Annotated in this window: 51 protein-coding genes, 3 pseudogenes and 1 riboswitch (2 of these 55 running past the window's edge); of the genes and pseudogenes, 28 read left to right on the top strand and 26 right to left on the bottom strand. The window is 73.2% G+C overall.

All coding sequences use genetic code 11. The features are described from left to right. Together sucB and lpdA are read right to left on the bottom strand one after the other, a co-directional pair. Positions 1-480 carry the start of a 2-oxoglutarate dehydrogenase, E2 component, dihydrolipoamide succinyltransferase gene (gene sucB, locus SPOPO_RS0124190; RefSeq protein ID WP_019877744.1) on the bottom strand. The gene continues 1332 nt to the left of window position 1, outside the view, so 480 of the gene's 1812 nt are visible here — the first part of the coding sequence; the start codon lies at positions 478-480; its stop codon lies off the left edge, out of view. 79 nt (positions 481-559) lie between these two features. Then, on the bottom strand, positions 560-1948 hold the full coding sequence (gene lpdA / locus SPOPO_RS0124185) for a dihydrolipoyl dehydrogenase (RefSeq protein ID WP_019877743.1): 1389 nt from the start codon (positions 1946-1948) through the stop codon (positions 560-562). A gap of 158 nt (positions 1949-2106) precedes the next feature. Here lpdA and SPOPO_RS0124180 point away from each other — a divergent pair, with 158 nt between their 5' ends. Together SPOPO_RS0124180 and SPOPO_RS33260 are read left to right on the top strand one after the other, a co-directional pair. Further along, a complete protein-coding gene (locus SPOPO_RS0124180; protein ID WP_019877742.1) occupies positions 2107-2430 on the top strand; it encodes a hypothetical protein in 324 nt (107 codons plus the stop codon). A 1-nt stretch (position 2431) separates the two neighbouring features. Then, positions 2432-3127 carry a hypothetical protein gene (locus tag SPOPO_RS33260; protein WP_156870197.1) on the top strand — a complete coding sequence of 232 codons (696 nt, stop codon included), beginning with the start codon at positions 2432-2434 and terminating at the stop codon, positions 3125-3127. Between the two features lie 18 nt (positions 3128-3145). On the opposite strand, the gene SPOPO_RS0124170 is transcribed toward SPOPO_RS33260, so the two are convergent. Then, positions 3146-4645 carry a leucyl aminopeptidase gene (locus SPOPO_RS0124170; protein WP_019877741.1) on the bottom strand — a complete coding sequence of 500 codons (1500 nt, stop codon included), beginning with the start codon at positions 4643-4645 and terminating at the stop codon, positions 3146-3148. 108 nt (positions 4646-4753) lie between these two features. On the opposite strand from SPOPO_RS0124170, the gene gcvT reads away from it, so the two are divergent. Next, a complete protein-coding gene (gcvT, locus tag SPOPO_RS0124165; RefSeq protein WP_019877740.1) occupies positions 4754-5878 on the top strand; it encodes a glycine cleavage system aminomethyltransferase GcvT in 1125 nt (374 codons plus the stop codon). 33 nt (positions 5879-5911) lie between these two features. Here gcvT and SPOPO_RS0124160 read toward each other — a convergent pair whose 3' ends face one another. The 3 genes from SPOPO_RS0124160 to SPOPO_RS31435 are packed head-to-tail and all read right to left on the bottom strand — an operon-like array spanning position 5912 to position 8370. Further along, complete coding sequence (locus SPOPO_RS0124160) at positions 5912-6697, bottom strand: adenosylcobinamide-GDP ribazoletransferase (protein ID WP_019877738.1); 786 nt, start codon at positions 6695-6697, stop codon at positions 5912-5914. A gap of 16 nt (positions 6698-6713) precedes the next feature. After that, positions 6714-7679: a nicotinate-nucleotide--dimethylbenzimidazole phosphoribosyltransferase gene (locus SPOPO_RS0124155; protein WP_019877736.1), complete on the bottom strand. Its 966-nt coding sequence runs from the start codon at positions 7677-7679 to the stop codon at positions 6714-6716. Between the two features lie 37 nt (positions 7680-7716). Next, entirely contained in the window at positions 7717-8370 is a 654-nt protein-coding gene (locus SPOPO_RS31435) for a bifunctional adenosylcobinamide kinase/adenosylcobinamide-phosphate guanylyltransferase (RefSeq protein ID WP_019877735.1), read from the bottom strand. 49 nt (positions 8371-8419) lie between these two features. On the opposite strand from SPOPO_RS31435, the gene SPOPO_RS0124145 reads away from it, so the two are divergent. Beyond that, positions 8420-8629: a hypothetical protein gene (locus tag SPOPO_RS0124145; RefSeq protein WP_019877732.1), complete on the top strand. Its 210-nt coding sequence runs from the start codon at positions 8420-8422 to the stop codon at positions 8627-8629. A 45-nt stretch (positions 8630-8674) separates the two neighbouring features. Here SPOPO_RS0124145 and SPOPO_RS0124140 read toward each other — a convergent pair whose 3' ends face one another. Then, a complete protein-coding gene (locus tag SPOPO_RS0124140; RefSeq protein WP_019877731.1) occupies positions 8675-9244 on the bottom strand; it encodes a DUF3043 domain-containing protein in 570 nt (189 codons plus the stop codon). Positions 9245-9317: 73 nt separating this feature from the next. Here SPOPO_RS0124140 and SPOPO_RS0124135 point away from each other — a divergent pair, with 73 nt between their 5' ends. Both SPOPO_RS0124135 and SPOPO_RS0124130 read left to right on the top strand, forming a co-directional pair. Then, a complete protein-coding gene (locus tag SPOPO_RS0124135) occupies positions 9318-10070 on the top strand; it encodes a PspA/IM30 family protein (protein WP_019877730.1) in 753 nt (250 codons plus the stop codon). A gap of 104 nt (positions 10071-10174) precedes the next feature. Further along, the gene (locus SPOPO_RS0124130; RefSeq protein ID WP_019877729.1) at positions 10175-11230 is read left to right on the top strand and encodes an SIS domain-containing protein; all 1056 of its coding nucleotides are present in this window, start codon (positions 10175-10177) and stop codon (positions 11228-11230) included. A 44-nt stretch (positions 11231-11274) separates the two neighbouring features. On the opposite strand, the gene nadA is transcribed toward SPOPO_RS0124130, so the two are convergent. Beyond that, positions 11275-12435: a quinolinate synthase NadA gene (gene nadA / locus SPOPO_RS0124125; RefSeq protein WP_019877728.1), complete on the bottom strand. Its 1161-nt coding sequence runs from the start codon at positions 12433-12435 to the stop codon at positions 11275-11277. Positions 12436-12560: 125 nt separating this feature from the next. On the opposite strand from nadA, the gene SPOPO_RS0124120 reads away from it, so the two are divergent. Together SPOPO_RS0124120 and erpA are read left to right on the top strand one after the other, a co-directional pair. Then, positions 12561-13691 carry a glycerate kinase family protein gene (locus SPOPO_RS0124120; protein ID WP_019877727.1) on the top strand — a complete coding sequence of 377 codons (1131 nt, stop codon included), beginning with the start codon at positions 12561-12563 and terminating at the stop codon, positions 13689-13691. A 184-nt stretch (positions 13692-13875) separates the two neighbouring features. Next, positions 13876-14226: an iron-sulfur cluster insertion protein ErpA gene (erpA, locus tag SPOPO_RS0124115; RefSeq protein WP_019877726.1), complete on the top strand. Its 351-nt coding sequence runs from the start codon at positions 13876-13878 to the stop codon at positions 14224-14226. 35 nt (positions 14227-14261) lie between these two features. Here the strand turns inward: erpA and SPOPO_RS0124110 are convergent, their stop codons facing one another. Continuing rightward, complete coding sequence (locus tag SPOPO_RS0124110) at positions 14262-14465, bottom strand: hypothetical protein (RefSeq protein WP_019877724.1); 204 nt, start codon at positions 14463-14465, stop codon at positions 14262-14264. 159 nt (positions 14466-14624) lie between these two features. On the opposite strand from SPOPO_RS0124110, the gene SPOPO_RS0124105 reads away from it, so the two are divergent. From SPOPO_RS0124105 to SPOPO_RS31430, 3 genes are read left to right on the top strand one after another with little or no spacing between them, the layout of a single operon-like run. After that, positions 14625-15611, top strand: a complete 987-nt coding sequence (locus tag SPOPO_RS0124105; protein WP_019877723.1) for a carbohydrate kinase family protein — start codon at positions 14625-14627, stop codon at positions 15609-15611. 17 nt (positions 15612-15628) lie between these two features. Continuing rightward, positions 15629-16351: a leucyl/phenylalanyl-tRNA--protein transferase gene (gene aat / locus SPOPO_RS0124100; protein ID WP_019877722.1), complete on the top strand. Its 723-nt coding sequence runs from the start codon at positions 15629-15631 to the stop codon at positions 16349-16351. Between the two features lie 20 nt (positions 16352-16371). Beyond that, positions 16372-17901 carry a DUF2079 domain-containing protein gene (locus SPOPO_RS31430; protein WP_019877721.1) on the top strand — a complete coding sequence of 510 codons (1530 nt, stop codon included), beginning with the start codon at positions 16372-16374 and terminating at the stop codon, positions 17899-17901. Here SPOPO_RS31430 and SPOPO_RS0124085 read toward each other — a convergent pair. Next, a pseudogene (locus SPOPO_RS0124085) lies at positions 17850-19318 on the bottom strand (aminotransferase class V-fold PLP-dependent enzyme). The gene SPOPO_RS31430 and the pseudogene SPOPO_RS0124085 sit on opposite strands and share 52 nt — an antisense overlap. A 168-nt stretch (positions 19319-19486) precedes the next feature. Here SPOPO_RS0124085 and ctaC point away from each other — a divergent pair. From ctaC to SPOPO_RS0124065, 4 genes and pseudogenes are all read left to right on the top strand, one after another. Next, a pseudogene (ctaC, locus tag SPOPO_RS31425) lies at positions 19487-20317 on the top strand (aa3-type cytochrome oxidase subunit II); the annotation flags it as partial. Positions 20318-20619: 302 nt separating this feature from the next. After that, on the top strand, positions 20620-22368 hold the full coding sequence (ctaD, locus tag SPOPO_RS0124075) for an aa3-type cytochrome oxidase subunit I (RefSeq protein ID WP_425424163.1): 1749 nt from the start codon (positions 20620-20622) through the stop codon (positions 22366-22368). Positions 22369-22374: 6 nt separating this feature from the next. Further along, complete coding sequence (locus SPOPO_RS0124070) at positions 22375-22770, top strand: cytochrome c oxidase subunit 4 (RefSeq protein WP_019877718.1); 396 nt, start codon at positions 22375-22377, stop codon at positions 22768-22770. 314 nt (positions 22771-23084) lie between these two features. Continuing rightward, the gene (locus tag SPOPO_RS0124065) at positions 23085-23513 is read left to right on the top strand and encodes a hypothetical protein (RefSeq protein WP_028985073.1); all 429 of its coding nucleotides are present in this window, start codon (positions 23085-23087) and stop codon (positions 23511-23513) included. Positions 23514-23747: 234 nt separating this feature from the next. Here SPOPO_RS0124065 and qcrB read toward each other — a convergent pair whose 3' ends face one another. From qcrB to ctaE, 4 genes are read right to left on the bottom strand one after another with little or no spacing between them, the layout of a single operon-like run. Next, a complete protein-coding gene (qcrB, locus tag SPOPO_RS0124060) occupies positions 23748-25406 on the bottom strand; it encodes a cytochrome bc1 complex cytochrome b subunit (protein WP_019877717.1) in 1659 nt (552 codons plus the stop codon). Then, positions 25406-26434, bottom strand: a complete 1029-nt coding sequence (gene qcrA, locus SPOPO_RS0124055; RefSeq protein WP_051098701.1) for a cytochrome bc1 complex Rieske iron-sulfur subunit — start codon at positions 26432-26434, stop codon at positions 25406-25408. Before qcrA ends, qcrB begins: the two co-directional genes overlap by 1 nt. Further along, on the bottom strand, positions 26431-27225 hold the full coding sequence (gene qcrC / locus SPOPO_RS0124050; RefSeq protein ID WP_028985071.1) for a cytochrome bc1 complex diheme cytochrome c subunit: 795 nt from the start codon (positions 27223-27225) through the stop codon (positions 26431-26433). The genes qcrA and qcrC overlap by 4 nt, the downstream gene beginning before the upstream one ends. A 9-nt stretch (positions 27226-27234) precedes the next feature. After that, entirely contained in the window at positions 27235-27852 is a 618-nt protein-coding gene (ctaE, locus tag SPOPO_RS0124045; protein ID WP_028985070.1) for an aa3-type cytochrome oxidase subunit III, read from the bottom strand. Positions 27853-28093: 241 nt separating this feature from the next. Here ctaE and SPOPO_RS0124040 point away from each other — a divergent pair, with 241 nt between their 5' ends. Both SPOPO_RS0124040 and trpD read left to right on the top strand, forming a co-directional pair. After that, entirely contained in the window at positions 28094-28483 is a 390-nt protein-coding gene (locus SPOPO_RS0124040) for a response regulator transcription factor (RefSeq protein ID WP_033387294.1), read from the top strand. Between the two features lie 5 nt (positions 28484-28488). Continuing rightward, positions 28489-29529 carry an anthranilate phosphoribosyltransferase gene (trpD, locus tag SPOPO_RS0124035; RefSeq protein WP_019877710.1) on the top strand — a complete coding sequence of 347 codons (1041 nt, stop codon included), beginning with the start codon at positions 28489-28491 and terminating at the stop codon, positions 29527-29529. Between the two features lie 25 nt (positions 29530-29554). On the opposite strand, the gene SPOPO_RS0124030 is transcribed toward trpD, so the two are convergent. The 6 genes from SPOPO_RS0124030 to SPOPO_RS0124000 all read right to left on the bottom strand — a co-directional run bounded on the left by SPOPO_RS0124030 (position 29555) and on the right by SPOPO_RS0124000 (position 34535). Next, entirely contained in the window at positions 29555-30304 is a 750-nt protein-coding gene (locus tag SPOPO_RS0124030; protein ID WP_156870193.1) for a hypothetical protein, read from the bottom strand. Continuing rightward, positions 30301-31233, bottom strand: coding sequence for a M15 family metallopeptidase (locus SPOPO_RS0124025; RefSeq protein ID WP_019877708.1), 933 nt, complete (start codon positions 31231-31233; stop codon positions 30301-30303). The genes SPOPO_RS0124030 and SPOPO_RS0124025 overlap by 4 nt, the downstream gene beginning before the upstream one ends. A gap of 118 nt (positions 31234-31351) precedes the next feature. Beyond that, complete coding sequence (locus tag SPOPO_RS0124015) at positions 31352-31630, bottom strand: Lrp/AsnC family transcriptional regulator (protein ID WP_019877707.1); 279 nt, start codon at positions 31628-31630, stop codon at positions 31352-31354. Between the two features lie 33 nt (positions 31631-31663). Next, positions 31664-32449 (bottom strand): rhomboid family intramembrane serine protease, encoded by a 786-nt coding sequence (locus SPOPO_RS0124010; RefSeq protein ID WP_019877706.1) that lies wholly within the window; start codon positions 32447-32449, stop codon positions 31664-31666. Positions 32450-32475: 26 nt separating this feature from the next. Then, entirely contained in the window at positions 32476-32646 is a 171-nt protein-coding gene (locus tag SPOPO_RS0124005; protein ID WP_156870191.1) for a hypothetical protein, read from the bottom strand. A gap of 53 nt (positions 32647-32699) precedes the next feature. After that, a complete protein-coding gene (locus SPOPO_RS0124000; protein ID WP_019877704.1) occupies positions 32700-34535 on the bottom strand; it encodes a DEDD exonuclease domain-containing protein in 1836 nt (611 codons plus the stop codon). A gap of 157 nt (positions 34536-34692) precedes the next feature. Here SPOPO_RS0124000 and SPOPO_RS0123995 point away from each other — a divergent pair, with 157 nt between their 5' ends. The 9 genes and pseudogenes from SPOPO_RS0123995 (at position 34693) to secD (ending at position 46007) form a co-directional block, all read left to right on the top strand. Continuing rightward, entirely contained in the window at positions 34693-34881 is a 189-nt protein-coding gene (locus SPOPO_RS0123995; protein ID WP_019877701.1) for a hypothetical protein, read from the top strand. Positions 34882-35209: 328 nt separating this feature from the next. Further along, positions 35210-35355, top strand: a riboswitch (cyclic di-AMP (ydaO/yuaA leader). A 7-nt stretch (positions 35356-35362) separates the two neighbouring features. Further along, complete coding sequence (locus tag SPOPO_RS31420; protein ID WP_019877700.1) at positions 35363-36367, top strand: C40 family peptidase; 1005 nt, start codon at positions 35363-35365, stop codon at positions 36365-36367. Positions 36368-36433: 66 nt separating this feature from the next. After that, entirely contained in the window at positions 36434-37816 is a 1383-nt protein-coding gene (locus tag SPOPO_RS31415) for a peptidase MA family metallohydrolase (protein ID WP_156870189.1), read from the top strand. 2 nt (positions 37817-37818) lie between these two features. Further along, the gene (locus SPOPO_RS0123980; RefSeq protein ID WP_019877698.1) at positions 37819-39138 is read left to right on the top strand and encodes a M48 family metallopeptidase; all 1320 of its coding nucleotides are present in this window, start codon (positions 37819-37821) and stop codon (positions 39136-39138) included. A gap of 23 nt (positions 39139-39161) precedes the next feature. After that, positions 39162-40289 (top strand): glycosyltransferase family 4 protein, encoded by a 1128-nt coding sequence (locus SPOPO_RS0123975; RefSeq protein ID WP_019877697.1) that lies wholly within the window; start codon positions 39162-39164, stop codon positions 40287-40289. A gap of 116 nt (positions 40290-40405) precedes the next feature. Then, positions 40406-40921 carry an SPFH domain-containing protein gene (locus SPOPO_RS0123970; protein ID WP_156870187.1) on the top strand — a complete coding sequence of 172 codons (516 nt, stop codon included), beginning with the start codon at positions 40406-40408 and terminating at the stop codon, positions 40919-40921. 5 nt (positions 40922-40926) lie between these two features. Beyond that, on the top strand, positions 40927-42414 hold the full coding sequence (locus tag SPOPO_RS0123965; RefSeq protein WP_019877695.1) for a potassium/proton antiporter: 1488 nt from the start codon (positions 40927-40929) through the stop codon (positions 42412-42414). Then, positions 42411-43699 (top strand): annotated as a pseudogene (locus SPOPO_RS32065) (ArsB/NhaD family transporter). The gene SPOPO_RS0123965 and the pseudogene SPOPO_RS32065 overlap by 4 nt, the downstream one beginning before the upstream one ends. A 16-nt stretch (positions 43700-43715) precedes the next feature. After that, positions 43716-46007 (top strand): protein translocase subunit SecD, encoded by a 2292-nt coding sequence (gene secD / locus SPOPO_RS0123955; protein ID WP_019877694.1) that lies wholly within the window; start codon positions 43716-43718, stop codon positions 46005-46007. 30 nt (positions 46008-46037) lie between these two features. On the opposite strand, the gene SPOPO_RS0123950 is transcribed toward secD, so the two are convergent. The 6 genes from SPOPO_RS0123950 to SPOPO_RS0123915 all read right to left on the bottom strand — a co-directional run bounded on the left by SPOPO_RS0123950 (position 46038) and on the right by SPOPO_RS0123915 (position 55004). Then, on the bottom strand, positions 46038-46235 hold the full coding sequence (locus SPOPO_RS0123950; protein ID WP_019877693.1) for a hypothetical protein: 198 nt from the start codon (positions 46233-46235) through the stop codon (positions 46038-46040). A 166-nt stretch (positions 46236-46401) separates the two neighbouring features. Beyond that, positions 46402-47037: a response regulator transcription factor gene (locus SPOPO_RS0123945; protein WP_019877691.1), complete on the bottom strand. Its 636-nt coding sequence runs from the start codon at positions 47035-47037 to the stop codon at positions 46402-46404. After that, positions 47034-48725: a sensor histidine kinase gene (locus tag SPOPO_RS31405; protein WP_019877690.1), complete on the bottom strand. Its 1692-nt coding sequence runs from the start codon at positions 48723-48725 to the stop codon at positions 47034-47036. Before SPOPO_RS31405 ends, SPOPO_RS0123945 begins: the two co-directional genes overlap by 4 nt. 145 nt (positions 48726-48870) lie before the next feature. Beyond that, entirely contained in the window at positions 48871-52491 is a 3621-nt protein-coding gene (locus SPOPO_RS33255) for an ATP synthase subunit B family protein (RefSeq protein ID WP_051098442.1), read from the bottom strand. Positions 52492-52702: 211 nt separating this feature from the next. Then, positions 52703-54163, bottom strand: coding sequence for a hypothetical protein (locus SPOPO_RS0123920; protein ID WP_019877689.1), 1461 nt, complete (start codon positions 54161-54163; stop codon positions 52703-52705). Positions 54164-54218: 55 nt separating this feature from the next. Beyond that, a complete protein-coding gene (locus SPOPO_RS0123915; protein ID WP_211210955.1) occupies positions 54219-55004 on the bottom strand; it encodes an ABC transporter ATP-binding protein in 786 nt (261 codons plus the stop codon). Positions 55005-55101: 97 nt separating this feature from the next. Between SPOPO_RS0123915 and SPOPO_RS0123910 the strand changes: the two genes are divergently transcribed. Beyond that, on the top strand, positions 55102-55893 hold the full coding sequence (locus SPOPO_RS0123910; protein WP_084671499.1) for a metallophosphoesterase family protein: 792 nt from the start codon (positions 55102-55104) through the stop codon (positions 55891-55893). Between the two features lie 55 nt (positions 55894-55948). Then, on the top strand, positions 55949-56355 hold the 5' portion of the coding sequence (locus SPOPO_RS0123905) for an SRPBCC family protein (RefSeq protein ID WP_019877686.1). It continues 31 nt past the right edge of the window; the window shows 407 of its 438 coding nt (coding positions 1-407); it begins with the start codon at positions 55949-55951; the stop codon falls past the right edge of the window.

Genomic DNA, 56355 nt, shown 5'->3' with positions numbered 1-56355 from the left:
GGCGACGGTGTCGCCCTCCGCCTTCAGCCAGCGCGTGACGGTGCCCTCGGTGACGCTCTCACCCAGTGCGGGCAGGGTCACCGACACTCCATCGGCCGCCGGGCCGGCAGCCGGGGCCGCGGCGGGAGCGGCCGGAGCAGGGGGAGCGGGCTGGGCCGGCGGCGCAGGCGCCTCCGCGACCGGAGCCGGGGCCGCGGGAGCGGGCTCGGCGGCCGGGGCGGGAGCGGCCGGGGCGGCCTCACCCGCGTCACCGATGACACCGAGCTCGGCGCCGACGGCGACGGTCTCGTCCTCACCGACGGTGATCTTGACCAGGACACCGGCAGCCGGGGCGGGGATCTCGGTGTCGACCTTGTCGGTCGAGATCTCCAGCAGCGGCTCGTCCGCGGCGACGGTGTCGCCCTCCTGCTTCAGCCACCGGGTGACGGTGCCCTCGGTGACACTCTCGCCGAGCGCCGGAAGGGTGACCGAGACTGGCATGTGACGTTCTCCTCGCGAGGGACGGAACCGGGTGGCGGAAAGATTTCTGACGGACCCTCAGGGCGAACCCTGCGGACTGTCAGCCGTGCGCGTGCAGCGGCTTGCCAGCCAGGGCGAGGTGGGCCTCGCCGAGGGCCTCGCCCTGCGTCGGGTGAGCGTGGATCAGCTGCGCGACCTCGCTGGGTAGCGCCTCCCAGTTGTAGATCAACTGGGCCTCGGAGACGAGCTCGCCGGCGCGGGAGCCGACGATGTGTACGCCGAGCACGGGGCCGTCCTTCTGCCGGACCAGCTTGATCGCGCCGGCCGTTTTCAGGATCTGGCTCTTGCCGTTGCCGGCGAGGTCGTAGGTGATGGTCTCGACGTTGTCGGCGCCGAGGCGCTCCTTCGCGACCGCCTCGGTGATGCCGACCGAGGCGACCTCGGGCTCGGAGTACGTGACGCGCGGAACGCCGTCGTAGTCGATCGGGACGACGTCGAGCCCGGCGAGGCGTTCGGCGACGAGGATGCCCTCGGCGAAACCGACGTGCGCGAGCTGCAGGGTCGGGATCAGGTCGCCGACCGCGGAGATCGTCGGGACGTTCGTCTGGCACAGGCCGTCGACCTTGACGAAGCCGCGCTCCATCTCGACGCCGACCTCCTCGTACCCGAGGTTCGCCGACACCGGGCCGCGGCCGATCGCGACGAGCAGCACCTCGGCCTCGACGGTCTTGCCGTTCTCGGTCGTGATCTGCACGCCGTTGGCGGTGTGCGAGACGCCGGTGAACCGGGCGCCGAGCTCGAACGCGATCTTGCGCTTGCGGAAGGCGCGCTCCAGCAGCTTGGAGTTGGCCTCGTCCTCGATCGGGACCAGGTGGGGCAGCGCCTCGACGATCGTGACGTCGGCGCCGAAGGACTTCCACACGCTCGCGAACTCGACGCCGATGACGCCGCCGCCGAGGATGATCGCCGAACTCGGGACGCGGTCGAGCAGCAGCGCGTGGTCCGAGGTGAGAACGCGGGTGCCGTCGATCTCCAGGCCGGGGAGCGAGCGCGGCACGGAGCCGGTCGCGAGCACGATGTGCTTGCCGGTGTAGCGGACGCCGCCGGCGTCGACGCTCGTGGCGGAGCTCAGGCGGCCCTCGGCCTCGATCAGCGTGATCTTGCGGCTCTTCACCAGGCCCTGCAGGCCCTTGTAGAGCTTGCTGATGACGCCGTCCTTGTAGGCGTTCACGCCGGCCATGTCGATGCCGTGCAGCGAGGTCTTGATGCCGAACTGCTCGCCCTCACGGGCCAGGTCGGCGACCTCCGCCGCGTGCAGGAGCGCCTTGGTCGGGATGCAGCCGTTGTGCAGGCAGGTGCCCCCGAGCTTGCCCTTCTCGATCAGTGCCACCGACAGACCCAGCTGGGCGGCGCGCAGGGCACAGGCGTACCCGCCGCTGCCGCCTCCCAGGATCACGAGGTCGAATTCGGTGCCTGCCTGCTCCGCCACGGGAACTCCCTCACTGGTGTCTGCGGTTGAGCAACCGTCATCCTTTCACCTGTGATTCCTACCCCGATCAGGCGGGCGAGCGGCCTTGGTCACGTCGGTGGGGGTGAACCGCCCGACCAGCGGCGATACTGCTGGCAGACCACGGAGGGGTCCGGCAGATGAGGTTGTTCCGCAAGAAGGCGGCCACGGGTGATTCCCGGCGCGCCGACCTGGCCGACCGCGACCACCTGAAGGAGTGGTCGGAGACCCGGGTCGGGGTCGAGGCCTACCTGGAGCCCCAGACGGCGGTCACCGAGCCGACGGTCATGCTCATCGCCCACGACGGCGAGTGGACCCGGCGGCGGGTCCCGAGCCACGAGCACGCGCGCTCGCTGATGGGCAAGCTCGGGATACCCGTCTACGACGTGGCGCTGACCGGGTACCCCCAGCGCAAACGGGACTACGACGCGCGCCGCGCCGCCGAACGCAAGCAAGGCCGCTGACGTGCACGGGCGGCGGGTCGGGTTGCGCAGGAGTGCCCGGGCGGCCGCCGTGCTCGCCGGTCTGACCCTGCTCGCCGCCGCCGCCGGCTGCGGCGGCGACTCCGGCGACTCCGGTGACGGTCCGGCCGAGGGCGCCCTCGCGGGGGCCTCCGCCGGGGCGACCCCGGGCGCGAGCGGCGGCGGGACGCCCGGCCCCCAGGGGGCGACCGCCGACGCGGGCGGGCCGGTCGTGGCGGGCGCGAGCCGGTTCGTGGTCCTGCGCTCGGGCGACTGGTTCCTCAGCCAGGGCCTCAAGCCGATCGGCGCCAGCCGCACGCTCTACCTCGCCGACGACCGGTCCTTCGACTGGTACGCCGAGTACGCCGACCCGGTCGCCGACACGAGCGTGCGGATCACCGGCCACCTGCGCGGGCTGAAGGCGCAGACCGCGGTGCTGCGCAAGCTCGGCGGGAAGACCACCGAGACCCGGATCGGCGGCCGCGCGGCCGTCTGGTCGGCCCCGCCCGGAGCGGCGCCCGTGACCGTGCTGATCGCGTGGGCGCCGAACTACACGATCGAGTTCGCGGCGTCCGGGCTCGTGCCGGCGGAGACGCTCCGCCTCGCCGCGGCCCTGCGGCCCGCGACCGAGGCGGCGTGGCGCAAGGCCGGCGGGCTGGTGCTCGACTGCCCGCCGGGCGGCGACCTCTGCCCGAACTGACGCCCGAACTGACCGGCGTCAGCCGGCGGCGACGTCCTCGGCGAGGGCGACCAGCGTCCGGACCGCGACGCCCGTCCCGCCCTTGGGCACGTAGCCGTAGGGCTCGCCCTCGTTGAAGGCCGGGCCGGCGATGTCGAGGTGGGCCCACTTCACGCCGTCGGAGACGAATTCGCGGAGGAACAGCGCCGCGGACAGCGCGCCGCCCCAGCGCTCGCCGATGTTCGCCATGTCGGCGACCGAGGACTTGAGCGAGTTGCGCAGCTCCTCCGGCATCGGCATCGGCCACATGCGCTCGCCGGTGCGCTCGCCGAGCTCGTGGACGCGCGTGCGCAGGTCGTCGTCGTTGCTCATCACGGCCGAGGTGCGGTGGCCGAGCGCGACCATGGCCGCGCCGGTCAGCGTCGCGGCGTCCACGAGGACGTCCGGGGACTCCTCGCACGCGCGCGCGATCGCGTCGGCCAGGATCAGCCGGCCCTCGGCGTCGGTGTTGAGCACCTCGACCGTCTTGCCCGAGTACATCGTCAGGACGTCGGACGGCCGCTGCGCCGTGCCGGAGGGCATGTTCTCCGCGGTCGGCGCCCACGCGGTGACGTTGACCGGCAGCTTCAGGCGGGCGATCGCGCTGATCGCCCCGATGACGGCGGCGGCGCCGCCCATGTCGCACTTCATCGTGATCATCGCGTCGGCCGGCTTCAACGACAGACCGCCGGAGTCGAACGTGATGCCCTTGCCGACGAACGCGATCGTCTTCTTGGCCTTGGGGTGCGTCCACGACATCCGGACCAGGCGCGGCTTGTTCTCCGAGCCCTGCCCGACGGCGAGGATGCCGCCGTAGCCGCCCTTCTTCAGCGCGCGCTCGTCGAGGATCTCGACGGCGAGGCCGGCCTTGCGGCCGTAGGAGTCCGCGGCGGCGGCCAGGTCAGCGGGGTGCAGGTCCGACGGCGGGGTGTTCACGAGGTCGCGGGCGAAGCAGACCGCGTCCGCCACGACCTCGGCGCGGGTGAGGGCGGCCTTGGCCGCGCGGTCGCCGGTCAGCGACGAGACCAGGGTGATCGCACCCACCGGTGCCGGGGGAGTGGAGCCGTTCGTGCGGTAGCGCAGGTACGAGTACGCGCCGAGCAGCGCGCCCTCGGCGACGGCCCCGACCTCCTCGACGGTCTCGGCGGGCAGCGCGAGCGCGACGGACTTGTTGCCGGCGAGCGACCGGGTCGCGGCCCCGGCCGCGCGCCGGAGCGCCTCGGCCGGGTACCCCGCACGGCCCTGCGGCTCGCCGAGACCGACGACCACGACGACCGCGGCCCGGACCGACCCGGACGCCGGGATCTTCGTGACCTCCTCGGCCTTGCCGGTCGCGCCCATCGCCTTGAGGACGGTGGCCAGCTTCGCGACCCCGGCGGCCTCGATCGCCTTCGCGCCGGCGGTGAGCACCGGACCCTTCGGACCGGACCCGACACCGACGACGACGGCGTCGGCACGCACCTCGGCGGCGGCGGAAGCGGACAGGGAGATCGTGGCCACGTCGAGGTCCTCTTCAAGATCGCGGGCAGGACAAACGTCGAGCAGTGAGTTCGAAGCCTAACCGCGCCGCCCCGCTCCGCCGGGTTTCCGGGTCACTAGCGTGTGCCCATGACCGAACTACGGCATTCGCCCCTGCACGAACGGCACCGCGAACTGGGCGCGAAGCTCGCCGACTTCGGCGGCTGGGAGATGCCGATCGACTACGGCGGCGCGCCCGCCAAGCTTGGCGTCGTCGCCGAGCACACCGCGGTGCGCACGGCCGTCGGCGTCTTCGACGTCACGCACCTCGGCAAGCTCTCGGTCACCGGTCCGGGCGCCGCGGCGTTCGTCGACTCCTGCTTCACCAACGCCCTCGACCGCATCGCGCCCGGGTCCGCGCAGTACAGCCTCTGCTGCGCCGAGGACGGCGGTGTCGTCGACGACCTGATCGTCTACCTGCGCGCGGACGACGACGTCCTCGTCGTGCCGAACGCGGCCAACTGCGCGACGGTCGCGGGCCTGCTGGCCGAGGCCGCTCCGGCGGGTGTGACGGTCACCGACCGGCACACCGACTTCGGCGTCCTCGCCGTGCAGGGCCCGCGGGCCGACGACCTCGTCGCGGCCCTCGGCCTGCCGACCGGGCACGAGTACATGTCCTTCGTCGACGCGACCTGGGACGGGCGGCCCGTCGTCGTGTGCCGGAGCGGCTACACCGGCGAGCGAGGGTACGAACTGCTGCCGCGCTGGGACGACACCGGCGACCTGTGGGACGCGCTGCTGAAGACCGGCGAGCAGTTCGGCGCCATGCCGTGCGGGCTCGGTGCCCGCGACACCCTGCGCACCGAGATGGGCTACCCCCTGCACGGTCAGGACATCTCACGCGCCGTCACTCCGGTGCAGGCCGGTCTCGGCTGGGCGGTCGGCTGGGACAAGCCCGCGTTCTGGGGCCGCGACGCCCTGCTCGCCGAGAAGGCCGCGGGGCGGTCGCGCCGACTCGTCGGCCTGGTCGGCCTGGAGCGCGCGATCCCGCGCTGCCACATGACGGTCCTCCGGGCCGGGGGCGGCCCCGCGATCGGCGAGGTCACCAGCGGCACGTTCTCCCCGACACGCAAGGTCGGCATCGGCCTCGCGCTCCTCGAGGCCGGTACCCCCGACGCGGTCGCCGACGGCGACGAGGTCGTCGTCGACGTCCGGGGCCGGCCGGGCCGGTTCCAGGTGACCAGGCCCCCGTTCGTGGAGTCGCACGTGCGCTGACGCGTCCGTCGCCCAGTCGGGTCTGACGCAACGTCAGGTCGTCGACAGCACCACGAGTCCGACGGTCATGGCGGTCTCGACGAGCGCGCCGAGGACGTCCCCGGTCATCCCGCCGAACCGGCGCCGGCAGTGCTCGAGCAGGGCGCCGGCGGCGAGCAGCGCCAGCCCGACGGCGATCACGGCCCGAGCCGCACCGACGTCGGTCCAGAGCCCGATCAGCGCCGCCACCCACAGCGCCGTCCCGGCCCAGACCGCCGCCGCGGCGCCGGAGACGGTCCCGCCGACCAGGGCACCGAGCCCGTCGGGGCGGGCGGCGGGCAGGCCGGCGCGGCACGCCCACACCACGGGGATGCGGGCGGTGGCGGCCGCGAGCGCGAACAACGCCACCGCGTGGTGGTCCGGCCCGCGCGCCAGCAGCGTGGCCGCGGCGCCGCACTGGAGCAGCGCGGCGAACAGGATCGACAGGACGCCGAACGGCCCGATGTCGGAGGCCTTCATCACCGCGAGCGCGCCCTCGGGGTCCTTACGGCTGCCGAGGCCGTCCGCGGTGTCGGCCAGGCCGTCGAGGTGCAGGCCGCGCGTCAGCGCGGCGAACAGCGCGACGGCGACGATCCCGGTGATCAGGGTCGAGGTGCCGAGCTCGCCGAGCCCCCAGGCCGCGAGTCCGACGCCGGCGCCGAGCCCCGCGCCGACCAGCGGTGCGCAGCGGATCGCGGTGCCGGCCTGGTCACGCTCGGCCCGGACCGCGCCGACCGGGACCACCGTCAGCAGCCCGACGGAGAGCCGGGCCCCGGCGGTCAGCCGGGCGGGGAACCGCACGCCGGCCGGTCCCGCGTCAGGATCCGGGGGCGGACGCGTCGCCCTCGGGCTCCGCCGGGATCTCCGAGAGCGGGGAGAGCGGGTCGGAGAACCAGGTCTCGCTCTCGCCGACGATCCGGCCGGTGTCCGAGAGGGACGCGGCGGCGACGTCGAGCATCTCGGCCGCGAGCAGGACGGCGATGCCGTCGCCGGGGAACAGCCCGACGTCCAGCAGCGCCGAGCGGCCCAGGTACCGCAGGCCGGACGTGCTGGCCGGGTCCGGGTCGTTGTGCGCCGGCATGAACCAGGCGCCGGCGGCCTCGTTGATCCGGTGGGCCATCAGGGCGGCCGCCGTCGGGGCCAGGCCCTCGAAGATGACCGGGAGCTTGCGTGCGGCCGCGCCGAGGATGACGCCGGTGAGGTGGGCGATCTCGGTCCCGCCGATCGCCTCCAGCAGCGAGAGCGGGTCCTCGGGGGCCTTCTTCACCCGGCGCAGGCTGTCGCGGACGGCCGAGACCATCCGCATCCACTCCTGGTCGCCGCGCAGGGTGCTCGCGACGGTCTGCGCGTCGGCCTCGTTCAGGAACGCGATGAGGGTGGCGGCCGGGACCCGCGCCGCCTCGCTCGGCGCGGCGAGCAGCAGCAGGTCGGTGCCGATGTCGGCCTCGGTGTCGGCGAGCAGGGCGCCGCGGGCCAGCGCGTCCCAGACCTCGGTCGCCTCGCCGTCGGCGCGACTGCGGAGCACCGCGCGCAGGCTGTGGGAGGCGACCCGGTCGACGACGTCCGGCACGCCGGCGTCGTCGGTGAAGATCATCAGCTTCGCCCGCGCGGGCGGGGGCGGCGGGCAGACGCCGTAGACCGCGGAGAGCCAGGCCGCCACGTCACCGAGGCGACCGAGCGGGTCCTCCCGGCGCTCGCGGAGCCGCGCGACCGCACTGGAGCGTGCGTCGTCGTCCGGCCACTCGATGAGACCGGAGAGCTTGTCCAGGCGCGCGTTGTTCATCGCGCCCGGAGCCTAGGACACGTCGGTACCGACAGCACTACGCCCACCCCGGATCTGCCCCCGGATCGGCCCCCGGCGCGGTCAGAGGGAGCAGCCGCCCGGCGACCACCAGGTAGGCCTCGTCGGCCGCCGCCGCAAGGCGCACGTTGAGCCGGCCGAGCTCGTCGCGGAACCGGCGTCCGGCCGCCGTCGCCGGCACCACGCCCATTCCGACCTCGTTGCTCACCGCGATCACCGTCCCGGAGGCCTCTGCCCAGGCCGTGACCAGGGCATTCACCCGTTCACCCAGACGAGTGGGGGCGTCGGCCGCCCACGCGGCGTCGTCCCAGGCGTCGACGGCGTCCATGGCGCGGGTCAGCCAGAGCGCGACGCAGTCCAGCAGGACCACCCCGCGGTCGGGCTCGCGCAGGACCGGGACCGGGTCGGCGGTCTCGACGGTCCGCCAAGTGGCGGGCCGCCGCTGCTGGTGCGCGGCGATCCGCGCCGCCCACTCGGCGTCGTCCGGGCGCCGGTCCGCCGTCGCGACGTAGACGACCTCACCACCGGCCACCCCACCGGCCACCCCACCGGCCACCCCACCGGCCACCCCGCCGGCCGCCGCCCGGGCGGCCATCGCCTCCGCGGCCACCGACTTCCCGGACCGCGCCCCGCCGAGCAGCAGAACGCGGCGGGCGGGGCGGGTGTCGGTCACGGCGGCTAGCCTGCCGTACCTGACGGCACGAGCGAGCGGAGCGGGTGGCATGGCCTGGAGCTGGCGGTACGAGAAGCGCGACGGCAGCGAGGTGCTCCCCGTGGCCGGGTCGGTGCCGCAGTTCCCGACCCAGGCCGACGCCGAGAGCTGGGTCGGGGAGGTGTGGCGCGAGCTGCTCGACCAGGGCATCGACGCCGTGACCCTGCTGGAGAACGGCGCGAAGGTCTACGGGCCGATGTCGCTGCACCCGGTCGAGTAACCGGGTCGGGCCGGTCCGGGCTTCGGTCCGCGATCCGGTCTTGGCTCAGGTGGGCCGGAAACCGCGGGGGACCTGCGGCTTCGGGGTGCGCATGGAGCGCCAGGTCAGGGCGCGCATCAGCGAGTAGGCGACGGCGCCGCGGCGGGACTCGTTCGGGAACTTGCGCCGCAGGGCCTTCTTGAGCTGGACCGTGAGGATCCCGGAGTCCACGAGGACGACGAGGATCATCACCGAGGACAGCGACCCGCCGATGCCGTTGGCGCCCGCGACCATGAGCACGAGGCTGGCCAGTGCGATCGGCATGAAGAACTCGGCGGCGGTGAGGCGGCCGTCGATCCAGTCCCGGCAGAACTTGCGGACCGGGCCCTTGTCCCGGTTCGGCAGGTAGCGCTCGTCGCCGTTGTTCAGGGCGTCCCGCATCAAGCGGGTGGTCTCGGCGCGCTTCTTGCGCTGCATCTTCGCGCGCTCGCGGCTGTCCCGCGGCGGGCGGATGCGCTCGCGGCGCTCCTTCTCGGCCTCGCTGCGCTTGGGGGTCGGCCGGCCCTTGCCCGACTCGACCACGGGGGCCGACGTGGCCTCGGTGGTGGCGGACTCGCGGTCGCGTCGCGTGAACACGTGCCCAGGATAGTCGGCGTAGGGTGATGCTCCCCGCGGGAGATCGTCTTGACGGAAGGGCGGCACGGAGCCGATGGGCATGTGGCAGCGGCTGAAGCTGATCTTCAAGGCCAAGGCGAACAAGGCCCTGGATCGGGCCGAGGACCCGCGCGAGACGCTCGACTACAGCTACTCCAAACAGCTGGAGATGCTTCAGCGGGTGCGGCGGGGTGTGGTTGACGTCGCGTCCTCGCGCAAGCGACTGGAGCTCCAGCAGCAGCAGCTGCGGACGCAGGCCGACAAGTGCGAGGAGCAGGCCCGGCAGGCCCTCTCGCTCGGCCGGGAGGACCTCGCCCGCGAGGTGTTGACCCGCCGCTCGGCGATCCAGCAGCAGGCCGCGGACCTCGACACGCAGCACGCGGAGCTCGCCGCGCAGGAGGAGAAGCTCACCCTCGCCGCCCAGCGGCTGCAGGCCCAGGTCGACGCGTTCCGCACCCGCAAGGAGACGATCAAGGCCAGCTACACGGCGGCCGAGGCCCAGACCCGGATCAACGAAGCCGTCAGCGGCCTGTCCGACGAGCTCGGCGAGGTCGGCCTCGCCATCCAGCGGGCCGAGGACAAGACCCAGCAGATGCAGGCCCGCGCGGGCGCGATCGACGAGCTCATCGCCGCCGGGACGCTGGACGCCGGCCCCGGGGCCCAGGACGACGTCGCGGCCGAGCTCACCCGGCTGTCGTCGGCGTCGGACGTCGAGCTCGAGATGTCCCGGATGAAGGCCGAGCTCGCCGCGGGCGGCACCCCGCCGCCGAAGGCGATCGAGACCAACGAGAAGGCCGACGGCGCCTGACGCTGCGCCGTCCCCGCCGGGCCCCGCCCGGGGCCCTACGCTGACCGCCCGCCCGAACCTGCCCGAACCGGGCTCCCCGCCCGAGGAACCGAGGACCTGCGCCCGTGGCCGTGGACTTCTTCGACGACCGTCTGCTCGAGGACGAGACCGCGCTGGCCGGGGTCGACGACCTGCTCCGCCACCTCGCCGAGGCCGGGTCGCGCGTGCGCCACGAGGTGAACGCCGCGACCGAGGCGATGGCGGCGCTGGCGAACACCCCGCGGCCGCGCGCGGTCGTCGCCGCCGGGTCGGACGCCCGCCTGCTGCGGGCGGTCCTGGAGCCCTGGTGCCCGGTGCCGTTCGTCGCGTGGCCGGGCCCCGGCCTGCCCGGGTGGGCCGGCGCGCTCGACCTCGTCGTCGTCATCGCGCCGGGCGGCCACAGCGCGGACGCCGCGTCCGCCGCCGCCGAGGCGGTCCGCCGCGGTTGCGGCCTGCTGGTCTCGACGCCCGCGCAGTCCCCGCTCGCGGAGTCCTCGGCCTCCCGCTCGACGGTGCTGCTGCCGACGCAGACGACCGACGTCCTCGCGGTCGCGGTCGTCGCCCTCCAGGCACTGCACACCCTCGGCCTCGGCCCGGAGGTCGACGCCGAGGAGGTCGCGGAGAAGCTCGTGGAGTCCGCGGTGGCCTGCGCGCCGCGGCGGAACCTCGGGTCGAACCCGGCCAAGGACCTCGCGGTCGAGCTCGCCGAGGCGGTCCCGCTGGTGTGGGGCGGTTCGGTGCTCGCGGCCCGGGCCGGCCGGCGCGTCGCCGAGGCCATGCGCCAGGCGAGCGGCCGGACCGCGCTCGCGGCCGACGCCGACCACCTGATCCCCGTCATCCGGGGCGCCGGGGCGAACCGGCGGAACGACATCTTCGCCGACCCGTTCGAGGACGGGCCCGCCGAACAGCGTCCGGTGCTGATCGTCCTCGACGACGGCTCGGAGGACACGACGGTCCGCATGACCCGCGGCCGCCTGCTGGCCGAGGCGGAGCAGAACGGTGTCCGCCACCGGGTGCTCTCGTGCCACGACGGCGGCCCGATCAGCCGCTACGCCTCGCTGCTCTCCACCGGGCAGTACGCGGCCGTCTACCTCGGCCTCGGGCTCGGCCGCACGGCCCTGCCCGCGGGCGACGCCTCCTGACCGTCCTGTCAAGAAAGGGTGACACCCTTTTTTGACACGGTGGGTCAGATCCCCGGCAGGGCCAGCATCTGGTCGAGGGCGATCTTCGCGTAGCGGGCGGTCTCGGCGTCGACGCTGATGACGTTGCGGACCTGCCCCTCGACGAGCGACTCGAGCGCCCAGGCGAGGTGCGGCATGTCGATGCGGTTCATCGTCGAGCAGTAGCAGACGGTCTTGTCGAGGAAGACGACCTGCTTGTCCGGGTGCTGCTTCGCGAGGCGCTGCACCAGGTTCAGCTCGGTGCCGATCGCCCAGGCGGAGCCGGCCGGGGCGGCTTCCAGCGTCCGGATGATGTGCTCGGTCGACCCGACGTGGTCGGCCGCGCTGACGACCTCGTAGCGGCACTCCGGGTGCACGAGGACGTTCACGCCGGGGATGCGCTCGCGGACGTCGTGCACGTTCTGCTCACTGAAGCGGCCGTGGACCGAGCAGTGCCCGCGCCACAGGATCATCTTCGCGTCCTGGAGCTGACGCTCCGTCAGACCACCGTTGGGCTTGTGCGGGTCGTAGACGACACAGTCGTCCAGGCTCATCCCGAGGTGCCGCACGGCGGTGTTGCGGCCGAGGTGCTGGTCGGGGAGGAACAGCACCTTCTCGCCCTGCTCAAAGGCCCACTTCAGAGCGACGTGCGCGTTCGAGGAGGTGCAGATCGTGCCGCCGTGCCGACCGGTGAAGGCCTTGATGGCGGCGGACGAGTTCATGTACGAGACCGGGACAACGTCGCCGGCGACTCCCGCATCGGAAAGTACGTCCCAGGCGTCCTCGACCTGCTCCCAGGTCGCCATGTCGGCCATCGAGCAGCCGGCGGCCAGGTCGGGGAGGATCACGCGCTGGTGGTCGCCGGTGAGGATGTCGGCCGACTCGGCCATGAAGTGCACGCCGCAGAACACGATGAACTCGGCCTCCGGTCGTGCAGCGGCCTGCTGGGCGAGCTTGAAGGAGTCACCGGTGACGTCGGCGAAGGCGATGACGTCGTCGCGCTGGTAGTGGTGGCCGAGCACGAACACGCGCTGTCCGAGCGTGGCCTTCGCGGCTTCGATGCGCGCGGCGAGGGCCGGGTCGGCGGCCGGCGGCAGCTCGCCGGGGCACTCGACGCCCCGCTCGGAGGACAGGTCCGCCGGGCCCCGCGTCAGCAGGGTCAGTGGCACCGGGGTGCTGATGCTCACGGCGTTCTCCTTCTGCGCGCTTTCCGGCCTCGATGTTTGCACAGGTGTTCGTGTCGGACCGTGCCGTGCTGTTTCCGTGACCGCGTACCGGGAAGAACGCTCGGCTCGAGCGTTATCTTCCGCGGATGCGTGTCCTCGTCGCCCCCGACTGCTTCACCGGAACTCTGAGCGCCCCGGACGCCGCCGCGGCGATCGCGGCGGGCTGGCGTTCGGCCGCCCCGGACGACGAGATCACCGTCGCGCCGCTCTCGGACGGCGGGCCCGGCTTCGTCGACGTCGTCGCCGCCGCGCTGGGCGGGGAGCTCCTCGCCGTCACCGTTGCCGGCCCGCTGGGACACCCGGTCCCGGCCACGCTGCTGCTGACCGCCGACGGCACCGCCTACCTGGAGTCCGCCCAGGCCTGCGGCCTGCACCTGATTCCCCCGGACCGCCGCGACCCCACCCGGACCACCACCGTCGGCGTCGGCGAGCTGATCGCCGCCGCCCTGGACGCCGGCGCCCGCGCCCTGGTGATCGGACTCGGCGGGTCCGGGACGAACGACGGCGGCGCCGGGGCCCTCGCGGCGCTCGGCGCGCAGCCCGGCGACCTCCTGCGCGGCGGGGGAGCGGCCCTGCGCGAGCTCGACCCGGCCGTCCTCGACCTGAGCGCGGCCCGCGAGCGGCTCGCCGGCGTCGACGTCCGCATCGCCTCCGACGTCGACAGCCCGCTGCTGGGCCTGCGGGGGGCCAGCGCCGTGTTCGGCCCGCAGAAGGGCGCGACCGACGACCAGGTCCAGCGCCTGGACGCCGCGCTCGAGCACTTCGCCCGCGCCGCCCAGCCCGACGTCGGCCTCAACATGACCGGCTCGCTCGCGATCGCGGCCGGGGCGGGCGCCGCCGGCGGTCTCGGCTACGGACTGTTGCTGCTCGGGGCACACCGCGTGCCCGGAATCGCGGGGGTCATCGAGTTGACCGGCCTGACGGCGGCGGCCGCGGCGGTCGACGTGATCGTCACCGGCGAGGGTTGTTTCGACTGGCAGTCCCTGCAGGGGAAGGTCGTTTCCGGCGTCGCCGAGCTCGCGATGTCGGTGGCCCGCCCCTGCGTCGTCCTCGCGGGCCAGGTCGAGGTCGGGCGGCGGGAGATGGCCGCGCTCGGCGTCGAGTCGGCCTACTCGGTCGCGGAACTCGCCGGGTCCGCGGAGGCCGCGATGGCCGAGCCGGCGGTCCACCTGGAGGCCCTCGCGGCGCGGGTCGCGCGGGCCTGGTCGCGCCGCTGACCAGCGGACGAGCACCCGCCGGACCTCCGCCGACGCGCCCGGGCCGGCGGGGCAAACCGTGTGACTCTGTGCACAGGCCTTCGTCCGCCACGGTCGACGGGAATGCCGGCGGGGGTCTCGTGTGTCAGCATGGGTGTGTTCCGCACCTGCGGACCGGACCCGTACATACGCCAGGAGCGACTTCATGACGGCATCCAGCGAGACCACCACCACCGGCGTCGTCCTGACCGACGCTGCGGTCTCGAAGGTCAAGAACCTGCTCGAAGCGGAAGGTCGCGAGGACCTCCAGCTGCGCATCGCGGTCCAGCCCGGCGGTTGCTCGGGTCTGCGGTACCAGCTCTTCTTCGACGAGCGCTCGCTCGACGGCGACGTCGTTCACGACTTCAACGGCGTCGGCGTGGTCGTCGACCGCATGAGCGTCCCTTACCTGGGCGGCGCCACCATCGACTTCGTCGACACGATCGAGAAGCAGGGCTTCACGATCGACAACCCGAACGCGGCCGGCAGCTGCGCCTGCGGCGACAGCTTCCACTGAGCAAGCGGCCCCCTGGCCGGGCTCACCCGAACGGGCTAGGGCACGCCGGCCGGCATGCCCCGCGCGAGCCAGGCGGACGCGGGGCCCAGGTCCCACGGGGCCGGCCGCCACGAGCCGGTCTTCTCGATCAGCGGCGGCGGGAACGTCGTCGCGAGCCGTTCGGCGTCCCGGCACAGGGACTCCAGGCCCGGCGCGAGCGCGGCGGACATCGCAGTGGTCGGCGTACGCGGATCGGCCATGACGCCTCCTCGGATGGGGGCTCGGCGAGGTGCGCTGCGGGCCACGCTAGGCGCTGTGCGCAAGCGGAACCAGCCCTTACCTGCAGGTAGCCTGAGCGCACCCGTTCGTGCCGCGTGCGCATCCGCGCGACCGCACCCCGTGCCTGAGGAGTTCCGCGCGTGAAGATCGCCGTCACCGGCTCGATCGCCACCGACCACCTGATGACCTTCGAGGGGCGGTTCGCGGACTCGCTCGTCGCGGACCAGTTGGAGAAGGTCTCGCTCTCGTTCCTCGTCGAGGACCTGGAGGTCCGCCGCGGCGGCGTGGCGGCGAACATCGCGTTCGGCATGGGCTGCCTGGGCCTGCAGCCGGTGCTCGTGGGCGCGGTCGGTGAGGACTTCGAGCCGTACCGCTCCTGGCTGGAGCGCCACGGCGTCGACACCGCCTCGGTCCACGTCTCCGAGCTCAAGCACACCGCCCGGTTCGTGTGCACGACCGACCGCGACCAGGCCCAGATCGCCTCGTTCTACGCGGGCGCGATGAGCGAGGCCCGCGAGATCGAGCTCGGCCCGATCGCCGCCCGCGTCGGCGGGCTCGACGTCGTCCTGATCGGCGCGAACGACCCCGAGGCGATGGCCCGCCACACCGCGGAGTGCCGGGAGCGCGGCATCCCGTTCGCGGCCGACCCCTCGCAGCAGGTGGCCTGGCTCGACGGCGACGCGATCCGGAACCTGATCAACGGCGCGAGCTACCTGTTCACCAACGAGTACGAGGCCTCGGTCGTCGAGAAGAAGACCGGGTGGAGCGCCGCGGAGATCTCCGAGCGCGTCGAGGTCCGCGTGATGACGATGGGTGCCGACGGCGCCCGGGTGCAGCGTCGCGGCGACGAGGCGATCCACGTCCCGGTCGCGGCCGTGGAGAAGGTCCTCGAGCCCACCGGCGTCGGTGACGCCTTCCGCGCCGGCTTCTTCGCCGGACTGAGCTGGGAACTCGGGCTCGAGCGCAGCGCGCAGCTGGGGTCGCTGCTGGCCGCGCACGTCGTCGAGACCGTCGGCACGCAGGAGTACACGCTCGACCGTGCGGGCTTCCTCAAGCGCTTCGGTGCCGCCTACGGGTCGGACGCCGCGGCGGAGGTCGAGCCGCACCTCGCGGGCCTGCCCGCCTGACGTCCGGCGGGGCCCGCGTGCCGGTCGAGCCGGAGCCGACGCCCTGGGCGTTCCCCCCGGTTGAGGTCGCGGACCCGCTCGGGTTGGTCGGCGTGGGCGCGGACCTGGAACCGGGGACGCTGCTGGCCGCCTACCGGTCGGGCATCTTCCCGATGCCGGAGAGCCGCCGCGGCCCGATGGGCTGGTGGTCCCCGGACCCACGCGGGGTGCTGCCCGTCGACGGCGTCCACGTCAGCCGGTCGCTGCGGCGGACCCGCCGCCGGTTCACGATCACCGTGAATTCCGCTTTCGACGAGGTCGTCGCCGCCTGCGCCGACCCGCGGCGGCCGCACGGCTGGATCTCCCCGGCGCTGCGCGGCGCGTACCGGCGCCTGCACGACCTGGGGTGGGCGCACAGCGTCGAGGTCCGCACCGCGGACGGCGCGCTCGCCGGCGGGCTGTTCGGCCTGGCGATCGGGGGGTTCTTCGCGGGGGAGTCGATGTTCCACCGCGTCACCGACGCGTCGAAGGCGGCGGTGGCGGCCGTCGGTGAGCTGCTCGCGGCCGGGGACGGGCCGGCGGCGCAGCGGTTGTTCGACGTCCAGTGGACGACCGACCACCTCCGCACGCTCGGCTCGGTCGACGTGCCGCGGCCGGAGTACCTTCGGCGGCTGGAACGCGCGCTGGAACTGCCCCTGCCGCCCGCCTTCGACGACGGGGTCCGCGCTCCCGCGCCGGCTCTGGGGTTGGATGGGACCTGACGCGTTCCGAGGGGCAGGCGATGGCGACCGAGGCGCAGACGGCGCACTCGACGGGGCTGCCGCGGCAGCCGCACCCGGACCCGCCGACCCCGGATTCCGGCGCTCGCGCGTCGGGCGGGACCGCCTGGACCTGGTTCCTCGCCGCCGGGCTGTTCGCGCTCTACGCGGTCGTGTCGGTGCGCCTGCACCAGCGCGTCCGCACCACCGGCTTCGACCTCGGGATCGTCGAGCAGGCCGTGCGCGGATTCGCGTCCGGCGGCGCCCCGATCGTCGAGGTCGAGGGGCCCGACGCCAACCTGCTCGGGGACCACTTCTCCCCGGCGTACGCGGCGCTCGCCCCGCTGTACCGGGTGTTCCCGTCGCCGGTGACGATCCTGCTCGCCCAGGCGTTCCTGCTCGCGATCGCGGTCGTCCCGATCGCGCGGTACGCCCAGCAGGTGCTGGGGCGCTCCGCCGCTGTCGTCGTGGGCCTGGGCTACGGGCTGTCGTGGGGGATCGCCGAGGCCGTCGGGTTCGACGCGCACGAGGTCATGTTCGCCGTCCCGCTGATGGCCGGCAGCGTCGTGGCCCTGGCCGAACGGCGGTTGCGGGCCGCGGTCCTGTGGGCGCTGCCGCTCCTGCTGGTGAAGGAGGACCTGGGCCTCACCGTTGCCGCCGTCGGCGCGCTCGTCGCGTGGTTCGGCGCCCGGCGGCTCGGCCTGGCGACCGTCGTCGGCGGCCTCGCGGGCACGGCCGTCGAGGTCTTCTGGCTGCTCCCGGCGAACACGCCGGCGGGCACGTTCTCGGCGTGGTGGGGCTCGCACCGCCGCAGCGACGACAGTGGCGGCCTCGACGCGCACCTCGAGCGGGTCACCGTCGGGTTGTTCGAGCACGAGCCCAAGGTCGTGCTGCTCATCCTGCTGGTCGCGCCGACCGCGATGGTCGCGCTGCGCTCACCGCTGCTCCTGCTCGTGCTGCCGACGCTCGCGTGGCGGCTGACGTCGGACAACGCGCTGTACTGGGGGACCAGCTACCACTACAGCGCCGTGCTGATGCCGGTCGTGTTCGTCGCCTTCGTCGACGGGCTGCGGCGTCTGCGTGCGCACCAGGGCCCGGCGCGGATCCCTGAGGCGCTCGCGATCAGCGCCGTCGTCACCGCCCTCCTGGTTCCGGCGCACCCGTTGTGGTCGGCCGTCCGCCCGAGCACCTGGACCGCCGACCCCCGCGCCGCCGACGCCCGGGCCGTCCTCGCACCGATCCCCGACGACGCCCAGGTGCAGGCCTCGAACCGCCTGGTCCCGCAGCTGACCTCGCGGGCAGCGGTCTCGGTGTTCGGCTCGCCGCTGTCGCGGGCGAACCCGGAGTGGATCGCGGTCGACCGCAGCGACCCGGTGAACTGGCCCTTCGACTCGCTCGCGGACCAGGAGGAGTTCACCGAGCTCGCCCGCGAGATGGGTTACGGGGTCGTCCTCGAGCGGGGCGAGTTCGTCCTGCTCCGGCGGAGCACCGACGACCCGCGTCAGTTCCCGCCGCCGCCGGAGCCGGTGCCGGCGCCGGCGGAAGCGGGCTGAACCCGGCGGACGAAGTACGCGACGCCCCGGTCGGCCGGGACGCTGCCCAGGTACTCCTGGCCGCGCAGCTCGCACCAGGCCGGGACGTCGAGCGCGGCGGCGGCGTCGTCGGAGAGGACCGCGATCACCTCGCCCGGTTCGACGTTCCGCAGGTGGCGGGCGAGTTCGATGATCGGGGCCGGGCAGCGCCGGCCGAGGGTGTCGAGCGTCAGCTGCGCCTGCAGGCTCACAGCCCGGCCACCCCGGCGGCGTCGCGGAGCTCGGCGATCACGCCGGGCAGCACCGCGCAGAAGCGGTCGACCTCGGCCTCGGTCGTACCGCGGGGGAGCGAGACGCGGACGTTGCCGTGCGAGAGCACGCCCATCGCCTCGAGAACGTGACTGGGTTTCAGGGTGTCGGCCGTGCACGACGAGCCGGAGTTCACCGCGAAGCCGGCGCGGTCCAGTTCGCGCACCAGCGCCTCGCCGTCGAGGTAGAGACAGGAGAACGTGACCAGGTGCGGCAGCCGGGCGTCCGAATCCGCGGGGCCGTGGACGACGACGTCGGGCAGCGCGGCGGCCGCGGCGCGGACCCGCTCGGTCAGCGCTGCGAGGCGGGCGCCCTCGGCCGCCGCCTCGGCGGTCACGGCCGCGAGCGCGGCCGCTGCGGCCGCGATCGCGGGCACGTTCTCGTAGCCGGGCCCGCGGCCGCCCTCGCGCTCGCCGCCGGGGAGTGGGGAACGCCATCGGGCCGCACGGCGGATCGCCAGCACCCCCACGCCGGCCGGGCCGCCCCACTTGTGGGCACTGCCCACGAGCACCGACCAGCCCGCCGGCACCGGCTCGCGGCCCAGGCTCTGCGCCGCGTCGACGAGCAGGGGCACCCCGGCGGCGGTGGTCGCGTCCGCGATCGCGGCGACGGGTTGGCGCGTCCCGACCTCGTGGTTGGCGCTCTGCAGGCACGCCAGGGCCGTGTCCGGTCGCAGCGCCGCGGCGAACGCGGCGGCGTCGACGCGGCCGGCCCGGTCGACGCCGACCAGGTCCACCGCGCCGCCGGCCGCCTCGTGCGCCGTCGCGGCGTGCAGGACGGCCGAGTGCTCGACGGCCGAGGTGACGAGGTGGGCACCGACCCGGACGCGGCCCTTCAGGCAGCCCGCGATGCCGAGCTGCAGCGCCTGCGTCCCGGACGCGGGGAAGGCGACCTCGGCCGGGGCCGCGCCGATCACCTCGGCGACGATCTCGCGGGCCGCGTCGAGGCGCATCCGCGCCCGGCGACCGTCCCGGTACAGCCGGGCCGGATCGGCCCAGCCGTCGTCGAGAGCGGCGAGGAGTGTGGCGCGCGCCACGGGGTGCAGCGGCTCGGTGGAGGCGGCGTCGAAGTAGGCCCCGGAGGGAACGGGAGCCGGGTTCGGATCGGTGCCGGTGCTGACGCTGCCCACGTGCTCAAACCTAGGCGGTGCGCGCTCCTGCGGGACCCGCCGCGCCACCGCGCCGTGAGCGGCCCCTGGGCGCAGCCGCGCCAGGCCCGCAGAGTAGGCTGCGGCCGCAGTTCCACCCCTGATCATCCGCGGGTCCAGACCCCGCGGTCACCACCCTGGAAGGCCCCCTTGCGCCCGATCGGTTCCCCGCCAGAACGCTCGCCGCGGACCCGCCGCTGGGCGGTGCTGGGCGTGCTGGCTCTCGTCCTGCTGACCTGCACCGGGTGCAACACGGAGGACCTCCCCAACCTCGCGTACCCGGACCCCGCCACCGAGGAAGGCCCCCGGATGCTCCTGCTGTGGCAGGGCTCCTGGCTGGCGGCCATCCTCACCGGCGCCATCGTCTGGGGTCTGATCCTGTGGGCGTGCATCTTCCACCGGAAGAAGCACGCCAACGACATCCCGATCCAGACGCGGTACAACCTGCCGATCGAGGCGCTCTACACGATCCTGCCGTTCGTCATGGTCGTCGTGCTCTTCTACTTCACCGAGCGCGACCAGTCGATCATCATGGACGAGGACCGGCAGGAGGACCTGACGGTCAACGTCGTCGGCCGCCAGTGGAGCTGGTCGTTCAACTACGTCGACGAGAACGTCTACGAGGCGGGCACCCCCGGCAAGGAGCCGGAGCTGGTGCTCCCGGTGAACAAGCTCGTGCGCTTCGAGATCACCGCAGCGGACGTCATCCACTCGTTCTGGGTCCCGAACTTCCTGTTCAAGATCGACGCCGTCCCGGGCCGGGTCAACAGCTTCGAGGCGACGCCGAACAAGCTGGGCACCTACTCCGGCAAGTGCGCCGAGCTCTGCGGCCGCGACCACGCCCGCATGTTCTTCACCGTCCGCGTCGTGAGCGAGGCGGAGTACGCCGCCCACATCGCCGAGCTGCGGCGCAACGGCCAGGAGGGCCAGCTCCCGCGCGGCATCCTCGACACGGCTGAGGACCGCGAGCGTGCGTACAACCTCAAGGGTTCGTACGCGACGGAGTCGGACCACAGCACGCCGGCGCCGCAGGAGAACCAGGACACCGAGCCCGCACAGGACGGGACCGAGAACCAGGGCAGCGAGGAAGCGGAAGGCACCGAGTCCGAGCCCGCCAACGACGCGCCCGCCACCCCGGCGGCCACCACCGCGCCGGCGGCCACCACCGCGCCGGCAGCCGGCGACGCCGCCGCGAACACTCCGGAAGGCACCTCGTGACCACCTACGAGCAGGCCCAGCGGGTCAGCACGCACGCGCGCACGAAGAAGAAGTCGCTCGGCGCGATCATCATCGACTGGGCGACGACGACCGATCACAAGAAGATCGGCATCCTCTACGTCCTGACGTCGTTCACGTTCTTCCTGCTCGGCGGGATCATGGCCCTGATCATGCGGGCCGAGCTCGCGCGTCCGGGCAACCAGGTCGTCTCGAACGAGCACTTCAACCAGCTGTTCACCATGCACGGCACGGTGATGCTGCTGATGTTCGCGACGCCGCTGTTCGTCGGCTTCGCGAACCTGATCATGCCGCTGCAGATCGGCTCGCCGGACGTCGCCTTCCCGCGGCTGAACATGTTCAGCTACTGGCTGTTCTCCATCGGCAGCACGATCGCGATGCTCGGCTTCATCACGCCGGGCGGCGCCGCCGACTTCGGCTGGTTCGCCTACACCCCGCTGTCGGACAACGTGCACTCGCCGAGCGTCGGCGCCGACCTCTGGATCATGGGTCTGGCCCTGTCCGGCTTCGGCACCATCCTCGGTGCCGTCAACTTCATCACCACGATCATCTGCATGCGCGCGCCCGGCATGACGATGTTCCGGATGCCGATCTTCACCTGGAACATCCTGGTGACGAGCGTGCTCGTGCTCATCGCGTTCCCGGTGCTCGCGGCGGCCCTGCTGGTGCTGGAGTCCGATCGACAGTTCGGGACGCACGTCTTCGAGTCGGCCAACGGCGGTGCGCTGCTCTGGCAGCACCTGTTCTGGTTCTTCGGGCACCCCGAGGTCTACATCATCGCCCTGCCGTTCTTCGGCATCGTCACCGAGATCCTGCCGGTGTTCAGCCGCAAGCCGGTCTTCGGGTACAAGGGCCTGGTCTTCGCGACGCTGGCCATCGCCGCCCTGTCCGTGACCGTGTGGGCGCACCACATGTACGTCACCGGTGGTGTGTTGCTGCCGTTCTTCGCCTTCATGACGTTCCTCATCGCGGTACCCACCGGGGTGAAGTTCTTCAACTGGGTCGGAACGATGTGGCGAGGAGCGATCTCGTTCGACTCGCCGATGCTCTGGTCCGTGGGCTTCCTCGTCACGTTCCTCTTCGGCGGTCTGACCGGCGTCATCCTCGCCGTGCCGCCGCTGGACTTCCAGCTGTCGGACTCGTACTTCGTCGTCGCCCACTTCCACTACGTGGTCTTCGGCACCGTCGTGTTCGCGATGTTCGCCGGCTTCTACTACTGGTGGCCGAAGATGACCGGCCGCATGCTCGACGAGCGGCTGGCGAAGGTCCACTTCTGGACGCTGTTCTTCGGCTTCCACACCACCTTCCTCGTCCAGCACTGGCTGGGTGCGGAGGGCATGGCGCGCCGGTACGTCGACTACCGCGCGAGCGAGGGCTTCACGACGCTGAACATGGTCTCCAGCGTCGGCGCCTTCCTGCTCGGCATGTCGACCCTGCCGTTCATCCTCAACGTGATTCTCACGCACCGGAAGCCGAAGCCGGTGCTGCCGGACGACCCGTGGGGCTACGGCCGCTCGCTCGAGTGGGCGACCTCCTGCCCGCCGCCGCGGCACAACTTCTCCTCGATGCCGCGCATCCGGTCGGAAAGCCCCGCGTTCGACCTGCACCACCCGGAGTTCGCCTCCGCGCACGACGCCCCGACCCGGGGGAAGACGGTCCTCGACGAGATCTACGGCGAGCCCGACCTCGAGGGTCACGACCGGGAGAAGGGCCGCACCTCCACCGCGGTCCTGGAGCGCGAGGACGACACCCACGACAAGCCCGGCCACGGTGGCGCCGGGTACGGACAGGAGTAGACGGCTGTGAAGGTTGAGGGCAACCTCTTCGCGGGCATCGGGATCTTCCTGATCCCGGTCACCCCGATCTACTGGTACTACTCCGAGGACTGGACGGGCACCACCGCCCTGACCCTGACCATCGGGCTGTGCGCGCTGATCGGCTTCTACCTGCTGTTCACCGCCAAGCGGATCGACCTCCGCCCGGAGGACGACCCCACCGCGCTGATCGAGGACGGTGCCGGCGAACTCGGCTTCTTCAGTCCCCACAGCTGGTGGCCCCTGCTCCTCGCCGCCGCCGGCGGCCTCGGCACCCTCGGGATCGTCTTCGGCATGTGGCTGTTCGCCCTCGCCGTCCCGTTCTTCGCCTACGCGGTCTGGGGCATGGTCTTCGAGTACTACCGCGGCGAGCACGCCCACTAGGCACCCCCCCGCCCCGGCCTCCCGGCCCCGGCCCCCTCCTGGGGGGGACCGGGGCCGTCGCCGTTCCGCCCCCGCCGAATACGGGTTCCCTCGCCAGACGACGCCCTCCCGCGCGGGATCCGGCGGGGGCGCGCTTCACCAGCCACCCCGCGCCCTTCACCAGCTGAGCACCCGCTTCACCAGCCGGGCGGGGCCAGTGAAGCTGGGCTCGTCTGGTGAAGCTGGGTCCGGCGCCGCGGCGGTCAGGGCTGGTGCCGTGGAACTCGGGGGCGGAGGACGGGAACTCGGGACGGGCGTGGCGGCGTCGAACCGGTGTGAGGACTGAGGAGAACACCGCCGCCATCCCGGCTCAGACGCCGCCCGTCCCCGGGTTCGCCCTGACCTACGTCACCGCCGTCGAGGCCGCGGCCGCGTCCGAGGCCGAGCCGCAGGGCGACCCGGCGCCGGCTGGGCCCGCCGTGGACGCACCGGCGGCGGTCGTGGCCGGCCCGGAGACGCAGCCGGAGACGCAGCCGGGGAGCCTCGCGGCTCCGATTGCCCCGTGGACTCTCGCGACGGGTGCAGACACACCCGCCGAGGCGGGGAAGCCGGCCCAGGAGAGTGCGGCCCAGGGGAGTGCGGTGCAGGGGAGTGCGGCGCAGCACCTGCGGTGGGCGGCGATCGGGATCGGCGTCCAGATCGTCCTCGCGGTGGTGCTCGGGATCATCGCGCTCCCGTTCATCGAGCCGCTCCACTCCGAGTAGATACCTCAACTTCTCCTGCCTGGCGCGCCTATCCTCGGCTCGTGATGGGCGCGGCGCGCCGCAGGAGAGGCGTCAGGTGGACTTGCGCTGGCGACCACCCAACTTCTCCTGGCCGGCGCGCCTGTCCAGCCACGCGGACAGGCGCGGCGCGCGGGAGAAGACGCGGGGGAGGGGGCCCGCAACGCAGAACGGCCGGCCAACCCTGAGGTTGACCGGCCGTTCTGCGTTGGCGCCTCAGTGGTGGCCGCCGCCGTGGTCGTCGCCGTGGCCGTGGCCCGCGGTGAGCTCCGCGTACTCCTCGGCCGAGGGCTTCGGCAGGTCGTCGGCGTACCAGAACTTCGAGAGCCGGGCCTGGAGCTTGGCGGCCTTGTGGCCGGGGGCGGGGATGCCCTCGGCGTCCGTGGCCGGACCCGGGTCGAGCGGCTGGTAGTTGTTGCGCGCCATCAGCGTGAAGCGCTCCTCGGCGGAGATCGGGGCGTGGACCTCGATGAACTCGCCGTTGGGCAGACGCTTGATGATGCCGGTCTCCCGACCGTGGAGGACCTTGTTCAGGTCCGCCCGCTGGAGCCCGATGCAGGCCCGCTTGGTGATCATGAAGACCAGCGGCGGGACCACGAACAGGGCGACCTGTGTGAACCGGGTGACGTTGTTGATCGAGATGTCGAACGTGAACCCGATGATGTCGTTGCCACCGTTGATGAACAGCAGCAGGTAGAACGCGATCGACATCGCACCGAGGGCCGTGCGGACCGGGACGTCGCGGGGACGGTCGAGCAGGTGGTGCTCCCGCTTGTCGCCGGTGACCCAGGCCTCGATGAACGGGTACAGCGCCATGACCGTGAACATCACGCCGGGCAGGATCAGACCGGGCACGAGGATGTTCCAGCTGATCGTGTGACCGAACAGGTTCGTCTCCCAGTTCGGCATCGCACGGAGCGAGCCTTCGAGGAAGCCGATGTAGAAGTCCGGTTGTGAACCCGCGGAGATCTGATCAGGGAAGTACGGCCCGTACAACCACACCGGGTTGATCTGGGCGATACCGCCGAGCAGGGCGCAGATCCCGAACACGACGAAGAAGAAGCCACCGGCCTTCGCCATGTAGACCGGCATCAGCGGGAAGCCGACGACGTTCTCGTTGGTGCGGCCCGGGCCGGGGAACTGCGTGTGCTTCTGCACGACGACCAGCATCAGGTGGACCGTGATCAGCGCGAGCATGATGCCCGGCAGCAGCAGCACGTGGACCACGAACAGACGCGGGACGATCGCCTCGCCGGGGAACTCCCCGCCGAAGAGGAAGAACTGCACGTACGTTCCCACCACCGGGACCGAGAGCATCACGCCCTCGGCGATGCGCAGACCGGTGCCGGAGAGCAGGTCGTCCGGGATGGTGTAGCCGGCGAAGCCCTCGATCAGAGCCAGCGTCAGCAGGCCGTTACCGATGAGCCAGTTCAGCTCACGCGGCTTGCGGAACGCGCCGGTGAAGAAGATGCGGAACAGGTGCAGGAAGATCGCCGCGACGAAGATCAGCGCCGCCCAGTGGTGGATCTGCCGCATGAGCAGACCACCGCGGACGTCGAAGCTGATGTCCAGCGTCGAGGCGTACGCCTCGGACATGTGGACGCCGCGCAGCGGCTCGTACGAGCCCTCGTACTCGACCTCCTGCATGCTCGGCCGGAAGAACAGCGTCAGGTAGACGCCGGTGGCCAGCAGGATGATGAAGCTGTAGAGCGCGATCTCGCCGAGCATGAAGGACCAGTGCTCGGGGAACACCTTGCGCAGGTTCTTCTTCGCGGCCGCATTGGTGCCGAGCCGCTCGTCGAGGTAGGTCGCCACACCGGCGCCGGCCTTGGCGGCCGGGGTCAGCGGGGCGGGCGGGGGAGTAGGCGTGGTCATCAGGCGTCGCCCCGCTCCCAGAAGCTCGGGCCGACGGGCTCTTCGAAGCCGCCCTTGGCCACCAGGTAACCCTCGTCGTCGACGGTGATCGCGATGTTGGGCAGGTTACGTGCCGACGGCCCGAACACGACGCGGCCGAAGTCGGCCAGGTCGAACGTGGACTGGTGGCACGGGCACAGCATGTGGTGGGTGTTCTTCTCGTAGAGGCCCAGCGGGCAACCCGCGTGCGGGCAGATCTTCGAGTAGGCGAGGATCCCGCGGTACCCACGGGCGGCGAGCTCCTTGGACCGGATCTCGCTGGGGTTGAGCTTCACCAGCAGGATCGAGGCCTTGGCGAGCTCGTCGTGACCCTCGAGGTCGTTCGGCTTCGCCGAGATCATCGAGCCCAGCGCGAAGTCCGACGGCTTGAGCCGGCGCTCGTCGTTCGCGTGGACGATCTGACGGTGGTTCGGGTCGTCCCACAGCGTGCCGCGGAGCTTCTTGTGCGGCAGCGGGCCGAGGTCGCGCAGCGCGATCACCGGAGCGATCGGGAACAGGGCCATCGCGCCGAGCATCGACGTCCAGATCAGCTTCCGCCGCGGGATGGCCGAGTCCTCGACACCCGCACGGAACTTCTCCAGCACCTCGGCGGTGTCCTCGGGGGAGGACTTCATCGGGTGCCGGTAGTCGACGACCTCCTCGGCGTTCATCAGCTTGCGCGCCCAGTGGATCGCGCCGAAGCCGATGCACAGCAGCGAGCCGCCCAGGGTCACGCCGAGCGCGAAGTTCAGCGTGTTGACGGTCCCGAGACCGACCACGTACATCGACTCGTCCTTGTCGATGGCGACAAAGCTGACGATGAACGCGATCGTGAGGATGGTGCTCAGCCCGAAAAGGCCGGCCACCTGACGCTCGGCGCGGTTGGCCGCGCGGGCGTCGATGTCGGTGCGCCGCGGCGTGTGGTGCGGCAGGCCCGGGTCGGCGAACGGGTCGCCCTCGACCTGCGCGACGCCGGTGCCGTGGCCCCCGTCGTTGGATCCGTAACTCATGACGGCCTCGCCCCCAGCCACACGGCGGCGCCGATGAGGGCGCCGATGACAGCCGTCCACACCAGCAGGCCCTCGGCCACGGGTCCGATGCGCCCGGCGGCGAAGCCGCCCGGGTCGGGCTGCTCGTGGATGGACTTGATGTAGGTAATGACGTCCTTCTTCTGATCCGGGGTCAGGATGCCGTCGCTGAACGTCGGCATCGCGCCCTTGCCGGCCCCGGTGACCATCGCTTCGTAGATGTGCTTGGGGTCGACCTCGGTCAGGTTCGGGGCGTACTTGCCCTGGGTGAGGGCACCGCCCTTACCGATGAAGTTGTGGCACGACGCGCAGTTCGTGCGGAAGATCTCGCCGCCCTCCTGCAGGTCGCCGTCGGTGGCGTACTGCTCGGGGGCCGGGACCGGGGCGCCGCCGGGGGCGATGGACGCGACGTACGCGACGATCGCGGCCGTCTCCTTCTCGGTGAAGAACTGCTTCTTCGCCGGGCCCTGGTTCTCCCGGGACTGCAGCGGCATACGGCCCGTGCCGACCTGGAAGTCGACCGAGGCCGCTCCGACGCCGGCGATGCCCGGGCCGTCGGAGGTGCCCTCGGCGTTCAGGCCGTGGCAGCTCGAGCAGCTCGTGATGTAGAGCCCCTTGCCCTCCTGGATCTGCAGCGAGGAGGCGTCGTCCGCCGCCTCGGCAGTGCCGGAGGGGGAGAAGGTGGCGTAGAGGCCACCCACCACTCCCAGGGCGAGCAACAGAACGACGACCGCAGCCAGCGGGTGGCGTCGTCGTGCGGAAAGCCGTTTCACGCCATTCCCTTACTTGAGCAGGTAGATCATGCCGAACAGGCCGATCCAGACGACGTCGACGAAGTGCCAGTAGTACGAGACGACGATCGCGCTGGTGGCCTGCTCATGGGTGAACCGACTCGCCACGAACGTCCGCCCGAGGACGAACAGGAACGCGAAAAGTCCGAGCGTCACGTGCAGGCCGTGGAAACCCGTGGTCAGGTAGAACATCGAGCCGTACGCGTGGGCCGACATCGTCATGCCCTCGTTGGTGAGCTCGGTGTACTCCGTGGCCTGGCCGGCGACGAAGAACGCCCCCATCAGGAACGTGATGATGAACCAGAAGCGCAGCTTCTCCACGTCGCCGCGCTCGGCGGCGAAGACGCCGAGCTGACACGTGACGGACGACAGCACGAGGACCGTGGTGGTGGTCGCGGCGAACGGCAGGTTCAGATGCACGCTCTCCGGCGGCCAGTTCTCGTCGCCGGTGACCGAGCGGATGGTGAAGTACATCGCGAACAGCGCCGCGAAGAACATCAGCTCCGACGACAACCACACGATCGTGCCGACACTGACCATGTTCGGTCGGTTGACAGCACCGTGCGCAGGGGGGCTCTCGACAGCTTGGGCGGTGACCACGGGCGTCATTATGTCGGGCCTGGTTCGGTCTCCGATGACCGGCCCCACCGGTGTGGCGTCGGCGGTCCACGGACCGTCAAAACCCGCTGGAAAAGGCCTCTCCGGGGCCCCTGACGCGGCGTCGATACCATCGACCGCACCGGCGTACCGCCCGGTCGCACCGCCCCGCCCGGCCTGACCCGCCTGCCTGACCCATTCAGGAGAGACCGCAGTGAGCGAGCACGGTTCCGCGCAGACCCCCGAGGTCACCATGCGGGTCCTGGTCTACAGCGACGACGTCAACGTGCGGAACGACGTGCGCCTGGCCCTCGGGCGCCGCCCGGCCCCGGAGCTGCCGCGGGTCGAGGTCTTCGAGTGCGCCACCGAGCCCGCCGTCCTGAGCGCGATGGACGCGGGCGGGATCGACGTCGCGATCCTGGACGGCGAGGCGGTCCCGGCCGGGGGGATGGGCATCTGCCGGCAGCTCAAGGACGAGATCTACCGCTGCCCGCCGATCCTGGTGCTGATCGGGCGCGTGCAGGACGGCTGGCTGGCCACCTGGTCGCGCGCCGACGCCGTGGTGCCGCACCCGATCGACCCGATCGCGCTCGCCGACGCCACCGCCTCGCTGCTGCGCCGCCGACTCGCCGCGCCGGCCTGAGCGCCGTGAACCGCTGGCCCGACCTGCTCGGCGCCCTGGTGCGGGGCGAGGACCTCGACGCGGACACCACGGCCTGGGCGATGGACCAGATCATGGGCGGCGAGGCCAGCCCGGTGCACATCTCCGCCTTCGTGGTCGCGCTGCGCTCCAAGGGCGAGACGGTCTCGGAGGTGGAAGGCCTGGTCCGGGCCATGTTCTCCCGGGCCCGGCTGATCGAGGTGCCCGGTCCCACGCTCGACATCGTCGGCAGCGGTGGTGACCAGGCCCACACCGTGAACATCTCCACGATGGCCTCGATCGTGGCCGCCGCGACCGGTGTCCGCGTGGTCAAGCACGGCAACCGCGCCGCGTCCTCCGCCTGCGGGACCGCGGACGTGCTCGAAGAACTCGGCGTCGCGCTCGACCTGGACCCGGCCGACGTCGCCGCGGTCGCCGTGGAGGCGGGCATCACGTTCTGCTTCGCGCCGGTGTACCACCCGGCCCTGCGGCACGCGATCCCGGTGCGGCGCGAGCTCGCGATCCCCACGATCTTCAACTTCCTCGGGCCCCTGGCCAACCCGGCCCGTCCCACGGCGCAGGCCGTCGGGGTCGCCGACCGCCGGATCGCCCCGATCGCCGCGGGCGTCCTCGCCCGGCGCGGCGTGGCGGCCCTGGTCTTCCGGGGGGACGACGGACTCGACGAGCTCACCACCGCCACGACCTCCAGCTACTGGGAGGTCCGGGACGGCAACGTGACCGAGGGCGTGCTCGACCCCGCCGACCTGGGCGTGCCGCGCTCCGAGCCCGGCGCGCTCCGCGGCGGGGACCGCGTCCACAACGCCGGGGTGGTCCGGGACCTGCTCGCCGGACGGACCGGGCCGGTCCGCGACGCCGTGCTCCTCAACGCGGGCGCCGCACTGGCGATGTGTGACCCCTCCGACACCGCCCCGCTGCCCGAGCGCGTGCGCGCGGGCATTGCGCGCGCCGCGGCCGCCGTCGACGACGGCACCGCCGCCAAGACCCTCGACGCCTGGATCGCCGCCACCGTGGGGCGCCGATCCGCCTGACGCGCGTGTGCGGCCGAGCGCCGGCTCAGCTCGCGCGGATCGCCCGGATCAGGTCGGGCCCGATCGCCGCGGCCCTCGCGGCCGGGATCCCGGACAGGTACACCAGCCCGACGCGCTTGCCGTCGCGCACGGCGACGACGAGGTAGCGGTTCGGGTCGGCCTCGAACCCGGTCTCCTGCCGCAGGCCCGAAACCCGCTCGGGGGCGCGGTCGATCGAGCGGTACCCGAGCACGATCGGGCCGTCGGGGTCCGCCGCGCCCGCGGGACAGGCCCGCATCTGGCGTTCGAAGCGGTCCAGGAAGGTACGCGGGCCGGCGGAGTCGCCGAACTCCAGCACCAGCGCCACGCCGGGTTGGCCGGCCGGGCCGGCGTAGGTCCGCTCCAGGGCGTACCGGGGCCGGGGGAGCGAGATCGCGACCGCCCGCTCCGGGCAGCCGATGGGCGTGAGGCCGTCCATCAGCTCGTTCACGTCGCGCTGCTGGGTGGAGGGTGCGTCGGCGGCGACGTCACCGTGGCCGTCACCGTGGACGTCACCGTGGCCGTCGCCGGGGTCCGCGCGCTCGGTCCACCCCTCGCCGAGGACGGCGGGCTCCGGCATCTGCCGACCGCTGAGCGGGCCCGCGGTCGCGGGAACCGTGGGCTCCTCCGCGGCCGGCGCCCCGGGCGGGAGCGCCGCCCCCTCCGAGGAGTCGTCCCCGCAGGCACTCAGGGCGAGCAGGAGGGCCGTCGCCGGCGCGACCACGCGGCCGAGGAGGTGCACCCTGCGGCCGCTCATCGGCCGTTGCTCGAGAAGTGCTGGTAGTCCGGGTGAGCCCAGCGGGCGCCCCAGAGCCAGCCGCGGCGGGCGAACTCGCGGGGGATCGGGCCGCTGCGCGTGAGCATGCCCTTCCGCACGTTCGACCGGTTCAGGTAGGTCGACGACCCCGGCGGGTACACGCGGCTGCCGGTCACGTACGGATTCTGGCGGGTGTTCACGTCGACGGCATTCCCGTACGAGTGCTGCGACAACCGGCTCGGGTTGCCGACCACGTGGCGGCAGTTGAACGCCGAGGTGTTGTTGGCCGCCATCGAGCGCGTGTCCGACCCGCGGAACCGGTCGACCTTCGACATCCGCTTGATCGGGAACTTCGCCCGGTACGCGCGCCGGAACACCGCGGAGACGTCGGTGACGGCGGAGCGGTGGACGACGATGTTGCCCCGGCGCCATGTGCCGTCGAAGCCGTAGAACGTCAGCTGGAGCCGGCGCAGGCTCGACGGCCCGACCGGGCAGCCGGACCGGTACGTGTACCGGACGTCCTTGCGCGAGACGCGCAGCACCCTGAGGTTGAACGGCTGCTTCTTCCTGGTCTTCTTCGCCACCTCGACGGGCTCCGCGGGCGCGGTGACCGGGCCGGCCGCCGGCACCGACGCCGGGTCGAAGGTCGGGGCCGGGCTCGCCGGCGCCTCGACCGTGGGCTCCGGTGTGGGCTCGACGGTCGGCTCGACCGTGGGCTCCGGTGTGGGCTCGACGGTCGGCTCACCCGCGGGCTCCGGGGTCGGCTCCGGGGTCGGCTCCGGGGTCGGTTCCGGGGTCGGTTCCGGGGTCGCCGCGGGGACGTCCGCGGCGGGGGTCGGGTCGGGTTCGTCGGCGTACGCACCTCCGGCGGGTACGAGCAGCGTCATCGCAGACGCGACGACGAGCGTCGACAACCAGCGCCGAGACATGTGGACCCCCCCAGGTCGCGAACGGAACCTTCCACCCGCTTCGAGGGTATGAAGGCTTTTCGCGCCGGTCCGGCGTTCGCAGGACCTGGGGGCTTATGTCCGGGTTCGGTCCGTGCGCTCAGTCCATGCCGAGGGAGAACGCGGCCTCGAGGTCGTGCCGGGAGTAGGTGCGGAAGGCGATGTGCGTCTCGGTCGACAGGACGCCGGGGGTCTTGTTCATCCGCCCGGGGATGACCTCGGCGAGGTCGTCGTGCCGGGAGACCCGCACCATCGCGACCAGGTCGTACTCGCCGGTGACCGAGTAGACCTCGCTCACGCCGTCGAGCTGCGCGATGTGCTCGCCGACCTCGGGGATCCGGGCCATGTCCGCCTTGATGAGCACGATCGCGGTGATCACTTCGAGCATCCTCCCGAGTCGGTCGCTGCGAGCCTAGTGGCGACGTCTGGCCCGGCGCCGCTCCGGTGCTTCGCGGCGCTCGCCGACGAATAGGACGGTCAGCACGAAGCCGACCGCGAACCCGACGACGTGCGCCACGTACGCGACCGAGCCCTCGCCGAGACCGCCGCCCTGGGCGTAGATCGCCTGCAGGCCGAACCACGACCCCAGCACCAGCCAGGCGGGCATCGGCAGGGGCAGGAAGAAGAGGAACGGCACGAGCGCGACGATGCGTGCGCGGGGATAGAGCCACAGATAGGCGCCGAGGACGCCGGCCACGGCCCCGGACGCCCCGACCAGCGGCGTGGTCGAGTTCGGGTCCGTGAAGGCGAAGGCGTACGTCGCGGTGTAGCCGCAGAGCAGGTAGAAGGCCGCGAACCGCAGGCGACCGAACCGGTCCTCGACGTTGTTCCCGAAGATGAAGAGGAACAGCATGTTGCCGAGCAGGTGCAGCAGACCGCCGTGCAGGAACATCGAGCTCAGCGCCGACAGCGGTGGGGACTTGTCGAAGTCCGGCGCGGGGCAGCGGAGCACCCGGTCCCCGGTGACGAGCTCGACGGGCTCGGGCGGGAGCTGCGCGTTCTCGGTCAGCTCCTTCGGGATGGCCGCCCACTGCTGGATGAACGCGTCGCTGCGGCACTCGTCGGCGACGTTCGCCGGCAGGCCCTGGTCGCCGAACGCGGGCCCGAAGAAGTAGATGACGACGTTGATGATCAGGATCGCGTAGGTCACGACGGGGAACCGGCGGGTCGGGTTCTTGTCGTGGATCGGGATCACCACACGGCGATCATTGCGCAGAGCTGCTGCTACTCGCTGAGCAGGACCGCACTCCCGATCGTCACCGCGTCGCCGATCTCCGCCGGGAGGTCGGGCCGGGGCGGGGCCGAGTGGCCGTTGGCGACGGCCGACACGCCCATCGCGGCACCGAGGAACAACGCAGCGGCCGCGAGACGGCGCCGCCGGGTCCGCTGGGTCATGTCGGCAGTATCGGCGAGCACCGACCCGCGCATGACGACGGGCAGGTTACGTTTCAGCGACGCCGCGTGACGTTGGTCCCACGGGGCCGGTCGTGCTCGGCGGAGGTGGCGCGGCGGCCCGCGTCGGCGGCGGCGAGCCAGGCCTGCCAGCGGCCGGCGCCGTGGAGCGGGGAGCTCCACTCGCCGTCGAGGCGGATCAGCCGGGTCCCGGCCTGCTCCAGCCATCGCAGGATGGTCTCGGTCTCCTCGGCCGTGGCGGCCGGGAGCGGCCCGGTGCCGGGCAGCACGGTGGCGGCGGTGGCCAGCATGGCCTCGACCTCGGCGAGGACGGCCCGGGCGTGCGGGGCCACCCCGGCGGCGGCGAGGCGGCCGAACCGGACGACGGCGATCTCCCAGCCGCCCTCCCGGCCCGGACGGGCCGCGACCAGTTCGGGGCAGCGCGTCAGCCCGCGGATCCGCTGCATGCGCGCGGCGGTGCGGGTAAAGGCGGCGAGGCGGTCCCGGTGCCGGGCGGCGTCCTCGTAGCGGCCGGCGGCGGAGAGCGCGTCGATGCGCGCGCGGAGCCGCTCGACGATCTCGCGGGCGTCGCTCTCCATCGCGAGCCGGACGCCGGACGCGTGGGCCGCGTACTCGGCGGGGGACTCGCGGCCCTCGCACGGGGCGTTGCACCGGTCCATCTCGGCGAGCGCGCAGGCCGGGACGGTGCGGCGCACGGAGAGCGGCTGGCGGCACTGCCGGATCCGGAACGCCTCGTGGGCCGCGGTCATCGCCTGCTCGGCGGCGGCGGCGCTCCCGAAGGGGCCGAGGTACCCGCCGGCGTCGGAGCGGACCTGGCGCACCACCGACAGGCGCGGGAACGTCTCGTCGGTGAGCTTGAGCCAGACCATCCGCTCGGGGAAGCGGGAGCGGCGGTTGTAGCGCGGCTTGTGCTCGGCGATCAGCCGCAGCTCGCGGACCGAGGCCTCGAGCTTGTGCGCGCAGACGATCGGGACGACCCGCTCGGCGAGGCCGACCATCTCGGCCATGCGCGTGCGCAGTTCCGAGGCCGTGAAGTACGTCCGGACGCGCTCGCGGATGTTGCCCGAGGTCCCGACATAGAGGACCTCGCCGCGCGCGTCCTCGAACCGGTAGACCCCGGGCGCCGCCGGCAGGCCCTGGGCGAGGTAGCGCTTGCGCCGCTGCTCGGGGCGGACCTTGGCGGAGAAGGTGAGCAGCTCCTCCAGCGACGTCACGCCCATCGCGCCGAGCCGTTCGAGCAGCCCGTGCAGGACGTCGACGGTGGCGCGGGCGTCGGCCAGCGCCCGGTGGTTCGGGGTCGTGGGGGAGCCGAACAGTCGGGCCAGCGAGGCGAGCTTGCAGTTCGGCGTCTCCTCGCGCGTCACGACGCCGCGGGCGAGCTTCACCGTGTCCACGACCGGGAACGTCGGCCAGGCCTGCCCGGTGGCGGTGCACGCCGCCTTGAGGAACCCGACGTCGAACGGGGCGTTGTGCGCGACGAGCACCGAGCCGGACGCGAACTCCAGGAACGCCGGCAGCGCCGCGGAGATCCGCGGGGCCGAGCACACCATCGCGTCGGTGATGCCGGTCATCACCTGGATGAACGCGGGGATCGGGTTGCCGGGGTTCACCAGGGTCTGGAACTCGCCGAGCCGCCGGCCTCCGCGGACCTTCACCGCTCCGATCTCGGTGATCCCGTCGGCGGGCGTCCCGCCGGTCGTCTCGAGGTCGACGACGACGAACGTGACGTCCCGCAGCGGGGTGCCGAGCTCGTCGAACGTCCCCTGGGTCGGGACGGCGCGCCGGACCAGCGGGGCCGGCGGGGCCGGCGGGGCCGGCGGAACCGGTCGCGGCCGCCCCGGCCGGGTGCCGAGCTCGGGTGCCAACGTCATGTCCCGGACGGTAGGGGCGTGCACCGACAGCGCCGCCGAGGCACGCCGCCGGGGCTCCCACCCTGGGGCGGGTGTGACTCGTGGGGCGAAACGGGACTGTCGGTGGGCGGTCCTAGCGTCGCCGACGACAACCGATTTCCCGGCTCGGAGGCTCGACATGATCATCGACTGCGACTCGTGTGCGATGCGCGACCTGGCGTGCGGCGACTGCGTGGTCTCGGTGCTCCTCGGTCCGCCCGGCGCCCTCGCCCCCGGGTTCGACCCGGAGGAGCGCGCGGCCCTCGACGTCCTCGCCGACTCCGGACTCGTGCCGCCCCTGCGCCTGGTGCCCCGCCGGAGCGCGTGACCGCTTCCGGTGGAGTGCCTGATTCGTCCCGAAACCCACATGGCCCAACGCCACGCCCGGGCGAAAATGCGATGTAGGCCACAAATACGCCCCGTGACAGGCCGTGAGGACACCTGCACACGGAGCGGGCGGACCCGGGATGACCTGGGCAATTCCGACATCCCGCCTCTGCCAAGACCAGGTCAAGGGGCGGGGAAAACGACGCGGTGTCGGTCGACCCGCCCCGGGGGCCTCGTTATGTTTTCTTCATCTGGTGAGTGCTCCGACACCGCCCCGCCGGGGTGGGGGCGCCCACCACCGCCGAATTCGGAACCGGGTCGTCTCCCCACCAGGGGCGATGCGGAACCGGAACCGGGGACCCACCTCCACCTGGGGTGAGTCGGTGCAAACCCGCAGGTCGCGGGGCTGCACCGTAGGGCAGCTTCTGGGCCCGAACCCGTCAGCTAACCCGGTAGGCGGCCCGAAGAAGGAGCTCGTCCGCGTGCCCCACCTCCGTTCCGCTCGACCCGTTCGTGGCCTGGTCGCCGTCTGCGCGGCCTTCGCCCTCGCCGCAAGCGTGCAGGGCTCCGTCAGCGCCGCGCCCCGCCTGGATGTCGACGAGGCTCGCCGGCAGGTCGAGACGCTGTACCACAAGGCAGAGCAGGCCACGGAGCGTTACAACGAGGCCCGGATGGCCCTGCGTGACGCGGAGCGGAAGTTCGCCCGCGCGCAGAAGGAGGCCTCGGCCCAGCAGGCGACCGTCGCCGACCTGCAGCGCACCGTCGGCGCCTTCGCCGCGAACGCCTACCGCAACGGCGGCATGGACCAGACCCTCCAGCTCGTGTTCTCGGACGACCCGGAAGCCTTCATCGCCCGCGCCGCGAGCCTGGACGCCCTGTCCTCGCGCGAGGCCGGCGCCCTCCGCAAGGTCGTCGAGGCGCGCCGCGAGCTCCAGGCCAACCAGACCGCCGCCGCCCAGCAGCTGGCGGTCGTCGAGGCGCAGCGCAAGGCGCTCGCCGCCGAGAAGGCCGAGGTCGAGAAGAACCTCCGCGCCGCGCGTGAGGTGCTCAACCGCCTCGAGGCCAAGGAGCGCGAGCGCTTCGACCGCGCCTCCCGCGACGGCAACTCGCGCAACCTGCTCAAGAACCTCCCGCTGCCGAACCCGCGCGCCGCGAAGGCGATCGAGTTCGCGCTGGCGCAGATCGGCGACCGCTACGTGTGGGGCGCCTCCGGCCCGGACGGCTGGGACTGCTCCGGCCTGACGATGGCCGCCTGGAGCAAGGCCGGCGTCTCGCTGCCGCACTCCTCGCGGATGCAGTTCGCGACCGGGGACAAGATCCCGCGCTCGGAGCTCGAGCCCGGCGACCTCGTGTACTTCTACAGCCCGATCAGCCACGTCGGCATCTACCTCGGCAACGGCCGCATGGTCCATGCGCCGAACCCGGGCCGCCGGGTCGAGATCGCCCCGATCTCGCAGATGCCGTACGCCGGGGCGACGCGCCCGTAATCCGGCACGTCTCGATTCCCTCTCGACGCCTGACCTGCGCGGGACGGTCCCCGTACGATGCCCGCAATGTCGACGACCCCGCCGTCTCCGTGGCCGCCGCGGCCTGAGCAGGTTCGGCCGTTGCCGCGCCGCGGCAGCCTGGCGGCGGGCGTCGTGGTGTCGGTGGTGGCCGCCGCCGTGGCGATCGGGTTCGCGATCACCGACCGGGGGCCGTTCGCCGACGCCTTCGGCGACGACCGCAACGCCTCCCCGGTGGTCGAGCAGGGCGGCGTCGCCCGCGCGGGGGACGGCTCGGAGGACACCGTCGCCGAGCTGCTGCAGCGCCGGGCCGAGGCCCTGCTCGCCAAGAACCGCTCGGACTTCCTCGCGACCGTCGACCCGCAGGACGCCGAGCTGCGCCGCGCGCAGGCGACCTGGTTCGACAACCTCGCCGAGGTGCCGGTCACGAGTTGGCGTTACCAGCTCGCGCCGCGCGAGGACGCCCGCCTGCCGGCCGCGGCCGCCGCGAAGGCCGCGACCGCCGGTCCGGACAGCTTCGGCCGGTTCGTCGCGGTCGCGCTGCGGGTCGACGGCTACGACAACGCCGACGCCGTCCACGACGAGGTGCTGACCTTCACCCCGCGCGAGGGTCGCTGGTACGTCAGCGGCCGCTGGGTGGCGCCGGGTCGCGGCAACCAGCAGCTGTGGGACGTCGGGCGCGTCAACGCCTTCCGCAGCGACCACGCCCTCGTCCTCGGGCTGCCCGACGACGACGTGCTCGCCCCGATCGCGGAGGAGGTCGACGCCGCGGTCCCGCGCGTCGACGAGGTCTGGGGCAAGCGCTGGCCGCGCAAGGTGCTCGTGCTCGTCACCCGCACCGAGCAGGAGATGGCCGACCTGCTGGGCGGCAAGGCGTCGAACTACGCCCAGCTGGCCGCGATCACGCGCGGCGAGCTCGGGGTCGCGGAGGAGAGCGCGGCGGCGGAGCGGGTCGTCATCAACCCGCGGGCGTACGCGGACCTGTCGGAGGTCGGCAAGCGGGTCATCATGATCCACGAGATCACTCACGTCGCCGTCCGCTCCGCGACGCAGGAGTGGACCCCGATGTGGCTGGCCGAGGGCTTCGCCGACTACATCGGCTACCGCACCAGCGGCCTGTCCGTGCAGTTCATCGCTCAGGAACTCGTCGACGACCTGCGCAACGGGCTGAAGCCGAGGACCCTGCCGTCGGACTCCGACTTCGACACCACCAACCCCAAGCTGCCCCAGGCGTACGAGATGGCCTGGCTGGCCTGCCGCATGATCGCCGAGCAGCACGGGCAGGACGCGCTGCTCCAGCTGGTCCGCACCGCCGGCGCGCCCGGCGGGAGCGCCGCGTCGGTGGAAGAGGCGTTCACGAGCGTGCTCGGCACGACGCTCGCCGAGTTCACCGTGGACTGGCGCGAATACCTGGACGAGACGCTGACCTGACGGTGTCTCAGAAGTCCGACCCCCGCCGTCCGGCGCTGATCGCGTTCGTCGTCCTGCTCGTCGCGCTGCTCGCGGTCATCGTCACGACGACGCCGTGGGAGACGCTCCCGGAGCCGCCCGGGGGCCGGGTGCCGGTGGACGCGACGCGCGACTACGCCCCGGCGGACATCGCGCTCGAGGACCGGTACCACCGCTGGCTCTGGCCGGCCGTGCTCGGCGGGACGTTCGTGACGCTGCTCGTGACCGTCGTGCTCGGCCTCACCGCGATCGGGACGCGGATCGCGCGTGCCGTGGCCCGGCCGTTCGGTGGCGGGGCGGTCGCCACGCTCGTCCTCGGCACCCTCGCCGCCGTCGCGATCCCCTTCGTCGCCGCGCTCCCGCTGTCGATCTGGCGGGAGAACATCCAGCGCGACTACGGGCTGATCGTGCGCGGGTGGGGCGACTACGCGCTCGACACCGCGAAGTCCTACGGGCTGCTCGCCGCGATGACGCTGATCGGCCTGAGCGTGCTCTACGTGCTGATGCGCCGCTTCCCCCGGCGCTGGTGGGCGCCCGGGGCGGCGGGCGGCGCCGTGCTGGTCGTCGCGTCCTCGTTCGTCTATCCGCTGGTCGTCGAGCCGGCTTTTCACGACTTCTCCTCACTCCCCGCGGGCGACCTGCGGTCCTCGGTGCTCGCGATGGCGGCGCAGGACGGGGTCGAGGTCGACGACGTCCTCGTCGCGGACGAGTCGAAGCGGTCGACGCGGCTCAACGCCTACGTCTCCGGCATCGGCTCCAGTCGCCGGGTCGTCCTCTACGACACGACGGTGGACAAGCTCCCGCCGGCGGAGATCCGCCAGATCGTCGCCCACGAGTTCGGGCACGTGAAGGACAACGACGTTCTCGACGGGACCCTGGTCGGCGCCCTCGGGGCGGCGACCGGCGTCTGCGCGCTGTACCTGGCCGTCTCCTCGCCGTGGCTGCGTCGGCGGGCCGGGGTGGACGACCCCGCGGACCCGGCGTCCCTGGCGCTGGTGCTCGCCGTCGTCGCGGTCGTCGTGGCGGTGTCGACCCCGGTGGGGCTGGCGGTCAGTCGCAAGGTCGAGGCCCGCGCCGACGTCCACGCCCTGAACCTGACCCGCGACCCGGCGACGTTGATCGCGATGCAGCGTCGGCTCTCCGCGGCGAACCTCGGCGACGTCGACCCGCCGTGGATCGTGACGTTCCTGCGCTCCACCCACCCGACCGGGCCGACGCGCATCGCGAACGCCCGGACCTGGGCCCGTCTGCACGGCGTCCCCGAGCCGCCCGACCAGGCCGACGTCCCGATTCCGCGTCGCTGACCCGCGGCTGAGAAACTGCCGCGATGCCGCGGATCCTGGTCGTCACCAACGACTATCCGCCGCGGGCGGGCGGAATCCAGTCCTTCGTCGAGGCCCTCGTGCGCCGGCTGCCGCCGGACGAGGTCGTCGTGTACGCACCGGCCTGGGAGGGCGCCGCGGCCTACGACGCGGGGGAGCCGTACCCGGTGGTGCGCCACCCGCGCTCCCTGATGCTGCCGGTCCCGACCGTGGCGCGCCGGGCCCGCGAGATCGCCCGCCGGTACGGCTGCGACCGCGTGCTGTTCGGCGCGGCCGCGCCGCTGGGCCTGCTGGCGCCGGGGCTGCGCGAGGTCGGCGTCCGCCGGTCGGTCGGCATCACCCACGGCCACGAGGCGGGCTGGGCACTCGTGCCCGGGGGCCGGACGGCGGTCCGCCGGGTGGGCGCGGCGGTCGATGTTCTGACCTACCTCGGCGACTACACGCGCACGCACATCTCGCGGGTCCTGCGGCCCGCCGACCGAAGCAAACTCGTGCGCCTGCACCCCGGCGTCGACACCGACCTGTTCGTGCCCGGCACCAAGCGCGTCGAGCGCCGGGCCGAACTCGGGCTGGGGGACCGGCCCGTCGTCGTCTGCGTCTCGCGGCTGGTGCGGCGCAAAGGCCAGGACACGCTCATCGCCGCCCTGCCCGCGATCCGGGCTCGCGTGCCGGGCGCGACGCTGCTGCTGGTCGGGTCGGGCCCGGACGACGAGCACCTGCGGACCCTCGCCGCGCGCACCGGCGTCGCCGAGCACGTGGTGTTTCCCGGCGGCGTCCCCGCCGCCGACCTGCCCTCGTACTACGCGGCCGGTGACGTGTTCGCGATGCCGTGCCGCACCCGGCGCCGCGGCCTCGACGTGGAGGGCCTCGGCATGGTCTACCTGGAGGCGTCGGCGACCGGCCTGCCCGTCGTCGTCGGCGACTCCGGCGGCGCCCCGGACGCCGTCCTGCCGGGCCGCACCGGGCACGTGGTGGACGGCCGCTCAGTGGCCGCGGTCGCCCGGACCGTGGGCGACCTGCTCGCCGACCCGGCCGCCGCCACGGCGCTGGGGGCGGCCGGGCGCGCCTGGGCCGTCGAGGAGTGGGGCTGGGACCTGCAGGCTCGCCGCCTCCTGGAGCTGTTCGACGGCTGAGAGATGGGGTCCAGCACGGATACCGCCGCGGGCCCGGCGCGCCGACCGTAGGAGTACGCCACGAGGCGTACGTCAGAGGGAGGCTCGCCGTTCCCGGAGGGACCACGGTCGTGCTGGTGGCGGTGCTGACCCTTGCGGTCGGTGCCGCCTCGATGCTGCGCGCCGTGGGGCCGGGGGAGGTCGTGGTCGTCCGCCGGCGCGGGAGCCCCGCGCGGACCCGCCGGCGCGGGCTGCTGATGGTCCTGCCCGGGCTGGACGAGGCCGTCCGCGTCCCGGTGCACTTCGACGTCACCCCGCTCGTCGTCCCGGCCCGCACGGCCGACGGCGTCGACGTCCGGATCGAGGGCGCCGCGCACCTGCAGGTCGTCGACCCGGTGCGCGCGACGGCGAGTGAGACCCGGCACCGCGCCGGACAGGTGCTGGAGGGTGCGCTCGCCGAGGCGGCGGTCCACTCGTGGCTGGCCGACCTGGCGCGGCGGCGCGACTCGGTGCGCGACCGCGCGGCCGCGGCGGTCACGCCGGAGCTGCGCGCACTCGGCCTGGAGCTCGACACCCTCGTCGTGGACGCGATCGAGCTGAACCTGACCCCCGAACTCCTGGCCTGGGCCGACCGTCGGCCCCCGTCCGACTGACGCCGGTGGATCCGCAAGACCTGAACGTTCTGCTCGTGGCGGGGTGTGGCGTCGTCCTGCTGGCGGTCCTCGCCGTTCGGCTGACCACCCGTTCCGGACTCCCGACGCTGTTGCTCTACCTGGCGCTCGGGCTGGCCATCGGCGAGGACGGGCTCGGCGTCGAATTCGACGACTTCCAGCTCGCGCAGAACCTGGCGCTGATCGCGCTGGCGCTGATCCTCGGCGACGGCGGGCTGACGACCCGACTGGACACGTTCCGCCCGGTCGGGGTGCTCGCACTGGTCCTCGCGACGGTCGGCGTCGCGATCTCGGTGGCCGTGACCGCCGCGGGGGCGTACTGGCTCCTCGACATGGACGCGCGCACCGCCCTGCTGCTGGGGGCGATCGTGTCCTCCACCGACGCGGCCGCGGTGTTCGCGGTGCTGCGGCGGCTGCCGCTCCAGGAGCGGGTGAGAGCCGTCGTGGAGGCCGAGTCCGGCCTGAACGACGCGCCCGTCGTCGTGCTCGTGATGCTGCTCGCCTCGGACGCCTGGGACGGCGCGACGGCCTGGAGCATCGGCGGGCAGGTGCTCTACCAGCTCGTGTTCGGGGCGGCGATCGGTCTTGCGGTCGCGCGGGCCGGCCACTGGGTGCTGGCCCGGGCGGCCCTGCCGACCGCCGGTCTGTATCCCCTCGCGACGCTGTCGATCCTGCTGCTCGCGTACGCGACGGCCTCGGTGGCCGGGGCCAGCGGCATCATCGCCGTCTACCTCGCGGGAATCCTCCTCGGCAACAGCACGCTGCCCCACCACCGCGCGACGCTGGCGTTCTCCGAGGGGAGCGCGAGCCTGGCCCAGATCGGGCTGTTCGTGCTGCTCGGCCTGCTCGCGGACCCGTCCCGGCTCCCGGACGCCCTCGGGTCGGCGCTCGTCGCCGGCCTCGTGCTGACGTTCGTCGCCCGTCCGCTCTCCGTGGTGCTCCTCGGACGGCCGCTGGGCCTGACCTGGCGGGAGACCGCCTTCGTGTCCTGGGCCGGGCTGCGCGGTGCCGTGCCCATCGTGCTCACCACGGTGCCCGTGGCCGCCGGGGTGGCCGGGTCGGAGCGGATCTTCGACATCGTCTTCCTGCTGGTCGTGGTGTTCGTGCTGCTGCAGGGTCCGGTGCTGCCCTGGGCCGCCCGGACGACCGGGGTGACGGCCGAGGTCCCGACGCACGAGATCGCGATCGAGTCCGCGCCGCTGGACGAGTTGCGCGCCGACATCCTCGAGGTCGAGGTGCCCCGCGGTTCGCGGCTCGCCGGCGTGTGGACGGCCGACCTGCGCCTGCCACGCGGGGCGGCGTTGGTGCTGATCGTCCGGGACGGCCGTCCCGACGTTCCCGACGCGCACACGGTGCTGCGGGTCGGGGACCAGTTGTTGATCGTCACGACCCGCGCGGTGCGCGCGGAGACGGAGCAGAGGTTGCGCGCAGTAGGGAGATCGGGACGTCTCGCCGGCTGGCTGGAGTCCCGGTGAGCGAGATCCTGGCGGTGGCCATCTTCCTCGGCGCGTACGCGTTGATCGCCACCGAGAAGATCTCGCGCGTCGCGACCGCGCTCGGTGGCGCGGGCCTGATGCTCGCGACCGGGCTGACCGACGCGGACGCCGCGTTCTTCGCCCATCACACCGGCATCGACTGGAACGTCATCTTCCTGCTGCTCGGGATGATGGTGATCGTCGGCATTCTGCGCCCGACCGGGGTCTTCGAGTACCTCGCGATCTGGGCGGCCCGCAGCTCGAAAGGGCGGCCCTACCGCTTTCTGGTGACGATCTGCGTCGTCCCCGCGATGCTGTCCGCGTTGCTCGACAACGTCACGACCGTCGTCCTCATCGCGCCGGTGACGCTCTCGGTGTGCGCCCGCCTCGGCTGGCACCGGTGCCCTACCTGATCGCGGTCGCCATGGCCTCGAACATCGGCGGCACGGCCACGCTGATCGGCGACCCGCCGAACATCATCATCGCGGGCCGGGCCGGGCTCTCCTTCAACGACTTCCTCGTGCACATGGCGCCGGTCGTGGTGCCCGTGATGATCGCCTTCCTGCTGATGGCCCGTGTGCTGTTCCGCGCGGCGTTCGTGTACGACCCGGTGCGGGCGGCGGCCGTCCTCGAGCTCGACCCCAAGGCCGAGATCCTCGACCGCAGGCTGCTGATCACGTGTCTCGTCGTCGTGTCCGGCGTGATGGCCGCCTTCGTCCTGCACACGACGCTGCACCTGGAGCCCTCGGTCGTCGCGTTGCTCGGCGCGGGGGCGCTGATGGTCGTGACCGGCGTGTCGGCCGAGGTCGCCACCCAGGAGATCGAGACCGGGACCCTGGTCTTCTTCATGGGCCTGTTCGTGATGGTGGGCGCGCTGATCGAGCAGGGCGTCATCGACCGGATCGGGGACGCCGCGATCGAGGCCTCCGGCGGTGACCTGACCGTCACCGCGCTGGGGCTGCTCGGGTCGACGGCGGTGTTCTCCGCGCTGGTCGACAACATCCCGTACGTCACGGCGATGACGCCGGTCGTGGAGGGCCTGACGGCCGAGGCCGGGGTGGAGCACGGCGAGCCGCACGTCCTGTGGTGGGCCTTCGCGCTCGGCGCCGACCTGGGATGCAACGCGACCGCGATCGCGGCCGCGGCGAACATCATCGTGATCGGAATCGCCGCGAAGCACGGCCACCGCATCAGCTTCTGGGAGTTCACCCGCTACGGTCTCGTGGTGGCGCCGGTGACCATCGCCATGTGCGTCCCGTACCTCTACCTGCGATACCTGATGTGATGGGGGCCATAGTCCGATGCGGGCGCGCCAGATCCGAGCGCTGATCTCCCTGCTCGTCCTGGCGGGATCTCTGTGGGCCGTCCTCACCATGGACGCCAAGCTCGGCCTCGACCTCAAGGGCGGGACCCAGGTGGTCCTGGAGACCAAGGACTCACCCGAGGTGAAGGCCAACCGGGAGTCCACCGACAAGGCCCTCGAGGTGCTCCGGCGGCGCGTCGACGCCCTCGGTGTCGCCGAACCGAGCATCGCCCGATCGGGTGACCGCCGGATCATCGTCGAGCTCCCGGGTCTGCAGGAGCCCGCCGAGGCCGCGAAGGTGCTCGGTCGCACCGCCCAGCTGACGTTCCACCCCGTCCTCGGCGACGGTCCCGCCGCCGGCCCGGGCGCCGACAAGCCGGCCGAGGGCGAGCGCGAGCTCGTCGACGAGGACGGACTGCCGATCCGCATCGGGAAGGCGGCGCTGACCGGCTCCGGCGTCGGGGGAGCGGACGCGGGCTACGACCTCACGATGGGCGGCTGGTACGTCACCGTCGACTTCCGCGGGTCCGGCGAGGGCGAGTGGAAGAAGCTGACCGGGACGGCCGCCTGCAACCCGGTGGGCGACCCGACGCGGCGCATCGCGATCGTCCTCGACCAGGAGGTCATCTCCTCGCCGCAGGTGGATCCGTCGGTCGGGTGCGACGTCGGCATCGGCGGCGGCAGCACGCAGATCACCGGCTCGTTCACCGAGGACGGTGCCAAGGACCTGTCCGCGCTGATCTCCGGTGGTGCCCTCCCGGTCCCGGTCGAGATCATCGAGCAGCGGACGGTCGGCCCCACGCTCGGTCAGGAGGCGATCGACGCCAGCCGCAACGCGGCGATCATCGGCATCATCCTGACGGGTCTGTTCATCGTCTTCGTCTATCGGTTCTTCGGCTTCCTCGCGACGATCGCCCTCGCGTCCTACGCCCTGATCTCGTTCGCGGCGCTGCTGGTCCTCGGTTCCACCCTGACCCTGCCGGGCCTCGCCGGCTTCGTGCTCGCGATCGGCATGGCGATCGACGCCAACGTGCTGGTGTTCGAGAGAGCGCGGGAGGAGTACGGCGGGCCTGCCCGGAAGAACCTGCGCACGGCGATGAACACGGGCTACAACAAGGCCTGGACCGCGATCATCGACTCGAACGTCACCACGTTGCTGGCCGCCGGTCTGCTGTTCTACTTCGCGTCCGGGCCGGTCAAGGGCTTCGGCGTGACGCTGAGCATCGGCGTGCTCGCGTCGATGGTCTCGGCGCTGATCGTGGCCCGCAGCCTCACCGAGCTCGCGGCGAACCGCCCGGGTCTGCGCCGGCGCGCGGCCGTGACCGGCATTGCCACGACGGGTCGGGTGCGGAACTGGATCGTCAAGAAGAACCCGGATCTGATGGGCCGTCGGACGCTGTGGCTCTCGATCTCCGCCGTGCTGGTCGTCGTGGCCATCGCCGGCATCGTGGTCCGTGGCCTCAACCTCGGCATCGAGTTCACCGGCGGCCGGCTCGTGGAGTACTCGACCTCGACACCGCTCGACCCCGAGGTCGCGCGGGAGAAGGTCTCCGGCGTCGGCTTCCCGCGCGCGATCGTGCAGAGCTCGGGCGAGGACGACATCACCGTCCGTGCGTCCGACGTCTCCAACGAGGACGAGCTGAAGATTCGCGAGGCGCTCGGCGAGGCCGGTGGCGAGATCACCAAGCTGCGCGACGAGTTGATCGGTCCCAGCCTCGGCAAGGAGTTGCGGAACAAGGCGATCATCGCGCTGATCATCGCCCTGCTCGCCCAGATGATCTATCTCGGTGTGCGGTTCCGATGGACGTTCGGCGCATCAGCCGTGGCGGCGATGTTCCACGACGTTCTTCTCGTGACCGGTGCATTCGCCTGGTTCGGCAGACCTATCGACGGCGTCTTCCTGGCCGCCGCGCTGACCATCGTCGGTCTGTCCGTGAACGACTCCGTGGTCGTGTTCGACCGCGTCCGGGAGATGTGGGCCGACAACCCGAAGATGCCGTTCGCCAAGATCTGCAACGCGGCCACGCTGCAGACCGTGCCGCGTACGGTCAACACCGGTCTCGGCGCGATGTTCATCCTGGCGGCGCTCGCGGTCCTCGGTGGCGACTCGCTGATGGACTTCGCGATCGCCCTGCTCCTGGGTCTGATCGTCGGCACGCTCTCGTCGGTGTTCACCGCGACGCCGCTCGCGATCCTGCTCCAGGCGCGCTCGAACACGCCCCCGCCGACCCCGCGGCAGCCCAAGGACAAGCGCGCCAAGGAGCGCACCGGCGACGGTGCCGTGATCTGACGCGTGCCGAGCTGCTGATCCGGGATCGGGTCAGCAGCGGGTCGCGGACGCGGTCGTCGCGTCCGCACGGGTCTCGCAGTGGCGCTGCTCGTCCAGCAGGTTGCCGAGCGCGAAGAACACGAGGGTCACCAGCACGACGGCGGCCAGGGAGAGCAGCACGTACTCGACCGGCGTCGCCGGGCCGCCCGCGCGGGAGCCGCGGAGCCGCGTGCGCAAAGAGGTCGGCATTGCACGTCCCTTGATCGAAGGCGTGGCTCCACAGTGCCCGCGATCGTGCGGCCGGGGTATCGCAGGAACGTCCCAACCGCGCCTCGTCCGAACGGACGATCCGTACCTGACCGGGCCGACTCGGGCGGATACCGCCCGATATGGCCGTGCCTCCGGCCGCCCGGCCTCAGGGGTTCTTGTCGGTGCTGATCAGGCCGAGCCGCATCGCGGTCATCAGGGCCTGCGCACGGTTGCCGGCGCCGAGCTTCTCGTACAGCTTCGAGATGTGGGTCTTGGTCGTCGACTCGCTGATGAACAGCGCCTTGGCGATGCCGGAGACCGCCAGACCGTCGGCGAGCAGCTTGAGGACGTCCCGCTCGCGCGGGGACAGCTTCGGGCCGCCCTGGGAGGCCTTGCGGCGCATCGCGTCGGCGAGGTCGGCGGCGGAGAACGAGCCGGGGGAGGCGGCGGCGTGCCGGGCGGCGGCGAGGACCTCCTCGGCCGGGGCGTCCTTGTTCACGAAGCCCGAGGCGCCCGCCTCGAGCGCGTCGAAGAGCTGCTGGTCACCGGCGTACATGGTGAGCACGACGATGCCCATCGTCTCGCCGGCCGCGCGGAGCTTCTTGACGGTGTCCAGGCCGTCCCCGTCGGGGAGGCGGACGTCCATGATCACGACCTCGGGCTTCTCGGCGCGGATCATCACCAGCGCCTCGGCGACCGAGCCTGCCTCGCCGACGACGGTGAACCCCGGGTCGCGCTCGAAGGCGCGCCGGAGGCCGTGCCGGATGAGCTCGTGGTCGTCGACCAGCAGGACCGTCGTCATGGACCGCTCTCCTCACTCTGCCCAGCGGGCACCAGCTTTCCACGCCGGTCCGGCACGGGGGGCGGCGAGCCTCCCGGCAGGCCTACCCGCACCCCGACGTACGTACCACGCGGGTTCCGGGGGCGGATCTCCAGCATCGCGCGCGTGCGGGCGGCCCGCTCCTTCATGATCTCGAGTCCGTAGCTGTCGGCCCGGCCCGGACCGAGGCCGGTTCCGTCGTCCTCGATGACGAGCTCGGCGTCCGGCGGGTGGATCCGGCACGTCACCCAGAGGTTGTCCGCGCCGGCGTGCTTGCGGGCGTTGTTGATGGCCTCCTGCGCGATCCGGAGCAGCTCGGCCTCGGTCTCCGCGGGGAGCCGGCGGCTGGACTCGTCGAGCGTCAGGTGGACGGTGAAGCCCGACGTCGTGCCGATCGCGCGGAGGTACTCGCTCAGCGCGGCGCCCAGGCCGCCGTAGCGGTCGACCTCGGAACGCAGGTCGAAGATCGACAGGCGCAGTTCCTTGACGATGCGGCTCATCTCCTGGCGCAGGCCGCTCAGGTCCTCGACGATGTCGTGTTGGCCCGCCTCGGCGGCGACGGCCGAGATCTCGTCGATGATGTAGCCGAGCGACGCCAGCTCCTGCGCGATGCCGTCGTGGATCTCGCGCGCGAGGCGGCGCCGCTCCTCGGTCGTGGCGAGCTCGCGGATCTGGTCGAACAGGACGCCGGTCTCCAGGCGCAGTGCGGCGCCGTTGACGAGCTCGGTGATCTCGGCGAGGACGTCCTCGTCGTAGGCGTCGACCTGGTCGGTCTCCAGGCCGAGCAGACCGGTGATGCGGTCGCCGATCCGGATGGGCATGACGAGCGAGTTGCCCGGGTCGGTCGGCGGCAGGGGGTTCGGCCCGCGGGCGAACAGGACGCGGCGGACCTGGGTCTCCTCGGTCTCCCACGCGTCGGCGAAGGCGTTCTCGCCGGAGAGCTCGGTGTCCCACTCCAGGCGGTCCTCGCCGCGGAAGGCGAGCGGGGTGAGCCGGTCACCCTCGGTGCGGACCAGGACGGCCGCGGCGCGGAACCGCGCCGTCCGGGCCACCGCCTCGACGAGGGCCTCGGCGGTCGAACGCGGGTCCAGCGACCCGGGCAGGCGCCGGCTGACCGTGTAGAGCTGGGACAGGAGGCTGTGCGCCTCTGCGTAGGCGGACAGCTGTGCGTCACCCGCCGCCTGCTGCAGCCGCCGCGCCCAGGCGGCCACGAGGCCGCCGAGCAGCGCGATCACGGTCCACTGGGCCGCGGCGATGCTGTAGTCCTTGACGTCCAGGTCGTCCTGCGGGGCGGAGATCGTCACCAGCAGCGCGATCGCGGCGACCCCGGCGGCCATCGACGCCCCGGCCGCGCGGGCCAGCAGGCCGCCCGCGAAGACGGGCGCCAGCAGGTAGGGGAGCAGCGGGGAGAGGTCGTGGCCGGTGAAGTTCACCGCCGCGGCCCACACGATCACCTCGATCGAGCGGCCGACCAGCCCGCCGACGGGGTGCTGCTCCAGGACGGAGGCCACGATCGCGGCCGCCGCGACGGCGCCGATCCACGCGAGGTCCTCGCCCGGGGTGTCCCCGACGAACCACAGCGCGGTGCAGCCGAGCAGCAGGATGGCCCGCAGCAGCCGTGCCGGCACGCCCGGGGCCGCGGCGAACAGTCCCGCTGAGCGCTTCGACACCGTGTTAACTTGCCACACAAACCTCGGAGGTTCCTCCGCCGCGCGCCGGAGCCGCGCCGGGAACGCGCTTCACTCGCCGGCGCCAGGCTTCCCTCGCCAGGTCGGGCGAGTGAAGCCTGGCTGTGGCGAGTGAAGCGCACGGGTACTAGCGGCGGCGGCGCCGGGAGTGGATCTCGCGGGCGACGTCGCGGGTCTGGAGGGTCTCGGCGAGCTCGACGACGTAGTCCTCGATGCCCTCGTAGAAGACCTCCATGGTCTCGCCGTCGAACGGCGCGTCCTTGCGGGCGGCGACGAGGATGGAGTTCGCGCGGGGCAGCGGGAGCCCGACCAGGTACGGCCAGTTCGCCAGCGGGACGCCCGCGAGCTCGTTCTGGAGCTCCTTCGGGTCGTCGAGGATGGCGACCTCCTCGCGGCCGAGGACCTCGCGGACGAACCAGTGCTCCTCGCCGAGGCGGTAGCGGATGTCCTGGCGGCCGATGCCGATGCCCGACGCGGTGGCCCAGGCGTCGCCGTCCGGGATCATGATCGCCACGGCGTCGCACTCCAGGTGCTCCATCGCGACGAAGGCGAGCTCCTCGGCCAGCTGCGCCGGCGCGGCGAGGGTGTCGGTCATCGCCATCAGCTGGTGCAGGTAGCCGATGCCCGGAGGCTCGAGCTCGGGGCCGTAGTAGACCGGCCGGTTCGCCTGGGCGCGGGCCTCGAACTCCTCCTCGGCCTTGCGGACCGCCTCGTTGACGATCCGGTCGGCCTCGGCCTTGATCTTCGTTTCCTGGATCAGGTTCTCGACCCGGGCGATGGTCTCCTTGCGCGCCTGCTCGGCGTCGAGCTTCGCCTGGATGCGGGCGCGCTCGGCGTCCTCGCGCGCCTGGACGGCCGCCTGGTGGGCGTCCATCTCCGCCTTGACCTTGGCCGCCTTCGCGGCCTCGGCAGCGAGCCGGGCGTCGACCTTGGCCTGGGCGTGCGCGGCGCGCTCGGAGACGATCCGCGCGCGCTCCTGCGCCCGCGCGGCCTCCATCGCGGCCTTCTCGGCGGCGCGGGCGGCCTCGGCCGACGCCTTGGCGTCCGCCTCCGCGCGCAGCTTCGCGGCCTTCTCGTCGGCGCGGGCCTGGGCGGCGGCGATGCGGGCCGCCTCGGCGCGGGCCTTCTCGACGGCCTTGGCGGCCTCCGCGGCGGCGCGGCCGTCGGCGAGAGCCTTGGCCTGCATCGCCTTGGCGGTCTCGGCCGCGGCCTTCTCCGCGGCGCGCTTCGCCTCGGCGTCGGCCTTGGCCCGCAGCTTCGCCTCGGCGGCGGCGGCCTTCGCGGCCTCGACGGCGGCCTTGGCCTCCGCGTCGGCGCGCTGCTTCGCGGCCTTCGCCTCGGCGGCGGCCTTCCGCTCGGCCGCGCGGGCCTGGGCCTCGGCGGCGGCGCGGGCGGCCTTCTCGGCGTCCGCGGCCTCCTTGAGGCGACGACGTTCCTCGGCGGTGTCCGCCGCCCGGGCGCGCTTCGCGGCCTCGGCCGCGGCCCGCTCGGCCGCCATCCGGGCCTGTTCGGCGGCGCGCGGGTCCCCGGGCGCACCGGGGCGCGGGACGTCCGCCCGCGGCGGGGCGCCGGCCGGGGGTCCGGCGGGCGGCGCGGCGGGGGGCGCGACGGGGGGACCGGCGGGCGGCGCGGCGGGGCCGGCCGCCTGCGGGGCGATCGGCGGGGTCATCGGGGGTGCCGGCGGCATCACCGGCGGCATTGCCGGCGGAGCGGCCGGGGGCGCGCTCGGGGGTGCCGCCGGGGCGCTGCCGGCCACGCGCTGGGCCGGGGGCATCCCGGGAGCCGTGGGCGGCATCGGCTGGGCGGTACGGCCACGGCCGGCGGCCTTGGCGCGGTCGCGGGCCTCGCGGTCCGCGCGCTCCTTGGCCTCCTTCGCGGCCTTGGCGGCGGCCTTGGCCTCCGCGTCGGCGCGGGCCCGGGCGATGCGGGCGGCCTCGCGCTCCGCGGCCGCACGGGCCTTCTCCGCCTCGGCGCGACGACGAGCCTCGGCCTTCGCCTCGGCACGCGACATCGGTCGGGCGGGCTGGGCCGGCCGGTCCGTGCGTGCGCCCGGCGCCGGGGGAACCGGCGGGACGGGCGGGAGCTGGGTCGGTGCCGCCGGGGGAGCCGACGGGATCCGCGGCGGGGCAGCGGGCGGGGCCGACGGGACCGCCGGGGCGGGCGGAGCGGGCGGGACGTCGGCGCGGGCCTGCGGGCCCACCGGCGCGGCCGGCGGGGCCGCGGGAGCGGACGGCGCCGTCGGCGCGGAGGGCGCGCGGGAGACCGTGGACGTGCCCGAGACCGACGGGGCGTCAGCCGGGGAGCCGGCGGGCCGCGGCCGCTGCCGCGCCCACGGGGCGAGGCGGCGCTTGGCGGGCTGACCGTCGGGGCCGGGCGGCAGGTCGAGGTCGCCGCCGGGCCGGTCGGCCCGGGCGCTCGGGACCGCGGGCGGCTTCGGGGCGGTCGGGGCCGGCGGGGTCGGGCCGGCCGCCGGGGCCGTCGGGGCGGCGGTGCCGTGTCCGGGGTACGCCGGGTACTCCGACAGCGGGGTCGGCGGGGCCGGCCGCTTCGGGCTCTCCGGCGGCGAGGGTGTCTCCTCGGCCGGGGGCGCGGTGATCTCGTCGATGTCGAGAGCGGCCAGAACCTCCGGGCTGAGCCGGCTGCGCCAGTCGTCCTCGACCTCGGTGAAGGAGTCCTTGTCGAAGCTCGGCCACTGCACCTCGGGAGTCGAGAAGTTCTCCTCGATCGAGGAGAGGAACGCCGCGGGGTCCAGCGGTGCGGGCTCGGCCGGGGGCCAGACCGGAGCGGTCAGCGGGTCGACGTCGTCGGCGGCGGGGGCCACGGGGGTCGCCGACGCGGCGGGGGCAACGGGCTCGGCCGGAGCCGGCGGAGCGTCGGCGATCGCGGCCTCGCTGGGGGTCCAGCTCGGGATCTCCGGGGTCCAGGTGTCGAGCCCGGTCTGCGCGGCGACGTTGTCCCACGTGTAGGCGGACATCCAGTCGTCGGCCGCGGCCGGCTGCCAGTTCGGGTCGCTGAGCGGGTCCGGCTCGGCCGGGAACGGGGTGCCGGACACGGGGTCGACGGCGGGCTGGACGGCGGGCTCGACGGCGGGCTCGACGGCCGGCTCGACGGCGGGGGCCGCGGACGCCGCCGGGGCGACCGGCGGAAAGGTCGGCTCGGTCGGCACGACCGAGGGAGCCGGGTCGGCCGGGTGGACCGGGCCGGGGGTCGGCAGGGTCCACCGGACCGGCGTCGCGCCGGGCTCGATCGGGATCACGGGCTCGGAGGTGTCCGGCTCCGAACCCCCGGAACCCCAGTCGACACCGACGTTCGGCATCCAGGAGTCGTCGTCCTCGCCCGCGGCGAGGGCCTGGTAGGCCTCCTCGAGCCGGGCGTCGGCGGCCTCCCGGGCGAGCAGCGCACGGGAGACGGCGCGGAGCAGGCGGTTCTGCGTCAGCGGCAGCGACAGCGTCTTGACGTTGTCGTCGGCGAGGCGGAGAGCGATCAGGCGCGGACTGTCGGAGACCGACTCGGCGATGATCAGCACCGACGTGTCGATGTCGTCACGGCGCAGCGACCGGACCACGTCGACCATGAGGTCCGGGTCGCCCAGCTCGAGCACCAGCAGGTGCGCCGCCGAGGCGAACTGGACCCAGCCCGGAGTCTCGTCCGGGTCGATGGGGATCACGTTGAGGTCGTCGGCCGTCAACGCAGCCGCGATGGCCGCGTTGCGGGAGACGACGAGTACGTCGCGCAGTGTGTCCTCCAACCCCGATGCGGCCCAGCGCACGCAGGCGTGGGCGCACGTCGACGATACGGCGAATCAAGATCACGACGGGCGGGTTCCGCCGTTCTGGTCACCCGTGTTCAGGCGGTTTTGGGCACACCGGCCCGCGGCGCGGGACCAGTCGCGGCAGATGTCGGTTTCGTCCCGTCACTGTCGCCCGGACCCGGCCGGGGCCGGGCCGGGGTCGGTCGGATCAGCCGCCGGCGACGGCGGCGACCACCCGGGCCCGCCGGGTGGGCTCCCGCCACCGCTGGGCCCCGCGCCGGACCCAGCCGACGGCAGCCAGGGTCAGCGCCGCCGCGACGGCGAGCGGGAGCCAGGCCGCGGGGGCGAGGGAGAGGACGGCGAACATCGATCCGGTGACCGTGGCGGCGACCGAGAGCAGGAGCGTGTCCGCGAACAGGGCGCCGGGCGGGGCCGGGGTGTCGCGCGGGCCGCGCAGGTCGGCCCGGTGGGGGCGGTGGACCGAGATCGTCAAGCAGGTGGCGACGACGGTCGCGGTGCCCACCACGAGAGCGCCGGCGACGGCGGCCACCTCGGCCCCGGTCGGGGCGGGCGCGCGGCCGAGGGAGAGCAGCACCGTCGCGCCGGAGGTGAGCAGGCACAGCTCGGTGAGCACCCGGACCTTCGCGAGGTAGGCCGTGCGCGGGTCGTGGGGCAGCGTCGCGAGCCAGGTCGCGCCGCCCGCATCGAGGCAGAAGACGTTGATCCCGAACAGCAGACCGGTCCCCGCCGCGACGATCGGCGGCAGCATGGCGATCGAGGACCACTCGACGTCGATGATCAGCGCGGCCGCGCCGGGGACGACGGTCAGCAGCACGACGCCGCGACGCAGCGCCGGGGCGCGCCAGACGCTCGCCCGGTCGACGGCGACGAGCTCGGCGAACGCGGTCCGCCGTGGACCTCGGCGGCGGACCGGCACGGCAAGACCGGCGCCGGCCCGGTCGGCGCGGCGGGTCAGGGCCCATCCGCAGGCCCGGACCGCGAGGACGACGGCGACGGCGGCGCCGAGCACCAGCCCGGCGAACCCGGCGGCCCAGACCGCGAGCGACCCCGCCCCGGCCTCGTCGAGCAGCGGGAGCATCGCGCTGGTCGGGAGGGCGTCCAGGGCGGCGCGGCCCGAGCCGGTTCCGACGACCGCTCCGACGCCCACCGCGCCGGCGCCCCCGGCCACCGCGAGCGCGAGGCGCCCACCGCGCCGGGCGCGGATCCCGACGATCGTCCACGCGAGCGCCGCCCCCGCCGCGGTGGTCAGGGCGACGTAGGCCAGCGTCGTCGCCACCGCCGGCGCCAGGCGCGGTCCGGTGCCGGTGAGGTACCCGGTCGCGGTGGCGACGCCGACGACGTGGGCCAGCCAGGTGACGTTGAGCGGGGAGAGCAGCAGCGACCCGACGGCGATCGTCGCCGGCCGCACCGGGTGAGCGACCAAGGACTCCTCGGGCACCAGTGGATACCCGCCGCCCGCGGAGAGCGGCGCGAGCACCGAGATTGCCGCGAGGGCGGCGAACAGGGCGGGTGCGAACGGGCCGGCGTCGGTGGGGGCGCCCGGCGTGGCGGCGAGGGTGGCCCCGGCGGCGACGGCGCCGGCGAGGACGACCGGGGTCAGGACGGCGCCCAGCACCAGGGCCGCGCGGACCCGGTCGGAGCGGACCATCTGCCACCGCAATCGAGCCAGCGCAGCAACCTGACTGAGCGTCAACCGCATGTGCTCATCGCCGCACCCCGCCGAGCAGGACGCGGTAGCGCTCGGCCCCGGTCTCGCCGTCGAGCTCGGCGCTCGGGGCGGCGCCGACGATCCGGCCGCCCCGCAGGACGACGGCCTGGGTGGTGGCGCGCACGACCAGCGGCAGCAGGTGGGAGGAGACGAGGACGGCGGTCCCGACGACGCGGAGCTCGGAGATCAGGTCGAGGGTGGCCTCGACCCCGACCGGGTCGACGCCGTCGAACGGCTCGTCGAGCAGCAGCACGCGCGGAGCGTGCAGCGCGGCGAGGACCACCGACAGCCGCCGGCTCATGCCGTGCGAGAAACCGGCCGTGACGCGGTCGGCGTCGGCGCCGAGGTCGGAGCGCTCGAGGAGGTCCCGGGCACGGTGCTCCCAGCCCGCGGGCAGGCGCCGCAGCCGGGCGGCCAGCTCGAGGTGCTCCCACGGGGTCGCGCGCGGAATCAGGCCGCCGACGTCCGGGCAGTACCCGACCACGGCGCGGGCGGCGAACGGGTCCGCGCTGACGTCGACGCCGGCGACCTCGACGCGTCCCGCCGTGGGCGGCAGGGCCCCGGCCAGGACGCGCAGCATCGTCGACTTCCCGGCACCGTTGCGGCCGAGCAGTCCGACGGCCGCGCCGGCGGGGACGGACAGGTCGATCCCGTCCACCGCGGGCGCCCGGCCGAAGCTGACCCGCAGGTCGCGGACCGCGATCGCCGGGGTCGGCGTCGCGGACGGCGTCGGCGGCATCGGGGGCGGCACCGGAGGCGGCACCGGGGGGAGGGTCGTCATCGCTGTCAGTGTCACCCGCACCCGCGCTTTCCGCAGCAACTCCGGACATTCCGGGCCGTGGGGGAGGTCGCCCCGGACCGCCACCTACCCTGGGCGCATGCGGGTCCATGTGGTCAGCGACGTCCACGGGTCCGCGGCGGCGCTGAAGGCGGCCGGGGAGGGCGCCGACGCGCTCGTCTGCCTCGGGGACCTCGTGCTCTTCGTCGACTACGACGACCACAGCGGCGGCATCTTCGGCGAGCTGTTCGGCGCGGACCGGGCGGCCCGTTGGGTCGCGCTGCGCACCGCCGGGCGGATCGAGGAGGCGCGCGAGTACCTGCACACGCTCTGGGCCGAGGTGCCGGGCGACCCGTGGTCGCACATCGAGAGCGCCGTCCGCGCCCAGTACGCGCAGCTGTTCGCGGCGATGCCCGATCCCACCTACCTCACCTACGGCAACGTCGACCTGCCGGCGCTGTGGCCGGAGTTCCTCACCGGCGCCCACACCGTCCTCGACGGGCAGGTGATCGAGATCGGCGGCCGGCTGTTCGGGTTCGTCGGCGGCGGCCTGCGCTCGCCCTACCGGACGCCGTTCGAGATCTCCGACGAGGACTACGCCGCCAAGGTGGACGGCGTCTTCGCGGCGGCCGCGGAGCGCGGGCGGCGCATCGACGTCCTGTGCACGCACATCCCGCCCGCCGTCCCCGAGCTCACCTACGACGTCGTCGCCCGCCGCTTCGAACGGGGCAGCGAACAGACCCTGGCCGCGATCCGGGAGTACCAGCCGGACCTGGCCCTGTTCGGCCACGTCCACTCGCCGCTGGCGCCCCGGCTGCGCATCGGGCGCACCGAGTGCGTCAACGTCGGGCACTTCCGGGGCCGCGAGGAGCCGTTCGTCCTTGAGTGGTGAGCCGCGCGATAGCCTGCGGTGCCTGATCAGCACCCTGCCGGGAGGACCGGAACAGATGGCCGACTCGACCACGGCGAGCATCACCGTGAACGCCTCGCCGGACGAGGTACTGGCCGTGATCGCGGACTTCGAGGCCTACCCCGAGTGGACCGGCGCCGTGAAGAAGGCCGAGATTCTCGGCCGGCGCCCCGACGGCCGGGCCGAGCTCGTCCACTACCAACTCGACGCCGGTGCCATCAAGGACGAGTACACGCTGACCTATGACTGGTCGGGTGTGCCGGACGTCCTCACCTGGACGCTCGTCGAGGGCCAGATGCTGAAGATGCTCGACGGCTCCTACGCCCTCGCCCCGGCCGAGGGCGGCGGCACGAACGTGACGTACACGCTCTCGGTCGACGTCAAGATCCCGCTGCTCGGGATGATCAAGCGCAAGGCCGAGAAGGTCATCATCGACACCGCGCT

The organism is Sporichthya polymorpha DSM 43042, assembly GCF_000384115.1.
Lineage (GTDB): Bacteria > Actinomycetota > Actinomycetes > Sporichthyales > Sporichthyaceae > Sporichthya > Sporichthya polymorpha.
The sequence above is the reverse complement of the archived record's forward strand: the minus strand, read 5'-3'. Positions and strand labels throughout refer to the sequence as shown.

Bases quoted from the DNA above. Each gene is read 5' to 3' on its own strand.
- SPOPO_RS0124135 (WP_019877730.1), top strand. From the start codon at position 9,318: ATGGGCATGTGGCAGCGGCTGAAGCTGATCTTCAAGGCCAAGGCGAAC.
- erpA (WP_019877726.1), top strand. From the start codon at position 13,876: ATGACGGCATCCAGCGAGACCACCACCACCGGCGTCGTCCTGACCGAC.
- SPOPO_RS0124000 (WP_019877704.1), bottom strand. From the start codon at position 34,535: ATGACGTTGGCACCCGAGCTCGGCACCCGGCCGGGGCGGCCGCGACCG.
- secD (WP_019877694.1), top strand. From the start codon at position 43,716: ATGCGGGCGCGCCAGATCCGAGCGCTGATCTCCCTGCTCGTCCTGGCG.
- SPOPO_RS0124180 (WP_019877742.1), top strand. From the start codon at position 2,107: ATGAGGTTGTTCCGCAAGAAGGCGGCCACGGGTGATTCCCGGCGCGCC.
- SPOPO_RS0123995 (WP_019877701.1), top strand. From the start codon at position 34,693: ATGATCATCGACTGCGACTCGTGTGCGATGCGCGACCTGGCGTGCGGC.
- SPOPO_RS0124145 (WP_019877732.1), top strand. From the start codon at position 8,420: ATGGCCTGGAGCTGGCGGTACGAGAAGCGCGACGGCAGCGAGGTGCTC.
- SPOPO_RS0124005 (WP_156870191.1), bottom strand. From the start codon at position 32,646: ATGACCCAGCGGACCCGGCGGCGCCGTCTCGCGGCCGCTGCGTTGTTC.
- SPOPO_RS31415 (WP_156870189.1), top strand. From the start codon at position 36,434: ATGTCGACGACCCCGCCGTCTCCGTGGCCGCCGCGGCCTGAGCAGGTT.
- SPOPO_RS0124025 (WP_019877708.1), bottom strand. From the start codon at position 31,233: ATGTCTCGGCGCTGGTTGTCGACGCTCGTCGTCGCGTCTGCGATGACG.
- SPOPO_RS0124120 (WP_019877727.1), top strand. From the start codon at position 12,561: ATGCGTGTCCTCGTCGCCCCCGACTGCTTCACCGGAACTCTGAGCGCC.
- SPOPO_RS0124155 (WP_019877736.1), bottom strand. From the start codon at position 7,679: ATGAACAACGCGCGCCTGGACAAGCTCTCCGGTCTCATCGAGTGGCCG.
- qcrB (WP_019877717.1), bottom strand. From the start codon at position 25,406: ATGACCACGCCTACTCCCCCGCCCGCCCCGCTGACCCCGGCCGCCAAG.
- ctaE (WP_028985070.1), bottom strand. From the start codon at position 27,852: ATGACGCCCGTGGTCACCGCCCAAGCTGTCGAGAGCCCCCCTGCGCAC.
- SPOPO_RS0123950 (WP_019877693.1), bottom strand. From the start codon at position 46,235: ATGCCGACCTCTTTGCGCACGCGGCTCCGCGGCTCCCGCGCGGGCGGC.
- qcrA (WP_051098701.1), bottom strand. From the start codon at position 26,434: ATGAGTTACGGATCCAACGACGGGGGCCACGGCACCGGCGTCGCGCAG.
- SPOPO_RS0124030 (WP_156870193.1), bottom strand. From the start codon at position 30,304: ATGAGCGGCCGCAGGGTGCACCTCCTCGGCCGCGTGGTCGCGCCGGCG.
- SPOPO_RS0124040 (WP_033387294.1), top strand. From the start codon at position 28,094: ATGCGGGTCCTGGTCTACAGCGACGACGTCAACGTGCGGAACGACGTG.
- SPOPO_RS0123945 (WP_019877691.1), bottom strand. From the start codon at position 47,037: ATGACGACGGTCCTGCTGGTCGACGACCACGAGCTCATCCGGCACGGC.
- SPOPO_RS0123920 (WP_019877689.1), bottom strand. From the start codon at position 54,163: ATGGTCCGCTCCGACCGGGTCCGCGCGGCCCTGGTGCTGGGCGCCGTC.
- SPOPO_RS0123915 (WP_211210955.1), bottom strand. From the start codon at position 55,004: ATGACGACCCTCCCCCCGGTGCCGCCTCCGGTGCCGCCCCCGATGCCG.
- SPOPO_RS31430 (WP_019877721.1), top strand. From the start codon at position 16,372: ATGGCGACCGAGGCGCAGACGGCGCACTCGACGGGGCTGCCGCGGCAG.
- SPOPO_RS0124110 (WP_019877724.1), bottom strand. From the start codon at position 14,465: ATGGCCGATCCGCGTACGCCGACCACTGCGATGTCCGCCGCGCTCGCG.
- gcvT (WP_019877740.1), top strand. From the start codon at position 4,754: ATGACCGAACTACGGCATTCGCCCCTGCACGAACGGCACCGCGAACTG.
- SPOPO_RS0123975 (WP_019877697.1), top strand. From the start codon at position 39,162: ATGCCGCGGATCCTGGTCGTCACCAACGACTATCCGCCGCGGGCGGGC.
- SPOPO_RS0123910 (WP_084671499.1), top strand. From the start codon at position 55,102: ATGCGGGTCCATGTGGTCAGCGACGTCCACGGGTCCGCGGCGGCGCTG.